General features: G+C 64.3%; 41 protein-coding genes (1 of these 41 running past the window's edge). 20 read left to right on the top strand and 21 right to left on the bottom strand.

Annotated elements, in window-relative coordinates:
• Window positions 1-318: 318 nt before the first annotated feature.
• Together R2834_03645 and R2834_03650 are read right to left on the bottom strand one after the other, a co-directional pair.
• A complete protein-coding gene (locus tag R2834_03645; GenBank protein MEZ4699401.1) occupies window positions 319-3,870 on the bottom strand; it encodes a ThuA domain-containing protein in 3,552 nt (1,183 codons plus the stop codon).
• Between the two features lie 107 nt (window positions 3,871-3,977).
• Window positions 3,978-4,820, bottom strand: coding sequence for a sugar phosphate isomerase/epimerase (locus R2834_03650; protein ID MEZ4699402.1), 843 nt, complete (start codon window positions 4,818-4,820; stop codon window positions 3,978-3,980).
• A 298-nt stretch (window positions 4,821-5,118) separates the two neighbouring features.
• Here R2834_03650 and R2834_03655 point away from each other — a divergent pair, with 298 nt between their 5' ends.
• Window positions 5,119-6,987: a family 16 glycoside hydrolase gene (locus R2834_03655; protein ID MEZ4699403.1), complete on the top strand. Its 1,869-nt coding sequence runs from the start codon at window positions 5,119-5,121 to the stop codon at window positions 6,985-6,987.
• A gap of 106 nt (window positions 6,988-7,093) precedes the next feature.
• Here the strand turns inward: R2834_03655 and R2834_03660 are convergent, their stop codons facing one another.
• Window positions 7,094-7,984 carry a dienelactone hydrolase family protein gene (locus tag R2834_03660; GenBank protein MEZ4699404.1) on the bottom strand — a complete coding sequence of 297 codons (891 nt, stop codon included), beginning with the start codon at window positions 7,982-7,984 and terminating at the stop codon, window positions 7,094-7,096.
• Between the two features lie 293 nt (window positions 7,985-8,277).
• Window positions 8,278-10,428, bottom strand: a complete 2,151-nt coding sequence (locus tag R2834_03665; protein ID MEZ4699405.1) for a TonB family protein — start codon at window positions 10,426-10,428, stop codon at window positions 8,278-8,280.
• A 299-nt stretch (window positions 10,429-10,727) separates the two neighbouring features.
• Here R2834_03665 and R2834_03670 point away from each other — a divergent pair, with 299 nt between their 5' ends.
• From R2834_03670 to R2834_03680, 3 genes are all read left to right on the top strand, one after another.
• Complete coding sequence (locus R2834_03670) at window positions 10,728-13,535, top strand: TonB-dependent receptor (GenBank protein MEZ4699406.1); 2,808 nt, start codon at window positions 10,728-10,730, stop codon at window positions 13,533-13,535.
• Window positions 13,536-13,550: 15 nt separating this feature from the next.
• Entirely contained in the window at window positions 13,551-14,525 is a 975-nt protein-coding gene (locus R2834_03675) for an SMP-30/gluconolactonase/LRE family protein (GenBank protein ID MEZ4699407.1), read from the top strand.
• Between the two features lie 69 nt (window positions 14,526-14,594).
• Window positions 14,595-16,112, top strand: a complete 1,518-nt coding sequence (locus R2834_03680; protein MEZ4699408.1) for a serine hydrolase — start codon at window positions 14,595-14,597, stop codon at window positions 16,110-16,112.
• A 15-nt stretch (window positions 16,113-16,127) separates the two neighbouring features.
• Here the strand turns inward: R2834_03680 and R2834_03685 are convergent, their stop codons facing one another.
• Entirely contained in the window at window positions 16,128-17,612 is a 1,485-nt protein-coding gene (locus tag R2834_03685; protein ID MEZ4699409.1) for a sulfatase-like hydrolase/transferase, read from the bottom strand.
• 236 nt (window positions 17,613-17,848) lie between these two features.
• Here R2834_03685 and R2834_03690 point away from each other — a divergent pair, with 236 nt between their 5' ends.
• The 8 genes from R2834_03690 to R2834_03725 all read left to right on the top strand — a co-directional run bounded on the left by R2834_03690 (window position 17,849) and on the right by R2834_03725 (window position 24,242).
• The gene (locus R2834_03690; GenBank protein MEZ4699410.1) at window positions 17,849-20,071 is read left to right on the top strand and encodes a PAS domain S-box protein; all 2,223 of its coding nucleotides are present in this window, start codon (window positions 17,849-17,851) and stop codon (window positions 20,069-20,071) included.
• A 19-nt stretch (window positions 20,072-20,090) separates the two neighbouring features.
• The gene (locus R2834_03695; GenBank protein MEZ4699411.1) at window positions 20,091-20,723 is read left to right on the top strand and encodes a response regulator transcription factor; all 633 of its coding nucleotides are present in this window, start codon (window positions 20,091-20,093) and stop codon (window positions 20,721-20,723) included.
• A 192-nt stretch (window positions 20,724-20,915) separates the two neighbouring features.
• Window positions 20,916-21,308 (top strand): response regulator transcription factor, encoded by a 393-nt coding sequence (locus R2834_03700; protein ID MEZ4699412.1) that lies wholly within the window; start codon window positions 20,916-20,918, stop codon window positions 21,306-21,308.
• A 349-nt stretch (window positions 21,309-21,657) separates the two neighbouring features.
• Entirely contained in the window at window positions 21,658-21,891 is a 234-nt protein-coding gene (locus R2834_03705) for a CsbD family protein (protein ID MEZ4699413.1), read from the top strand.
• A 61-nt stretch (window positions 21,892-21,952) separates the two neighbouring features.
• Window positions 21,953-22,642, top strand: coding sequence for a hypothetical protein (locus R2834_03710; GenBank protein MEZ4699414.1), 690 nt, complete (start codon window positions 21,953-21,955; stop codon window positions 22,640-22,642).
• A gap of 17 nt (window positions 22,643-22,659) precedes the next feature.
• Window positions 22,660-23,196 carry a response regulator transcription factor gene (locus tag R2834_03715; protein ID MEZ4699415.1) on the top strand — a complete coding sequence of 179 codons (537 nt, stop codon included), beginning with the start codon at window positions 22,660-22,662 and terminating at the stop codon, window positions 23,194-23,196.
• Between the two features lie 171 nt (window positions 23,197-23,367).
• Window positions 23,368-23,625, top strand: a complete 258-nt coding sequence (locus R2834_03720; protein ID MEZ4699416.1) for a hypothetical protein — start codon at window positions 23,368-23,370, stop codon at window positions 23,623-23,625.
• Between the two features lie 314 nt (window positions 23,626-23,939).
• Window positions 23,940-24,242, top strand: coding sequence for a hypothetical protein (locus R2834_03725; protein MEZ4699417.1), 303 nt, complete (start codon window positions 23,940-23,942; stop codon window positions 24,240-24,242).
• Between the two features lie 802 nt (window positions 24,243-25,044).
• Here the strand turns inward: R2834_03725 and R2834_03730 are convergent.
• Both R2834_03730 and R2834_03735 read right to left on the bottom strand, forming a co-directional pair.
• Window positions 25,045-25,200 carry a DUF3309 family protein gene (locus R2834_03730; protein MEZ4699418.1) on the bottom strand — a complete coding sequence of 52 codons (156 nt, stop codon included), beginning with the start codon at window positions 25,198-25,200 and terminating at the stop codon, window positions 25,045-25,047.
• A gap of 61 nt (window positions 25,201-25,261) precedes the next feature.
• Entirely contained in the window at window positions 25,262-25,483 is a 222-nt protein-coding gene (locus tag R2834_03735; GenBank protein MEZ4699419.1) for a hypothetical protein, read from the bottom strand.
• A gap of 304 nt (window positions 25,484-25,787) precedes the next feature.
• Here R2834_03735 and R2834_03740 point away from each other — a divergent pair, with 304 nt between their 5' ends.
• Window positions 25,788-26,423 (top strand): response regulator transcription factor, encoded by a 636-nt coding sequence (locus tag R2834_03740; GenBank protein MEZ4699420.1) that lies wholly within the window; start codon window positions 25,788-25,790, stop codon window positions 26,421-26,423.
• Window positions 26,424-26,572: 149 nt separating this feature from the next.
• On the opposite strand, the gene bglX is transcribed toward R2834_03740, so the two are convergent.
• Window positions 26,573-28,843, bottom strand: coding sequence for a beta-glucosidase BglX (gene bglX / locus R2834_03745; protein MEZ4699421.1), 2,271 nt, complete (start codon window positions 28,841-28,843; stop codon window positions 26,573-26,575).
• 435 nt (window positions 28,844-29,278) lie between these two features.
• Between bglX and R2834_03750 the strand changes: the two genes are divergently transcribed.
• The gene (locus tag R2834_03750) at window positions 29,279-31,999 is read left to right on the top strand and encodes a hypothetical protein (GenBank protein ID MEZ4699422.1); all 2,721 of its coding nucleotides are present in this window, start codon (window positions 29,279-29,281) and stop codon (window positions 31,997-31,999) included.
• A gap of 78 nt (window positions 32,000-32,077) precedes the next feature.
• Entirely contained in the window at window positions 32,078-32,374 is a 297-nt protein-coding gene (locus R2834_03755) for an isoamylase early set domain-containing protein (GenBank protein MEZ4699423.1), read from the top strand.
• Between the two features lie 39 nt (window positions 32,375-32,413).
• Here the strand turns inward: R2834_03755 and R2834_03760 are convergent, their stop codons facing one another.
• Entirely contained in the window at window positions 32,414-33,358 is a 945-nt protein-coding gene (locus R2834_03760; protein MEZ4699424.1) for a J domain-containing protein, read from the bottom strand.
• Window positions 33,359-33,448: 90 nt separating this feature from the next.
• Window positions 33,449-33,877, bottom strand: a complete 429-nt coding sequence (locus R2834_03765) for an Hsp20/alpha crystallin family protein (protein ID MEZ4699425.1) — start codon at window positions 33,875-33,877, stop codon at window positions 33,449-33,451.
• 320 nt (window positions 33,878-34,197) lie between these two features.
• Here R2834_03765 and R2834_03770 point away from each other — a divergent pair, with 320 nt between their 5' ends.
• Both R2834_03770 and R2834_03775 read left to right on the top strand, forming a co-directional pair.
• The gene (locus tag R2834_03770) at window positions 34,198-34,962 is read left to right on the top strand and encodes an SDR family oxidoreductase (GenBank protein MEZ4699426.1); all 765 of its coding nucleotides are present in this window, start codon (window positions 34,198-34,200) and stop codon (window positions 34,960-34,962) included.
• 430 nt (window positions 34,963-35,392) lie between these two features.
• Window positions 35,393-36,187, top strand: coding sequence for an inositol monophosphatase family protein (locus tag R2834_03775; protein MEZ4699427.1), 795 nt, complete (start codon window positions 35,393-35,395; stop codon window positions 36,185-36,187).
• A gap of 88 nt (window positions 36,188-36,275) precedes the next feature.
• On the opposite strand, the gene R2834_03780 is transcribed toward R2834_03775, so the two are convergent.
• The gene (locus tag R2834_03780; protein ID MEZ4699428.1) at window positions 36,276-36,728 is read right to left on the bottom strand and encodes a hypothetical protein; all 453 of its coding nucleotides are present in this window, start codon (window positions 36,726-36,728) and stop codon (window positions 36,276-36,278) included.
• Window positions 36,729-36,808: 80 nt separating this feature from the next.
• Complete coding sequence (locus R2834_03785; GenBank protein ID MEZ4699429.1) at window positions 36,809-37,288, bottom strand: hypothetical protein; 480 nt, start codon at window positions 37,286-37,288, stop codon at window positions 36,809-36,811.
• 890 nt (window positions 37,289-38,178) lie between these two features.
• Here R2834_03785 and R2834_03790 point away from each other — a divergent pair.
• Window positions 38,179-38,655 carry a hypothetical protein gene (locus tag R2834_03790; protein ID MEZ4699430.1) on the top strand — a complete coding sequence of 159 codons (477 nt, stop codon included), beginning with the start codon at window positions 38,179-38,181 and terminating at the stop codon, window positions 38,653-38,655.
• Between the two features lie 20 nt (window positions 38,656-38,675).
• On the opposite strand, the gene hutI is transcribed toward R2834_03790, so the two are convergent.
• Both hutI and hutU read right to left on the bottom strand, forming a co-directional pair.
• The gene (hutI, locus tag R2834_03795) at window positions 38,676-39,857 is read right to left on the bottom strand and encodes an imidazolonepropionase (protein MEZ4699431.1); all 1,182 of its coding nucleotides are present in this window, start codon (window positions 39,855-39,857) and stop codon (window positions 38,676-38,678) included.
• Window positions 39,858-40,023: 166 nt separating this feature from the next.
• Window positions 40,024-41,670: a urocanate hydratase gene (gene hutU / locus R2834_03800; protein MEZ4699432.1), complete on the bottom strand. Its 1,647-nt coding sequence runs from the start codon at window positions 41,668-41,670 to the stop codon at window positions 40,024-40,026.
• Window positions 41,671-41,751: 81 nt separating this feature from the next.
• On the opposite strand from hutU, the gene R2834_03805 reads away from it, so the two are divergent.
• Together R2834_03805 and R2834_03810 are read left to right on the top strand one after the other, a co-directional pair.
• Entirely contained in the window at window positions 41,752-41,961 is a 210-nt protein-coding gene (locus R2834_03805; protein MEZ4699433.1) for an AbrB/MazE/SpoVT family DNA-binding domain-containing protein, read from the top strand.
• A complete protein-coding gene (locus tag R2834_03810; GenBank protein MEZ4699434.1) occupies window positions 41,958-42,332 on the top strand; it encodes a type II toxin-antitoxin system VapC family toxin in 375 nt (124 codons plus the stop codon). Before R2834_03805 ends, R2834_03810 begins: the two co-directional genes overlap by 4 nt.
• A gap of 6 nt (window positions 42,333-42,338) precedes the next feature.
• Here the strand turns inward: R2834_03810 and R2834_03815 are convergent, their stop codons facing one another.
• The 7 genes from R2834_03815 to R2834_03845 all read right to left on the bottom strand — a co-directional run.
• Window positions 42,339-43,277, bottom strand: a complete 939-nt coding sequence (locus R2834_03815) for a formimidoylglutamase (protein MEZ4699435.1) — start codon at window positions 43,275-43,277, stop codon at window positions 42,339-42,341.
• An 81-nt stretch (window positions 43,278-43,358) separates the two neighbouring features.
• The gene (locus R2834_03820) at window positions 43,359-44,642 is read right to left on the bottom strand and encodes an MFS transporter (GenBank protein ID MEZ4699436.1); all 1,284 of its coding nucleotides are present in this window, start codon (window positions 44,640-44,642) and stop codon (window positions 43,359-43,361) included.
• 59 nt (window positions 44,643-44,701) lie between these two features.
• A complete protein-coding gene (locus tag R2834_03825) occupies window positions 44,702-47,494 on the bottom strand; it encodes an alkaline phosphatase family protein (GenBank protein ID MEZ4699437.1) in 2,793 nt (930 codons plus the stop codon).
• A complete protein-coding gene (locus R2834_03830; protein MEZ4699438.1) occupies window positions 47,491-49,002 on the bottom strand; it encodes a peptidylprolyl isomerase in 1,512 nt (503 codons plus the stop codon). Before R2834_03830 ends, R2834_03825 begins: the two co-directional genes overlap by 4 nt.
• A 206-nt stretch (window positions 49,003-49,208) precedes the next feature.
• On the bottom strand, window positions 49,209-53,402 hold the full coding sequence (locus R2834_03835; protein ID MEZ4699439.1) for a pre-peptidase C-terminal domain-containing protein: 4,194 nt from the start codon (window positions 53,400-53,402) through the stop codon (window positions 49,209-49,211).
• 136 nt (window positions 53,403-53,538) lie between these two features.
• Window positions 53,539-54,582: a PorV/PorQ family protein gene (locus R2834_03840; GenBank protein MEZ4699440.1), complete on the bottom strand. Its 1,044-nt coding sequence runs from the start codon at window positions 54,580-54,582 to the stop codon at window positions 53,539-53,541.
• An 18-nt stretch (window positions 54,583-54,600) separates the two neighbouring features.
• Window positions 54,601-57,671, bottom strand: partial view of a hypothetical protein gene (locus R2834_03845; GenBank protein ID MEZ4699441.1) — the 3' portion only. Its footprint extends 814 nt past the window's final position; the window shows 3,071 of its 3,885 coding nt (coding positions 815-3,885); its start codon lies off the right edge, out of view — the gene reads right to left on this strand; the stop codon is at window positions 54,601-54,603.

The raw sequence follows: 57,671 nt of genomic DNA on the forward strand, positions 1-57,671 counted from the left end.
ACGCTTCTTCAACGGGTCTCGTGACATTTCATCTTCTCGATGTGCCATTTTGGGGCCAATTCGAAGGTTTTCGTTCCAAACCAACACGTAACGAAGCCTACGCCATGGATCCGGCATCTCCACTAAGTACTGGCCCTGAGTTCATCTCGCGATGAACTCAGGGCTTTTTGTTTTTCCGGACCTCCTCCCCCACCATCACGCCTGCCCGCATAGGCCCCGGATCTACCGAAGCGCGTCGGCCGAAGACGGGGTTGAGGGGCGCATTCAACGCCGATCACGCCGGCATGGCCAACGTCGCGCAACAACCGAACAGGGTTTTCAGGGCACCACCTTCAACACGCCCTGCATCACGCGCCAGTGCCCGGGGACGGTGCACAGGTAGGGATACGACCCCGCATCGTCCGGTATGCGGAAACGGATGCGGACCGTCTGACCGGGATCGACGAGGACGGATGAGGCGAGGACCGACGGGATGCGCGGGACGTACTGCTGCGCGGCGCCGTTCGGCGACTGGGCGAGGGCGTCCGCGGCGGCGCCGATGATCTCGGTGGAGCCGGGCGCGCCGAAGACGACGTTGTGCTGCATCAGGTCGTCGTTGGTGTAGACGAACTCGACGAGCGAGCCGGCCTTGACGGTCAGCTCCTTCACGTCGAAGGCGAGTTGCTGACGCACGGCGCGCAGTTCGACGACGCGGTCGGGCTGCTCTTCATCCATCTGACCGGCCGCCGCGGCCGCGTCGGCCGCACCGCCATAGGTGTACACCACGTGCGCGGCCAGTTCGCCGGGCCGGGTGTAGACCATTTTCTCGTTCAGCCGGCGCTCGATCCGGAAATGCCACGGACCGACCAGGGAGACCTTGCTTCCATCGGATTCTTCGACATACAGGTTGTCGGGCTCGCCGTAAATCCCGCCGCCGCCGGTGTTGTCGTGCACGCGCACGGCGATGACGTTCGTGCCGGCTTTCCATACGTTCGCCGGCAGGTCGTACACACGCACCTTGTTGTAGCCCTCCGTCGCCCCCACCGGCACGCCGTTCACCCAGGTCTGGTCGTTGTCATCGACCATGCCCAGATGGAGGGTGGCGGCGCCGGCGCGCTGCCCCTCCACCGTGCGGATCAGCCAGGCGTCGCCGTCGAAATCGTTGTAGCCTTGCTGATCCCACAACGCGGGGGCGTTGACCGTCTCCCAGTCGGCAAACTCGGCCGGTGACAGCTCCTGCCAGTTGACCACCGTGGTGATGCCCCGGATGCTCGGGGACAGCTGATCGAGGGGCATCGCCCCCGCATCCGACATATAGGCCGCCTGCACGCCGGCGAAATGACGGATCGAAGCGACATAAAACGCCTTGCCGATCCAGTAGTCGCCGTAGTTGACCGGGTTCTTGCTCGCTTCGTAGAGACGCCGGCCGGTTTCTTCGGAGGCCGGGGTGTCGGCGAGGGCGAGGGCGGCGGCGAGACGGGTGTGGGCATCGGGATCCTCCAGCAGGCCGGCAGCGGCGATGGCCCGCGCCGTTTCGGTCGTATGGGGCAATACCTGCGCCGCGGCCTTGCGCACGCCGGCGGACGGATGCTTGAGGGCGCGAAGTGCGGTGTTCGTGACGATGCCGTTGGACCCATCCAGCAGCCCCAGACCGTGCAGCGTCCACAACGCGTGGATGGCGGCGCCGTTGATCCCGATGGCGTCCATCGAGCGGTCTTCCACGAGCGCGATCAGCGCCGGCGCGATGTCGGTCTGGCCCCGCTCGACGAGCAGGCGCTGCCCGGTCGTCCGCCACAGCATGTTATCGGACCGGAGCGCATCGATAAGGCCGTCCGGATCGGTCTTGCTCAGCGACCGGGGCGAATAGGCCGGCGCATCCTTGTAGACGATCCGGTACACGCGCCCGTGCGTCTTGTCGCGGAGATCGGTCACATAGGCATTGCCGTCGCCGGTGCCGAACCCCTGGGGGGTCGGGTTGTGCTGCACGATGAAGTTGTACCAGTCGAGCACCCACACCGCGCCATCCGGCCCGACCTGGGCATGGATCGGGGAGACCCATTCGTCGGCGCTGGAGAGCAGATTCCAGCCGTCTTCCGTCCGGAAGCCGGCGCCGTCGGGCACGATGCGCCCGCGCGCCAGCAGGTGGCCCGTGGGTTCATTGATGAGGGCCGCGCTGTTCCAGAAGGACGGCGGGTAAGCCCGCGCCGTATAGAGGTGATGCCCCGCGGCCGCCGTGAAGCCGCCGAACACATCCACCTGACGCACATTGGGTGTCAGCGGATGAATCTTGTAAAAAGCGCTGATGCCTTCCGACCCCGCGGCGTTGGAGAGCCCCCGCACGCCGTCCAGATACCGGTTCGGGATCGCCATGTACCAGCTCGGGGCATTGTTCGCGGTGGAGCCGAGCACATCGAAGGTTTCGGTGAAACCCAGTCCCCACGTGTTGTTGCTGGTGCGCGTGAGGTACTCGAAATCGCTCCCGTCGGGCCGGAAGCGGTAAAAGCCCTGCCCGAATTGGAACGCCTTGCCGTCGATCTCGCCATCGAATCCCGAATACCCTACCGTACCCCAGATCCGGTTGTCGAGCCCGTACTGGAGGTTCGACGGGCCGGCGTGGGTGTCGAACGTGCCCCATCCGGAAATGAGGGTCTGGCGCACATCGGCGCGGTCGTCCCCATCCGTATCCTTCAGAAACAGGAAGTCGGGCGCCTGCGCCACGATCACCCCGTCGTTGGCGAATGTCAGGCTCGTGGGGATATTCAGCCCTTCCGCAAAAACGGTCACCTTGTCGGCGCGGCCGTCGCCGTCGGTATCCTCGAGGATCTTGATGCGGTCGTCGCCGATCGTCTCGCCGTTCTTGACCTCGTTGGGATAGTCGACCGTCTCGACGACCCAGAGCCGGCCCCGTTCATCGAACGCCATCGTGATCGGGTTGACGATATCTGGTTCGGAGGCGAACAGTTCGAGGCTGAACTCGGCCGGTGTCTGGATGAGCTTCTGCGAATCGCCGGCCGACAGCGGCAGCTGCATCTTCAGCGGCGGATCGCGGCGCTCGTAGTTGGGCAGTTTGGCGTCGACATATTCCGTCGTCGGCACTTCGAATTTGTCCCACTGGGCGCGCGCTTCGTCGCCCACGGCCCAGAGCACGCCGGCCGCGAGGAGATCGTGAAAGGCCGGCTGGGACCAGGTCCGTTCATCGTGCCCCAGGGCGGTGTAAAAGACGCGGCCCTTCCCCTGCGTGCGCACCCAGGTGTAGGGCTCGCGGTGATTGCCCTCGACGCGCTCCATCAGCACCTCGCGATCCGGGGCCAGGCGGGTGTGCACATACGTCTCGTCCCACGTCTCGAACGGCCGCACGCCGGTCATGGCCGGATGGTTTTGACGGGTGATGCGGGCGGTGAAGGTGCCCGTTTCATGCGTGGAAAACTGGCCGCCCACGAGCCGGACGAAGGCCTCCGAGTTACGGAAGCAGTAGGACGCCGAGTGCACCGGAATGAAACCGTGGCCGCTCGCGACGAAGTCGAGCAGCGCCTTCTCCTGCGCCGGCGTGATCTCGTCGTGATTGGCGTAGAGCAGCAGGCCGTCGTAGTGCGACAGCACCTCCGGATCGAGCGCGGCGGCGGGCTCCTCGACGTACGTCACGTGGATGCCCCGCTTCGCAAAGCTGGCGGAGAGGATCGGGGCGTAGGCGGATGCATTATGATGTTCGCTCGCATGGCCCAAGAACAGCAATTCGATGGGCCGGCCGGCCTCGGGCGGCGCCGGCAGCACCTCGGACGGCTCCTGGGCCCGCGCCCCGTGCGGAGATGTGCCGGCGATGAAAGCCGCCATGAGCAGAATCAGCCAGCCGCGAAACCGGCCGGCGTTGGAATGAGCCAGGGAGGTCAACATAAAGCAATCCATGTTTCAGATAGATAGAGAGCGTGTGCCGTAACCGACATGCCGCGTTCGATCAGATAGCGGGATGTCGGCTGCGCGCACGAACAGGTGTTCTCCGCTCAGCCGAGGAGATGGCGCAGAAAACGCAGTCCTTCGCGAGCGAGCGTGTCCGAGTCGGGCGCGAGCGGGCGCCAGATGGCGGCGGCGCGCGCGATGGCCTCCACGCGGTCCGAGAACGTCTCGATGACCACGCGGCCCTCGTAGCCGATGTCCTGGAGGGCGCGGGCGAAATCCTGCCACGGGAGATGGCCGGTCCCGGGCGTGCCCCGGTCGTTTTCTGCCACCTGGACGTGTTTCAGGTGCGCGCCGGCGGCGCGGATGGCGTCGCCCGGGCTCTTCTCCTCGATGCCCAGATGAAACAGGTCGAGCCCGAGCCCGACGGCGGGATGATCGACGCGCGCGATCAGGTCGAGCGCCTGCGCGGTCGTATTGATAAAGCTCGTCTCGAAGCGGTTGAGCGGTTCCAGGGCGAGCGACACCCCGTTGTCGGCGGCATAGGCCCCGAGACGCCGCAGCGTCTCGGCGAGCGACGCCAGATCCCGTTCGCGCTCCGCCGGCGTCTGCACCCAGCAGCGGCCCACGGCGGAATAAAACGGGCCGGCGACGGCCGGCGCATCGAGCGCGGCCGCCAGGTCGATGGCAGCCCGCAGGTAGGTCTCGCCGGCGGCCCGCTCCTCGTCGAGCAACAGGTCGCGCCCGCCGCCGATGACGGCGCATACCGAGATGGCCAGGCCCTCCGCTTCTGCGAGCGTTTTCGCCGCCTGGACGTCGAACTGCCCCGCATATTCCATGGGGATCTCGATGACGTCGTATCCCAGCGCCGCGATGTGGGGGATGAGCCGGCGGAGGACGTCGTCGGTCGCCGGGGAGGTCCAGACCCAGGTACTGATACCCAGTTGCATGTGTCGTTCTTGCTGATTCAACGGACGGTACCCCCTACGCGTGGGGGGATAGGCAGCCTAGCGCGCCAATATAGCCCTTTTGCATTTCAAAGGCTGCCCGGTACCGCTTTCTTTGTGCGCGTGGCGCAAGAACGGGCGATGGGCCGTTCCCGAAAGATCCACCCATCTCCCCTAAAGATCCCCCCTCGTAGGGTACCGGATCAGGACGTACCATGAACAGGGCCCATGAACAGGGCCGCCGGCGTCCGGAGATCCTGCCTTCTGCAGGCCGCGCAAAACCCATCAAACCGAGATTCCTATGCCCCGCAAGCTGCCCGTCGTTGAGATGAAATGGATAGCGGCCGCGCTCTTCGTCTTTGCCGTCCATGGCGCCGCTGCGCAGACGGCCCCGAATTTTGCGCCCGACTGGACGTTCAAGGGCAACGACCTGTCGGCCCTGCACCGGATCGGGCAGACCGAGTGGAAGGCAAGCTCCGGCGTCATCACCGGCGCGCCGAAAGGCCAGGGCGGCTGGCTCCTGTTCGAGCCGGCGTATCAGGACATGCAGTTTGCGCTGCGTTTCCGGTGCGCGTCCGCCTGCGACGCCGGCGTGATGCTGCGCGCGGAGAAAACGGCCGGCGGCGGCTATGAAGGGCTGTTTGTCGCCTTTTCCGACTCGATGGACATCTTCCGGCTCGCCATCGACGCGAACGGACGCGAAATCCGCCGCGAAAGCCTGCGCGCCGCGCGGGTCATGATGCGCATGGCGCCCGCTCCCCAGGCCGGCCCGGTGCCCATGGCGACGGCCGTCCCGATCGAGGACGGCTGGAACGCCCTGCACGTCGACCTCGACGCCAACATCCTCCGCGCCCGCCTCAACGGGTGGGGGCCGTCGACTTCGGGCGCGACCGGCGAGGACCCCGGCGGCTACGGGGTCGTCGCGCTGTATGTGGGCGGATCGGGTGCGGTCGAGTTCGACGGGATCGCCGCGGCCGATGCCAACCGCCGCGCCGTCCCCGGCGAAACGATCTCCAGCCACTTCACGATGCAGCGGCTCGACGAGTTCTACTATGCGTGGGACACCGCGATCGCCGACATCAACCAGGACGGTGTGCAGGACGTGGTTGCCGGCCCCTATTATTACCTCGGGCCGGACTACACGACGCGCCATGAAATCTACTTCGGCGAAACCAACAACCCGAGCACGACCTTCGTCGCCAACATGGTCACGCACGCCTACGATTTCACCGGCGACGGCTGGCCGGACGTCCTGGCGACGGAGTCGCGGCCGATGGTGCTATATGTCAACCCGCGGGGGGAAAGCCGCCGCTGGGATCGCTACGAGGTCATGCCGGGCGTCGTCTCGGAAAACACCCTCTTGCGCGACATGGACGGAGACGGGCTGCCCGAGGTGGTCTACGCGCTCGGCCGGGGCGGCATCCTCGCGTATGCCGAGCCGGACCCGGCGAAGCCGACGGCTCCGTGGACCGTCCACCAGATTTCGGGTGAGATGGGCTTCGGGACGGTGATCCACGGGCTCGGCGCCGGCGACGTCAACGGCGACGGGCGTAACGACATCCTCATCCGCAACGGCTGGTTCGAACAGCCTGCGAAGCCCACGGCGGACGGCACGTGGCCCTTCCACGCGTTCCCCTTCGCCACGGCCGGCTCCATCGAGGGTTCGGGCGGCGGCACCATGACCGTCGTGGACCTGAACGGCGACGGGCTCAACGATGTCGCCACGAGCCTGAACGCCCATGGCTGGGGGATGGCCTGGTTCGAGCAGGTCCGCGAAGCCGGCGGGATCACGTTCAAGCCCCATCTGATCATGGGCGACATGGCGGCGGACAATCCCGGCGATGTCGCCTTTTCCGAGCTGCACGGCGGCGTCGAGACGGCCGACCTCAACGGCGACGGCCTGCCGGACCTTATCACCGGCAAGCGGCACTGGTCGCACCTGGACAGCTCGATCGACCCCGACCCCTACGGCGAGGCCGTCCTCTACGTGTACCGGACGGTCCGCGATGCCCGGGCGCCCGGCGGACTGGCCTTCGAGCCGGAGCTGATTCACAACCGGTCCGGCGTCGGCTCGCAGTTCGAGGTAACCGACCTGAACCAGGACGGCGCGGCCGACATCGTCACCTCCGGCAACCGGGGCACCTTCATCTTCTGGGGGCAGCGACGTTAAGAACGTTCACGGCAGCGCATTCAAAAATCCTTTTCGGAAGGTCATCCTGAACCGCCCTCCGCTTGCGGCCGGCATTCTGCGCCCTGAACCGGTGACCCGGCCGGGGCTACGCGCGAAGTTTTTCGTTAAAGAAGTCGGTGGTTCGCTGCCAGGCCAGCTTCGCGGCGGGTTCGTCGTAGCGCGGCGTGGTGTCGTTATGGAATCCGTGGTTGACGTCCGGATAGATAAACGCCTGGTATTCCTTGTTGTTGGCCTTGAGCGCTTCCTCGTACGCCGGCCATCCCGCGTTGACGCGTTCGTCGAGCCCGGCATAATGCAGCATCAGCGGCGCCCGGATGGCGGGGACGTCCTCGGCCGCCGGCTGGCTGCCATAAAACGGCACCGAGGCCTTGAGGTCGGGCAGGCGCACGGCCATCATGTTGGAGATCCACCCACCGAAACAGAAGCCCACGACGCCGACGTTCCCCGAGCATTGCGGGTGGGCCTTCAGATAGGTGAAGGCGGCGATGAAGTCTTCCAGCATCTCGTTGCGGTCCCGCTTCGCCTGCATCTCCCGGCCTTCGTCATCCGTTCCGGGATACCCGCCCAGCGGCGTCAGCGCGTCGGGCGCGAGTGCGATGAAGTTGGCGAGGCCGGCGCGCCGGCACACGTCCTCGATGTGCGGGTTCAGCCCGCGGTTTTCGTGGACGACGACGATGCCGGGCAGCTTTTGCGTGGCGCCAGCCGGCGCGGACAGCAGGCCGCGGATCGAACCGCCGCCCCGGGGTGATTCGTAGGTTACGTATTCTTCGTCGAGCCGGGCGTCGCCGGCGCGCACCTGCTGCGCCACCGCGTATTTCGGCGAGAGGTAATCCAGGATGGCCGTGGCGGTGAGTCCGCCGACGGCGTAGACCGACACCTGGTCGAGGAAGGCGCGGCGGTTGATGATGCCGTGAACGTACTTATCGAACAGACGGAATACTTCCCGATCCAGATCTTCGTTTTTGATCTCTTTCATGTACCTGACCTCTTTTCCGGGGTTGTGGGGATACGCCGTGGCGGCGCAACAGGCCTGCATGAATATACGGATCCGGACGACGGAAGCACACCCGTCCCCCGCACCAGGGCCATCGCATGCTCGCCGTGGCCGTGAGAAGCGTATGGGAGTTTGGGTGCATGGGGGCATTTTATACCGCAAAACCTCCCATACTCCCATACCGGGAGATGCCTACGTTTGAGAGCATGCGATGGCCCTGATCCCCGCACACGAGGCGAGGCCGGGTCCTCTCCGAACGACCGCTCAGGCGCCGCCTAGCTCAGCGAATAAACCAGCGTAAACAGGTACCACGACTTCACCGGCTCCCCATCGAACTGCGCCGGCTCGAACATCGCGTCTTCCAGGACGCGCAGCACCTCCTCGTCGCATCCAAAACCGATGCCCTTCACGACGACGGGCTCCACGGGCCGCCCGGCCTCATCCACCATCATCCGCACGATCACGCGCCCTTCGATGCCGGCGCGGCGCGCCCGGATCGGGTACTGGACGCGGCCACGCACGACGTCTTCGTCCTGCATCACCGCCGGCGCGTCGGGGCGGATGAAGACGCCATTTTCGTCGGTTACGCTCGCCCGCAAGGCCTTTTGCGCTTCCAGCCGTGCTTCCGTCGCCGCGATGACGTCCAGCGAATCCCGCACGGCCGCGATGCGCCCGGTGAGGTAGGCGTCATCCGGACGGAAGGTGGCGGCGGATTCGTAGCGGGCGAGCGCCTCTTCCAGGTTGCCGAGGCGGAAGAGCACATCGCCCTGTCCGCGCAGGTACTGATACTGCGATTCGGCTTCCAGGGCTTCGGCGAGGCTGTCTGCGTTGACGGGCGCCGGCATGGCAACCGGCGGCGTAGCCGGCGCGGCCGGCTCTGCTTGCGGCGGCGGGGCCGTGACGGAGGCTGTCGCCGGCGGCGGGGCGGCTGCCACGACGACGGTGGGCTGCGGAACCGGCGCCGGGGCACTGGCGGCAGGTTCGGTGGCCGGCGAGCGCGGCGCTGTCGGAGACGCCGCTTCGGCGGGCGCGGGAGCCGCTTCGGCGGGCGCGGGAGCTGCTTCGACGGGCGCGGGAGCTGCTTCGACGGGCGCGGGAGCCGCTTCGGCGGGCGTCGGGACGGACGGCGCTTCCGCGCTTCCGAAGAGCGATGCGAGGATGGCGCGGCCATTCGCGGCCATATCGCGATCGAGCGCAAAAGCCGTCGCGACGGCCAGAAAGAGCAGTGCGAGCACGCTGACGACGAGCCAGACCGGGTTCGCGGGGCGGCGCGACCCGTCGTCCGACGCGGCGTGGGCGACGAGGCGATTCCCGGTCGGGGCGACCGCCCGATCGCTCGAACGCGAGGGCACGTCGCCGGCTGGTGAAGAAGACCGTTTTTTCATGGCACGATCCGTTCGGTTGCGACCACGTCGCCCCCAGTTGGACAGGGTAGAGAGATAGGTTTCGCCCGCGGCCGGCGAGGGCTCGGCGAGCGCGGCGGCCGGCTTCCGGGAAGGGCGATCATCGGGCGCCGGGAGGGTCGGGAAGTCGAAGGCGAGGTCCGGCAGCTCCGTCAGGCCGTCGCCGAAGACCGCGTCCATGCATTCGGCAAGCAGGGCGCCGGCGGTCGCCGGCCGGTCCGCGCCGCTGAACGAAAGCGCCCGGGCGAGCACGGCGCAGAGGGGCCGGGAGACGAACGGCGACCCTTTCAGGACCTCCAGCATCCGGGCGTGCTGGCCCTTGTTGTTCACCTGGGGCAGCGCCATCCCCGTGAGCATAAAAAACAGCGTCGCCGCGCACCCGTAGATATCCCACCAGGGGCCGGCCTCGACATCGGCGTTCAACAACTCGGGCGGGGCGTAACCCCGGACTCGCAAATCGTTGACCTCACCCGTCAGCTGCGCCAGCTGAAGGCGCGCCGCCTGGAAATGATGGAGCACCGGCTGCCCCGTCTCAGCGATGAGGATCGTCTGGGGGGCTACCGTTCCGTACGCCAGACCCGCCTGATGGCACACATCGAGCCCCTCCAGCAGCGGCACGAGCAGGCCGAGCGCCTCGTCCTGCGAAAGCCGCCCTCCGCGCTCCGCGACATAGTTGGCGAGCGTCACGCCGGCGACAAAATCACTGATGCGATAGACCGTGCCGTGTTCGTGAACGGCGTGGAGGCGGTCCACGATATTAGGATGGAATACCGCCTGAAGCCGTTCGATCTCCTGGGCGAATACCGCATGGCCGTACGTGAACAACTCGGCATCCTGCGGCACGACCTCGCGCCCGTCCTCGGCGCGGCGCGCGAGCGAGATCGGGAAATATTCCCGCACGACGACATGCTTCTGCGTGGCCGTTTCGAGCGCGAGATAGGAGATGTCGATGGGCCCCGGGCTGCCCAGCACACTCTCGAGGGCATAGCGTTGGCCGATAATCACATTTTCAGATAAGACCATGTGAATGGTAGCGGGCGGTTATGGGAGTAGCCGATGCATCCTCATAAATTGGTGAATCGGCGCGTTTTTTTGCGCGGGGATCCACCCATTCATCCACGTCTTTTGGCGCACTTTCGATAAGCCATTGCTTTATGCGCCACGGGTTTCCACGGACATAACACTTCAATAAGGGGATCCAGATTTCTTGCGTCGATGGTATGGAAAGCCATCACGCCGGCGCCGTGCCGTCCCTAAACTGACCGCCTATCGCTCTCGCTCCCCCCCACTCCCACAGCATTACCCTCGCCCTTTCTGTACTGATGAAGGTACTTTACGCCTCCGTATGCCTTCTTGTGACCTTGCAGGCTGTCGTTTACACCGGCCAGGCCCAGGAACGCGCAACCCTTGTCGGGCTCGTCACCGACGCCGCCACCCGCACGCCGCTCTACGGAGCCAGCATCTTCCTGAACACACGCGCCGGCACGACGCTCAAAAGCACCGTCGCGGATGTCGATGGCCGTTTCCAGGTCGACGACATCGAGCCGGGCGCCTATACCCTTGAGGTCAACTACATCGCCTACATCGGCTTCACGATCGACCTCGATCTGTCGGCCAACGAACTCCGGACGATCAACGCCACGCTGACGGAGGAGCCGATCAGCCTGGGCTCCGTGGTGGTCACGGCGTCGCGAACGTCGGAAAAGGCGCTGGATGCGCCGGCGTCGGTATCGCTCATCGACGCGAAGGGGATCCAGCAGGATGTGGCGCCTTCGACCATCGCCGCGCTGCGGAACGCGATCGGCGTGGATGTCGCCCAGACGAGCTTCGACCACACCCAGATCGCGTTTCGAGGCTTCAACACGCCCAACATCAGCAACATCTATGTGCTGAACGACTACCGCCCGACGATCGGGCCCGAGGGCCTGGCCTATTACAGCATCATGACGGCCACGCAGATCGATCTCGATCACATGGAAGTGGTCCGCGGGCCGGCCTCCGCGCTCTACGGCGCCGGCGGCGACGAGGGGGTGCTCCACATCATCACCAAGGACCCCTTCGCCTATCCCGGAACGACCCTCGCCGTCCAGGGAGGCGAACGCTCGAGCCTGGGTGCGCAATACCGTCACGCCGGCGTGATCGACAACCGATGGGGCTACAAGCTCACCGCCATGTACGCCCAGGCCCAGGAATGGCCGTATCGCCCGGAGGACCCGCTCGATCTGCTCCAGCTCGAACGAGAGGTCGTCGAACGGGAAACCGACTACTCCAAGTTCGGCGTCACCGGCATGGTAAAATACCGGCTAAGTCAGCCGGTGTCGCTCACCGCCAACATCGGGTACTCCGAGCTGAACGGTTTCCTGCTGTCCGATCTGGCTCAGTTTCAGGTCAAGAACATGAAGGACCTGTTCGGCCAGCTCCGGCTGCAGGCCGGCGACCTCTTTGCGCAGATCTATGCGAACGTCCGCAACGACGGCGATTCCTACGCCTATTCCACCCCCCTCCCCATCGAACAGGACGGCGGCCGGTTCGGCGCCCAGATCCAGTACCAATTCAACTCCCGCGACGAGCGCTCCCGCTTCACGTTCGGGTTGGACGGCGAGGCGTTCTCGCTGGAAACGGAGGGCACCCTCAATGGCCGGTTCGAGGAGAACGACGCCATCCGGCTGCTGGGCGGGTATGCCCAGACGGCGCACCGGCTTTCCGAAGCGGTCGACCTGACCGTGGCGCTGCGCGCCGACTGGAGCAACGTCTACCAGGACATCCAGATCTCGCCGCGTATCGCCACCGTGTTCAAACTGGCGCCGCAGCAGACGCTGCGTCTGTCCTTCAACACGGCCTTCGCCGCGCCGACGAGTTACCAGTTTTTCCTCGACATCCCGTTCTATTTCCCGCTGGACGACACGCGCAACATCGTCATCCAGATGCAGGGATCGGGCTCCTACACCTTCGATCGTTTCCGCCAGCAACAGGCCGCCCGTCTGGTGCTGCCGGTCGACGGCCTTTTCGGCGAAGACATCTCCCTTTCCGCCATCCCGCTGGCCCCGTTCTACGGCGTTGCGGCGGCTACCGGCCTCATCGACCGGCTCCGGTCCGCGGAGCCCCTGCAGGGCCTGCCCCTCTCGGCGGAGCAGCGCAACGTGCTGGCGGACTTGCTGGGTTATACGGCCCTCGCCGGCTCGCTCGGTCCCTCCACAACCGGTTCGGCCTTCATCGGCGTGCCGAATTTCAGCGAAGGCGGCGTCATCCCCCTGAGCAGCCCGATCGACGTGCGGCCGCTCGAGCAGACGACCACCCGGACGTTCGAAGTCGGCTACAAAGGGCTTTTCGCGGACAACGCGCTGTTTTTGATCGACATCTACTACAACCAGAAGAAGAACTTCGTAGCGCCGATCGCGCTCAGCTCGCCGTTCGTGTATCTGAACGGCACCGGCCTCTCGAGGGATCTCACGGCGGCCCTGAACACCCTCTTCGCCTCCTCGGCAGACCCAACCCTCCAGTTCCTGCTCGGCAGCGCACAGGCGTCAGGACTCACCCCGGGGCAGTCGGCCGAGATCCTCGCCGCGCTCGTGGGCACTTCGCTCAACGAATTCCCGCTGGGCGTGATCCAGCCCGACCAGGAGGTTCTGGTCAACGAGGACCCCAACGCCGTCCCGATTCTCGCGTCCTACATCAACTACGGCCAGGTGCAGTACTGGGGTATCGACGCCGCCCTGGAATTTTTCGCCCACGACGACTATTCCCTCTTCGCCAACCTGTCGGTCGTGAGCGACGACTTCTTCGACGCCTCGGATCTCGGCGAAACCAACACCGATTTCCAGCTCGCGCTCAACGCGCCGTCGTTCAAGTTCAAACTCGGCGGCGAATACCGACTGCCCGGCGGGTTCTCGGTCAACGCCTCCGGTCGGTATAATAAAGGGTTTCCGGTGCGCGCCGGCCTGTTGACGGGCCGCGTCGACCCGTATTTTCTGCTCGATCTCGGTTTCGGACAGGACTTTAGCGATCGGGTGCCCGGTCTTCGCATGGACGTCATGGTGCAGAACGCCCTGAAGAACGAACACCGCGAGTTCGTCGGCGCGCCGCGCATCGGCCGGCTTACCCAGCTGCGCCTCACCTATACCCTCGAGTAAAAGCCCCCTTCCCCCATGAAGCTACCTGATACGCCGGCCTTCGCAGGCCGCGACCTCCAGCGGCCGGAGTGCGTCCTCTGCACGCGCCGCGGCGACCTCTTCGTCTCGGACCGGCGCGGCGGCGTGATGCGCATCCATCCCGATGGCCGGCAAACCCTGATCCTGCCCGATTTGCCCGCGGATGTCCCGCCCCTGTGGCCCAACGGCATCGCGCTCCTGCCGGACGGATCGTGGCTGGTGGCCGATCTGAGCGAGGCGCACGCCGGCGTGTGGCGGCTCCATGCTTCCGGACGCCTCGAGCCGTTTCTTCGCGCGGTCGACGGCGTCCCCCTGCCTTCGGCCAATTTCGTCATGACGGACCGGCAGGACCGCGTCTGGATCACCGTCAGCTCCCGGATGGCGCCCCGGACGCTCGACTTCCAGCCGGATGCGGCCTCCGGCTTTGTCGTGCTCGTCGACCCACGCGGGGCGCGTATCGTGGCGGACGGACTGGGATTCACGAACGAGTGCCGGCTCGACGCCGACGAGCGCTGGCTCTACGTCAACGAGACCTTCGGGCGGCGCATCACCCGCTTCCGCGTCGCGCCGGACGGTACGCTGGCCGAGCGCGAGGTCTTCGCCACCTTCGGCGCCGGCACGTTTCCGGACGGCCTCGCCCTCGACATCGAGGGCGGGTTATGGCTCACCAGCATCGTCAGCAACCGCCTGATTCGTATCGCCCCGGATGGCGCGCAGGAGATCGTGCTGGAGGATGCCGACGCCGGCCACATCGCGCGCGCCGAGGCCGCCTATCACGCGCGCACGATGGACCGCGCGCATCTGGACACCGTCGAGAGCCACGTGCTGCGCAACATCTCCTCCGTCGCCTTCGGGGGGCCCGACCTGCGAACGATGTACCTGGGATCGCTGCTCGGAGACCGCGTGGTCGCCATCCGATCGCCCGTCGCCGGCCTGCCGCTGGCGCACTGGGACATCGCCCCGGCCGGGTAGACCGGTTGCTGTTCTCGGGGCTGAAATCGTATTATGAGTTTTATTCAGCCCCAAACCAGCAGGCGACCCATGCAACGCATCCTCTCCGTGCTCCTCGTCACCCTTCTCGTCGGCGCCCATTCCCCCGACCCCACCCGGACCCGAAATGGGCTGCCGCGCAGCACGCCGGAGGCGGAAGGCGTGTCGTCCCGCGCGATCCTCGACTTCATCGAGGCGGCGGACGCCGAGATCGACGCGATGAACAGCTTCATGCTGGTCCGGCACGGCAAGGTGATCGCCGAGGGCTGGTGGTCGCCCTACAACGCCGAGAGCCCGCACGTCCTCTACTCGCTGAGCAAGAGTTTCACCTCGACGGCGGTCGGTCTCGCGATTTCCGAGGGGCGCTTCAGCAAATACGACCCCGTGATCGGCTTTTTTCCGGACGACGTCCCGGCGAATCCGAGCGACAACCTGAAAGCCATGCGCGTGCACGACCTGCTGCGCATGTCCGCCGGCCATGAAGACGAGGTGGCGCTCCAGGGGCAGGAAAACTGGATCCGGGCGTTCCTGGCGCATCCGGTGCCGCACATCCCGGGCACGCATTTCAAGTACAACACGCCGGCGACGTTCATGCTCTCGGCCATCGTGCAGGAAACGACCGGGCAGACGGTGTTCGATTACCTGAAGCCGCGGCTGTTCGAGCCGCTCGACATCCAGGAGCCCGTCTGGGATACCAATCCCCAGGGTATCTCACTGGGCGGCTACGGCCTGAACGTCCGTACGGAAGACATTGCGAAGCTGGGCCAGCTTTATCTCCAGAAGGGGCAGTGGAACGGCAAACAGATCATCCCGGCCGAGTGGGCGGAGGCGGCGACGCGTCTCCAGACGTCCAACGGCGGCAGCCCGACGAGCGACTGGCATCAGGGGTACGGCTACCAGTTCTGGCGCTCGCGCCACAACACCTACCGGGGCGACGGGGCGTTCGGCCAGTACTGCATGGTGATCCCCGAGCACGACGCCGTCATCGCGATCACGAGCGGCGTGCGGGACATGCAGCAGGTGATGAATCTGGTGTGGGACAAGCTCCTGCCGGCCCTGGCGGGCGAGGCGGCGCTGCCCGAGGCGCCGGCGGCGCACGAGGCCCTGACGGCGCGGCTCGCGAGCCTGCAGGTGAAGCCCGCCCCGGGGCAACCGACCTCCAAGCTCGCGCGGCGTGTATCCGGCAAGCGATTCGTCTTCCCCGAAAACGACCAGGGCGTGACGTCGATGACGTTCGATTTCCGCTCGAAGACGCCGTCGTTGACGGTAGAGACCGGGGCCGGCGAAAGCCGGATCCCCATCGGGTACGGCACGTGGGCGACGGGCAGGTCCTCGTATGCGAACGGGATCGAGTCGTTTACCTCCGTCCACATGCCCGACGCCCCCGTGGGCGCCTCGGGCGGCTGGTCGGCGGACGACACCTTCGAGCTCAAGCTCGTGGTATACGAGTCGCCGTTTTACACCAGCATGACGTTCCGTTTCGACGGCGACACTGTGACGGTCGACGGCATTCGCAACCCGTCGCGGGGCGAACGCGCCTCGCCGCAGCTGGTGGGTACGGCGAAATGATCGCCGGCGCCAGCCTCATTCCCCAAAGTATTTCTTCCGCACGCTCTCGGGCTGCCAGCGGTCGGGCGAGCGCGTGAAGGTACGGTAGTCGTACTCCATCGGCATCCGTTCTTCCGACGTGAGCGGATGCGGGTCATGGGCGCGCTGCTGCCAGTCCGCCAGGAGCTCCATGAGATGGGCGACGCGTTCGGCCTGATCGGGCGACTCGGCGAGATTGTTCAGCTCGTTTGGATCGGCGGCGAGGTTGAAGAGCTGGTTGTAGTGCAGTTTCGGGTAGCGGATCAGCTTCCAGTCTCCTTCGTGTACCGACCGCATGAGGTCCTCGTACGTCGTGAAGAGCGAGGGGCGGACGGCGCCCTCCTCACCGCGCCACAGCGGCGCGAGATCGACGCCTTCCGAGCCCTCGACGGTGGGCAGTCCGAGCCGGCGGACGAGCGTGGGAAAGATATCGTAGAGGTAGGTGTACGCGTCCGTTTCGCCGTGCGGGATGCCCGGGCCGGCGAAGACCAGCGGCACCCGGCTGCTGTGCTCGTACAGGCTTTGTTTACCGAGCAAGCCGTGGCTGCCCAGCGCCAGGCCGTTATCGGCCGCGAAGACGACGAGGGTGTTGTCCGCCTTGCCCGCGCGGCGCAGCGCGGCGAGGATGCGTCCGATCTGGGCGTCGGTGTGGGTGACGAGGCCGTAATATTCCGCGAGCTGGGCGCGTATGACCGACTCGGTTCGCGGCCACGCCGCGAGTTGCTCGTCGCGTCCGGTGAGCCATCCGTTGTGGAAGGGATGCGCCGGCATGAAGTTGGCCGGGAGCGGCACCGCGTCGGGCGGGTACATCTCCGCGTAGGGTCCGGGCGGGGTGCGGGGATCGTGTGGCGTGCTGAAGGCCACATAGGCCAGAAACGGCGTGTCGGAGCCCGACTGCGCCGCGAGAAAGTCGATGGCGGCATCCGCGTACAGCTCGGCGGAGAAGCTCATCGTGTCGGGGTCGGTATAGGTGCCGTCCGGCTTGAGATCGCGCACCGGCACCTTGAAATGGTCGGCCATCCCACCGAAAAAGACGCGCCGGCCAACCGAAAAACTGCGCGCGAACGAAGCCTGGCTGTTGTGCCATTTGCCCGTACCGAACGTGGTATAGCCCCGTCCCCGCATCATTTCCGGATAGGTCGCCACCGTATCCAGGTTGTCGTACACATTAAACAGGCTGCGCCCGCTCATGAGCATGGCCCGGCTTGGCGCGCACACGGCGCCGTGGTGCGACCCCATCACGTAGTTGCGCCGGAAGCTGAAGCCCGTGCCGATGAGGCTGTCCATCGTCGGCGTGCGGATGGCCGGATTGTCGTAGGCTCCGATGGCGTCGGCGCGTTGATCGTCGGTAAAGAGGATGAGGATGTTGGGCGTGCCAGGCGGCGGGGGTGGCGCGGCCGGCTCGGGCCGGCGGCAGCCCGTGAGGGCGAGGATCGTCATCAGCAACGCGGCCGACAGCGCGGACAGATCGCGAACGTTCATAACAGTCGAGTCGAGGAAGGCTGGCGGGATACGGATCGCCGGTATCCGAAGCAGGCTACCGGTTCGGGGCATGGGATGCCGGGCCGGCCACAATATATACATTTAACATTTCTAAGCGATTTTGCAGCCGTGTGGGGCCCCTGGAAGTGAACTCAACCGGATTGTAGACGTTCATGCTTGCCGCCCCCCTATCCGGGGCGCTCCCTTCCTTCAGGCACGCCACGTTCGAATCTCCGGTGGATCTTCGAAAATACATTGCTCCCGACCAGGCCGTCTTCCCGGCGTTGCTGGACCACATCACGGATGTGTGCCTGGCTATCGACACAGAGGGACGGATTCGATTTGCCAACCGGGCCAGCGAGCGGCTCATGCGCCGGCCGCTGGATCAGCTTGCCGGCTTGCACTTGTTCACGCTGGTGCACGAGGACGATCACGCGGCGATCACCGAACTCCTGACCCAGCTGGCCGAGTCCCCGGAGGACGTGCTCCACCACACGTTCCGCCTCGCGGTGAACGACGCGACACGCATCCTCGAATCCACCTGGTCCACGGCGCGTCGATCCGATACCGAGATCCTCTTCTTGATGAACGCCCACGACGCCACGGAGCGGGTAAGCGCCCAGATGAAGGTCCGGCAGCGGGAGGAGGAGCTGGCGCGGGCCGAACGGGTCGCGCAGCTGGCTACGTGGGAGCGCAACCTGACGACAAATCAATTCTCGGCGTCGAAACAGTTGCTCGAGATTTACGGGATCTCGCGCGATTCGAACATAGCGTTCAAGGATCTGGCGCGTTTTGTCCCGCCGGAGGACCTCGCGATGGTCCAGGAATCGATGCACCATGCCCAGCAGTCGCTGGGCTCGATCGCTATCGATCACCGCATCACCCGGATGGACGGGCAGGAACGCATCGTGCACATCCGCGGGACGGTGGAGCTGAACGGGAAAGACTTCATCATGTACGGCACCGCACAGGACGTGACGGAGATGCGCACGATGGAGCGCGCCCTGCGCGCGAGCGAACAGCGGTTCCGGGCCATCTTCGATTCCACGTTCCAGTTCATCGGGCTGATGAAGCCGGACGGGACGCTGATCGAAGCCAACGAGACGGCGCTTCGTTTCGCCGGCGTGGAGCGGGAGGACGTGATCGACCGGCCGTTCTGGGATTGCTACTGGTGGTCGATCGGCACGGCGCAGCAGGAGCGCCTCAAGGAAGCGGTGCGTGTGGCCGCCAGCGGGCGGTTCGTCCGCTACAATACCGAAGTGTACGGCGCCGGGGAACGGCTGACGACCATCGACTTCAGCATCAAGCCGATTTTCGGGGCGGACGGGCAGGTCGTCATGCTCATCCCGGAAGGCCGCGACATCACAGATGAGATGGCGGCCCAGCGCGCGCTCCAGAACAGCGAAGCCCTCTATCGCTCGCTCGTGACGAGCCTGAGCGACGGGGTGTTGCTCATCGACGCCGACGGACAGATCGTGGCCACCAACCCGAGCGCCGAACGCATGCTCGGGCAGCCCGAGCACGTGCTTATCGGACGCAATGTGCGGGATGACTGGCACGCCGTGCGCGAGGACGGCTCGGCGCTGTCGCCCGAGGAATACCCCGCGGTCCGCGCGCTCGAGAGCCGCGAGCCGCTCCGCAATCAGGTGATCGGCTTGCAGATGCCCGCCGGCGGCATGCGGTGGGTATCGATCAATGCCGAGCCCATCGCCCGGTTCGAGGGCGGGTACGACAATGCCGTGGTGCTCTCGCTGACGGACCTGACGTCGCGCATCCGGCATGAAGAGCAGCTGCAGCGGTCGCACCGCCGGCTGCGCGAACTCGCCGCCCAGCTGCACTCCGCGCAGGAGGAAGAACGCGCCCGCATCGCCCGCGAGGTGCACGACGTGCTCGGCCAGGCCATGACGTCGCTCCGCCTCGACATCGTATGGCTGCTCGACCACTATCCCGTCGATGACCCCGCCTTCAGCAAGCGCGCCAACGCCACGCTGAAACTGGTGGAGGAGACGATCACCACCGTGCGCCGGATCTCCCACGAGCTTCGGCCGGGCGTGCTCGATCACTTCGGCCTGCCGACCGCGATCGAGTGGCTGTGCGAACAGCACCAGCAGCGGACCGACATCGCGTTCACGACGGTCGACGAAACGGACGGTCTGATCGACGATTTAGACCCCAAGCTCGCTATCGCACTGTTTCGTATCTTCCAGGAAGCGCTGAACAACGTCATGAAGCATGCGGATGCCGCCTCCGTGCGGACCCATCTCGAGATCGTCGGCGATTCGCTCCGTGTCGAGATTGCCGACGACGGGCGCGGTATCACGCCCGACGACATCGAACACGCGACTTCGCTCGGATTGCTGAACATGCGCGAACGTATCCTCCCCTGGAACGGCACCATTTCCATCGCCGGCGAACCGGACCAGGGCACCTGCATTACCGTCACCGTCCCACTCCCTTAAGCCGTCCGCGCACTACCGTATGATTCGCGTTCTCGTTGCCGACGACCATGCCGTCGTGCGTAGAGGTCTCGTGCAGATCATCTCAGAGACCATGGACATCCAAGTCACCGACCAGGCCGGTTCGGCGGATGAGGTGTTCACACTCGTGCGCAGCAAGGCGTATGATGTGCTCGTACTCGACCTGAACCTGGGCGAGGCGAGCGGCCTCGAGGTCTTGAAGCAGATCAAGGCCGAACTCTCGAACCTGCCCGTGCTGATCCTCAGCGTATATCCCGAGAACCAGTTCGCCGTCCGCACCCTGCGCGCCGGCGCCGCCGGGTATCTCAACAAGGATAGCGCACCGGAGCAGCTCGTACAGGCGATTCGCCGGGTCTCCGAAAACAAACGGTATGTGAGCCCCGCCGTCGCCGAGGAGCTGCTCTTTCAGCTGGACTCGGACACCGACGGGCCCCTCCACGAGACCCTGTCGGACCGCGAATTCCAGGTCATGCGCCAGCTGGCGTCCGGAAAAACGGTCAGCGAGATCGCCGAAAGCCTGGCGCTCAGCGTCAAGACGGTCAGCACCTACCGGTCTCGCGTGCTCGAAAAGATGAACATGAAGAGCAACGCCGAACTGACGCATTACGCCATCAAGAACGACCTCATCCTCTAACGGATGGGCACGCGGTTGTAGGAATCATCCTACGCCGGATTTCCCCATCGTCCGATTGGTACGACGGGCGTTATCCCCCATCTTGGTACCGGAAGCCAGAAAACCGACCGGCGAAGCGATTCTCCCTTCTCTGCCCCACCCGCCCTTCGCTCCCTGGCACTCGCCGTTTGTATCGTTTATTTGCAACGTACCATGGACCGACCTGACACCCTGGAGGTATTGATCGCAGACGACTCGGAGGATCTCAGACAACGCGTCCGCCGGCTCCTCGCCGGGCTTGATGGCGTCGAGATACGCGGAGAGGCGACCGACGCCGAAGAAGCGATCACGCTCGCCGCGCACCACCCGTTCGACGTAGCCATTCTCGATATCCAGATGCCCGGCAGCGGCATCCGCGCGCTCAAACATCTCCGCCGAGACCATCCGTCCCTCCGGATCGTGATGCTCACCAACCACGCCGACGCGTTCTACTACCGGATCTGCATGCGCGCCGGCGCCGACTTCTTTCTGGATAAATCGATGGAGTTCGACCGGCTCCCGCACGTGTTTCAGCGGATCAAAACCGGCAACGCCCTGGCGGTATGACGCCGCCCCGAACCATCGCCTGAAGGCCCGCGCACCGGCTGACGCATCGCGGGGGGATGCCGTTTCCGATCGGCCGCGCAAGGTCGTGAGCTTTTCTCAGACCGCTCCCCGTCGCGCTCAACGTTCACGCAGCCTTTTCACCATCCGAACATCCGAAGGGTCGCCTGTGCGGCCCTTCGCCGTTTCCGGTCCACCCTCTCTCGATCCGGGCCGGCGTGTAGGACAGCGTTGGACACGAGGCCACACGGAAGTCTGACGGGCATCGCCGGCAAGCGCCTAGGTGGGTTCGACACGGATTTCAAGAAATTGAGGCATGTTCAACAACGAAAACCAGACCACAGATAAAGACATGAAAACGCACGAAAATAAAACGCCCGTCATGCAGCAGGTTGAAGGTAACTGGAAGCAGTTCATCGGCCAGATCAAGGAAAAATGGGGTGACATCACGAACGACGACCTCGACAAATTCCAGGGCCAGATGGACCAGCTGGAAGGGTACCTCGAAGAACGGACCGGCGAGTCGCGCGCCGCGGTGAAGCGCCAGATCGGCGAAATCGCGAGCCGGCTCAAGAAGGCCATCTGACCGCCGCCCCCGCGACGCTCAACCGTCTCAGGACGGACCGTTCAATCAACCGATACCCATCATGAAAGGAATCACACTTTATGTTACCCTCGCTCTCGCCGGCGTCACGTTCGTGGGATGCCAGCAGCAGCCTGACCAGGCGGACGCTGTTGAAAACCCGCAGATCGAGCGCATACAGGAAAACTTTCAGTCATCGCTCGACCGGATCGACAATCGGCTAGACGACCTCGAGGACCGACTCGCCGACACCGGCTCCGACATGCGCACCGAATGGTACGAAGCCATTGCGGAACTCCGAGAGGAGCGCATGGAGCTCTCTATGGAGTTGAGCGAATGGAAGGAAGCCAGCGCGACCGAATTGGAGGAAGCGCAGGAAGAAATGGACCATCGCCTCGCCGAGTTGAATGAAAAGATCGATGAGGCTCGCCTCTTTACGATCGACAAACGCGAGGACTTCACCCGCGCCGCCGAGGAGCAGATCGCCAAGATCGACGCCCGCATCAAAACGTTGCAGGTTAAACTCGAAGAAGCCGGCGACGAAACCCGCGAGCATTATGCGGATGCCATCGCCGAGCTGAAGGAGCTGCGCCAGGACATTGCTGAGAACTGGTCCGAACTCGAAGCATCGACCGAGCAGCAGTTCAACGAATTGCGCACCGAGCTCGCCGACGCCGTAACCCAGCTCGACCGGAAGGTCGACGAAGTCACGGACGACATCGACATGAAGCTCGACGATCAGCACGGTGGCTGATCCGACTCGCACGTGTCATGAACCGAGGCGGCGACCGCACCGAGTGCGGTCGCCTCGGCGTTTATTTTCGAACGCAACACATCGATATCCGCGCAAAAACACCGCAGAACCAAGTGCTTTGCGAACCCGTGTTTCATGAAACATTGCCGCACCGGTATCCACACCCAACCCATGCCCGATCCAGAGCAGATCGTTGTTCTGATCGCCGACGATTCCGATCCCTACGGAATCGCCTGCGTCGGCTTCTGGAATCCCTCGACTTCGCCGTGGTGCGTGGCGAAACCATCTCGGCCGATGGCGTCATCCAGCTCATCGATTCTGACGACCACTTTGATGTGGCGATCCTCGATATCCAGATGCCGGGCAGCGGCATCAAGGCCCTGAAACACATCCGCCAGCATCATCCCGCGGTCAAGGTCGTCATCCTCACCAACCACGCGGACCCCTTCTACTACAAAGTCTGCATGCAGGCCGGCGCGACCTGTTTCCTCGACAAGTCGATGGAATTCGACCAGCTCCCGGGCGTTCTCAAGGCCCTCTCCACCGACAGCTAACCCTCTACCCTCCTTTCTTGTAGGACAAGTCCTACAACGCATCCTCCCTCCCGCTGACACCCGACGGCAGCGCGGACCGATATCTTTCGGATCGTCATTTCAAGACCTTGTATACGCACCGTCCGACGGCCACAAGCCGTCTCTCTCTAATCTGACGAAGCGTAGTGACCCATGCAAGGTCTTTGGATTCTTACCGGAATGATGGTGGGCGTTGGCGCATACCTCCTCGCATCGCCGCATTCCTTCAGGCAGTTTTTTGTTTTTCTGTTGATCGGCACGATCGGAGCGCTGACAGGTGGCTTCGTGAGTGCTGCGGTTGATCCGGGCTCCGTGACTGATGTGCGGCTGATCAGCAGTTTTTGCGCCATGATCAGCGCCATGATCTTCCTGTTTGGCTATGCCGAACTCGAAGTGCCGACCGGAACGTGAGCACGTGATTTCCAACATAATCTCGGTCGAATAGCAACCGTCATCGTATGCACGCGCGATGACCTGGCCTCCACGCTATTCGGCAGGGTAAAGGCGAACGCGCTCGCGTTCGCCTTTTCTTTTTTTGCCTGCCGTAGCGAGCGCTTATTTGTAAGACCAGACCTACATGCATTCAGGAACAGGGCTGACCCTCCGCGCCATGGAAGACCGACAAGATCCGGCGTCGCCCGACTACCGGGAGGAGCCCACGGCGACTGTAGTTTCGGAAGTACCAGGCTTGTTTCCGAATCGAGTGTCTTTTGGAGGTACACAGTATGTTATTCGGTGCGCTTATCGCTTTCGTTCTCGCGCTGGTCGCCCTGTCGACCGGGCATCTTCTTCTGGCCATCGCGGCGTTGATCGGCTCCGTGGGCTCGCTCATCTTTTTCGTGCGCTCCTTCATCGGCATCTTCCTGCAGAGCAAGAGTGCGATCGCCTATCGAACGCATTTCCGGCTGATCGTCCGTTCCGGGCGCCGGCGGATTCGCTCACAGGGCCTGCGCCAGGCGCAGAGCGCGCGAAGCCTGGCCGGCCTGGATCACGAACTGGCGCGGCGCGCGGATATCACCTGGAACTGAGCACCCGGCGCCGGCCTGCCGGCGCATCCGCGGGGCCCTCTCCATCTTGAGGAGGTGGCCCCGCTGTTTTAGTCCACCCCGGCGGTGGCCTTCTTCTCCTGCAAGCAACAAAGCCCTCGTCTGGCGGCCACGCCGGCTCGAGGGCTTTGTTTGTTTGTCGAGGTGCGGTCTGGGCCGGTGCGCGCACGGTCGCGGCCAGGGGCCAGACAGGAGGCCACGCAACGAGCCTCACCGGGGGCCGCGCAGGAGGGCCAAAAAGAAAACACATTCACCCTGCGGGAGTGAATGTGTTTGCAATCTCCGGCTCTGGCTCCCGGGACGCGGGCCTCAGGCCCGGACGTGCGCCGGGCGCACTCAGAACAGGAAGGCCACTACGGCCAATACGATCAGCAGCACGCGGGCCACAATAAAGGGCCGGCGCGCTACGGCGACGCCGCCGAAGCCAAAAATCCAGCAACAATCGCGATAATCAGAAAAAACAGATGGCTAGCGATAACATAACTATCCTCCGTTGAATGATGTCTTCTGACTGCGGGCGATCGCGCGGGTTGGAAACGCGATCGCCCATCCTTCTAGTAACCTACGCCGCCTGCCATTGGGGTCACGTAGGCCGTCATCCATTCTTGCGTCGGACGAAAATGAGTCCGGCTGTAGGCTCAATCCTACAGCGGGTTCGGCGCGAAGCGCGGATAAAAAAAGGGGATATCCCCCACCAGAGATATCCCCTCGGATGCCCTCGATCCGCCTGTCGAGACCGGATCGGGGCTGCCGGCCGCATGCCGAGGTGCGGCCGAACTTTCAGTTACAGGTAGCCGAGCAACGCCAGCACGACGATGACGACGAGGAGCAAGCCGAGACCGCCGCTCGGTCCATAGCCCCAGCTGCGGCTGTGCCGCCAGGTCGGCAGCGCGCCTACGAGCAGCAACAACAGGATGACCAGAAGGATGGTGCTTGTCATGATATACCTCTTTTTTCGCTGATCCGATTTTTATCCGTGCGCATTAAAGCGACGGCTCAACTCAGGCCTTGCGACTTCCGGCCAGTATCACGACCACACCTGTCGCCAGCAGAATGGCGCCAGCGACCGGGGGAAGCGGAATCGTGTGCTCCTTCTGCGCCTCGATTTCGAGCTTCCCGAGATCGAGTACCTTCTCCTCCGTCATATAGGAAACCCCGCCATAAACGAGGCCTATGCCCCCGAGCACGATGAGCAAGAGCCCGATGAGTGTCATCCGTTTCATAATCTTTATCCATTGATTGAAGAGTCGATTTCCAGGGTCCGGCGTGGGACGAGTCCCGGTGAGCCCGCCGAACCGGGTTATATCTTAGGGCGGATTCGAGGGGACTCTCAATGGATCCGGGTACAGCGAGTGGGTACAGAAACGGATACATTCTCGCCGGCCTGCTTTATGTAGGAATCGTCTTACTTGCCGGCGTTTTGTCGGCTTACAGGAGGAGCAAACGGGCGACTACACAGCGATCCAGGGCCGGTGGGTATCCTTTAGCCGTTCTTCGTGTCCATCCACCCGAACACACCCATCTGCCATGACGCGTCTGCTTGTTGCCGAACCGACTTCCTTCAAAGGTGACCTGATCGCAACCGCGCTGGACGCCGAAGCCTGGTGCCGCGTTGTCGGGATCGTCACGGATCTCGCGCACATCGATGTGGAGGCCCGAAAGGTCGACGTCGTGCTCCTCAGCATGGCGTTCTCGCCGGGCGATGCGCTGGACGCCACGCGCAAGCTGGTGGCATCGGAGCCCGGCATCCGGGTCATCGCGATCGGCATTCCGGATTCCGAGCCGGCGATCCTGCACGCCATCGAGGCCGGCGCCTCGGGATACGTCCTCGAGACCGACTCCCTGGAGAAACTGCGCAACGTGGTTCGATCCGTGTCCGACCACGACGCGTACGCGGCGCCGAACATCGTCGCAGTGATGATGCGCCGGCTGCGCGAGCGGGTCTTCGCCCCGCTGACGCCCCCCGACGAACGCCGCTTCGACGAGTTGACGGAGCGTGAACACGAGATCCTGCACCTGCTGGCGGCGGGGCTCTCGAACCGGGCCATCGCGGAACGGCTCTTTATCGAATACGGCACCGTGAAAAATCACGTGCACAACATCCTCAACAAACTGGGTGTCGGGAGCCGGCACGAGGCCGCGACGTGCCTAGCCTATGCCTGACCTCGGACTGAAAACAACGATCCGCCCCCCGCGGACATGACATAGATCTACGTGCCAACGTTGAGCTAAAAAGGCTCGCGCTCCGTAAAGCGCGAGCCTTTTTTATGGCATCGGAAGTACCGGACTTCCCCGGGCGGGTGGAAGCGTCCTCAATGCGTCAGTTCGAACCGCGCCTCGAGCCCTTGGACGCTCGACGGCCCTGCATAGACCGTGAACCAGCCGGGCTCGACGGTCCAGGCATCGTCGAGCCCCCAGAACCGCAGGTCTTCCGGCCGCAACACAAACGTCACCGTCCGTCGCTCGCCCGGAGCCAGCTCGATGCGCTGGAAACCTTTCAGCTCCCGGACCGGCCGCGTGACACTGGCGGCTTCGTCGCGGACGTAGAGCTGCACCACCTCGGCGCCGGCGCGCGTCCCCGTGTTCGTCACCTCCACCGAAACCGTCAGCGCGTCGCGCAGACCGATGCGGGGTGCGCTCAGGGCGAGGCGGTCGTAGGCAAAGGTCGTGTAGCTGAGGCCGAAGCCGAACGGATAGAGGGGCGTCCAGTCGACGTCCACGTATTTCGAATTGTATTTGTGCGCCGTGGTCGGCGGGCGTCCCGTCGGTTTCAGGTTGTAATACAGGGGTTCCTGGCCTGTCGCCCGCGGGAAGGTGACCGGCAGTTTGCCGCTCGGATTGGCGTCGCCGAAGAGGATATCCGCCACGGCGTGCCCCATCTCGACCCCGAGTTGCCAGGTGACGAGGATGGCCGGCGCGGCGTCGGCCAGGTAGGGGATGGCCAGCGGCCGGCCGTTGGTGAGGAGGACGACCAGCGGCTTGCCGCCGGCGGCCTCGATGACGCGGCGGGCCAGCGTTTCCTGCGCGCCGGGCAGCCCGATGTCCGCCCGGCTCGTGGCCTCGCCGGCCAGCTCCCGGTGCTCGCCCAGGACCAGCACGATCACATCGGACGACCGCGCCAGCGCCACGGCGGCGTCGTGCCCGCTCGTGTCGGTGTCCAGCATGGCGGCCACGGCCTGCTCGAAGCTGCCCCCGACGACGGGCGGATACCCCGGTTCGAACCGGACGTCGGCGCCCGGGAGCGCCTCCCGGATGCCGGCGAGAATCGGAATGGCGTCTTCCTTCCGCCCGCTCAGCACCCACGAACCCAGCGCGGAGAGGGAATCCGAGGCGAGCGCCCCGATCACGGCTACCCTGCCCGGCGTCCTCGACAGCGGCAGCACGTCGCCGTCGTTCTTGAGCATGACGATGGATTGGGTAGCGATGGCGCGGGCGGCCCGGCGATGCGCCGGCGTGAGCGTCCGCTCCACCTCGCGGACCGGGTCGTTGTAGCGGTACGGATCGGCGAAAAGGCCGGCCCGGTATTTGGCCCGCAGCACACGCCGCACCGCTTCGTCGAGCACGGGCATCGGGAGCGCCCCGGAAGCGACCAGCGGCGGGAGGTTGCGCATGTAGATGCCGTCCACCATGCTCATATCCACCCCGGCCATCATCGCCCGCCGGCCGGCTTCGGCGCTGTCCGCCGCGATGCCGTGGTTCATCAGCTCGAAGATCGAGGTATAGTCCGACACCACAAAACCGCCAAATCCCCACTCCTTGCGGAGGATTTCGGTGAGGAGGTGGTGGTTGGCGGTAGCGGGCACGCCGCCGAGATCGTTGAAGCCGGACATGAGGGACTGCACGCTGGCGTCGACGGCCGCCTGGAAGGGCGGGAGATACACGTCGCGCAGGGTGCGTTCGCTGATATCGGTCGCGTTGTATTCGCGGCCGGCCTCGGCGGCCCCGTAGGCGGCGAAGTGTTTGGCGGTCGCGAGCACCGTCGAGTCGGCGCTCAAGCCGGCCAGCGTCGTCCCCTGGAAGCCGCGTACGCGCGCCTCCGCGATGCGGCTGCCGAGGTAGGTATCTTCGCCGGCGCCCTCGGCGATGCGTCCCCAGCGGGCGTCGCGGGCGATATCGACCATCGGCGCAAACGTCCACTGGATGCCGGCGGCCGACGCCTCGACGGCGGCGATACGCGCGCCGCGTTCGATGGCCTCCAGGTTCCAGCTCGCCGCCTCTCCGAGCGGCACGGGAAACACCGTGCGGTGTCCGTGAATGACGTCGGCGCCGAACAGGATGGGAATCCCCAGCCGCGACTCCTCGACGGCGATCCGCTGGAGGCGTTTCGTCGTCTCGGCGCCAAAAATGTTAAAGAACGAGCCGACCCGGCCGGCGCGGATTTCCCCTTCGTTGGTCGGCGACACCCACGGGCCCGTCGACGTCCATTCCCCCGGATACTGCGTGAGTTGCCCCAGCTTCTCCTCCACCGTCATGCGGGCGAGGAGTTGCTCTACGAAGGCGCGTTCCGCCTGCATGTCGTACGCCGGCTGTGCGGCGGCCGGGACGGCGGCGATGGCGAACGCGAGAACGATCCATCGTTTCATGTGATCACCTCCCTGTCGAGGTTACGCGTGTGGTAAAGCATCGCACGATCAGACGGCGACGCCTCCTGCAATCTACGGGTAAATACGGGACGTTACGTATCGTGAGCGAGGTGATCCCGGGATGCAGGATACAGGATGCAGGATGTTTATCGGAAAAACCGTGCGTTCGATCGTGATCCTGCAGCCCTGTATCCTCCATCGGAAGACCGGAGGCTATGGTGGGTAAGAGCAGTTATGCGATTGATTTTGCCGGGCCGGCGCCCCCACGGCGACCGACGGAGTTGACACGATCTTTGCCGGAGCCGGGCCTGTCCTCTCCCCGAATACCGGGGCGGAAAAACAAACGCTTCCGAAAACAGGTTAGAGCGGAGCGTTTCATCGTGCCGGCCCGCCCCGGGGTATCCGGCCCTTTTCTGTCACCCGATTTTTTTGACGATGTCCGATCGATCGACCGCCGAACACAGACGCCTCGCCGCATCGGAAGCCCGAAAGGCCGATTGGAAGAACTGGGGGCCTTATGTGAGCGAACGCGCGTGGGGAACGGTGCGCGAAGACTACAGTCCGGATGGCGAAGCCTGGGAATATTTCCCGCACACGCACGCCCGCAGCCGCGCCTATCGATGGAACGAGGACGGCATCGCCGGCTTCTGTAACCGGTTCCAGAATATCTGCCTCAGCGTCGCCTTCTGGAACGGGCAGGACCCCATCCTGAAGGAACGTTTTTTCGGGGTGAGCGGAAAAGAAGGGAATCACGGCGAAGACGTGAAGGAGTATTATTTCTATCTGGATAATACGCCGACCCACGCCTATGCGAAGATGCTGTACAAGTATCCGCAGACGGCGTTTCCGTACACCGAGCTGGTCGAGGAGGGCTACCGCCGCAACCGGCTGGACCCCGAGTACGAGTTGTTCGATGCGCTGGAGCAGACGTTCCGGGAGCAGCGGTATTTCGACATCTACATCGAGTACGCGAAGGCGGACGAGAACGATCTGCTCTGCCGCATCACCGCGATCAACCGGGGCCCCGACCCGGCGCCGCTCGCCATCCTGCCGCATGTCTGGTATCGAAACACCTGGTCGTGGAAGGCCGGCCGCGCGCGTCCCCGGCTCGCCGCGATGGACGACCCCACGGCCTGCATCCACGGCTCCGGCCCGCACCTCGGCGAGCGGTGGTGGTACATGCAGGGACCGGACGGCAGCCGGCCCGAACTGCTGTTCACCGAGAACGAGACCAACAACGAGCGGCTTTACGGCGTCCATAACCCGACCCCTTATGTAAAGGATGCGTTTCACGCCGCCGTCGTCGAGGGCGACTGGAGCCGCGTCAATCCGGCACGGACGGGCACCAAGGCCGCCGGCTACTGCTCCGTCACGCTCGCCCCGGGCGAGGAGACCACCGTGCTGGTCCGGTTCAGTCCGAAGCGACAGCTCACCCCGTTCGCCGACGCGGACGCGATCTTTCGCCAGCGCATCGCGGAGGCGGATGCGTTTTACGAGACGATCCACCATCCCGACCTGTCCGCCGATGAGCGCCGGGTGCAGCGCCAGGCCTTCGCCGGCCTGCTGTGGAGCAAGCAATTCTACCACTACAGCGTCGAGCTGTGGCTGGATGGCGACGAATACGGCCCGCGCCCGCCCGAAGAGCGCAAGCGGGGACGAAACGAGAACTGGCGGCATCTCTACAACCTCGACGTCGTCTCGATGCCCGACAAGTGGGAGTATCCCTGGTACGCGGCCTGGGACCTCGCCTTCCACATGCTGCCGATCGCCCAGATCGATCCGGAGTGGGCCAAGCGCCAGCTGATCCTGCTCATGCGCGAGTGGTACATGCACCCGAACGGCCAGCTGCCGGCCTACGAATGGGCGCTGGGCGACGTCAATCCCCCCGTCCATGCCTGGGCGGTGTGGCAGGTCTACCAGATCAGCCGGCAGGTGACGGGCGAGGCCGACACGGAATTTCTCGAAAAGGCGTTCCACAAGCTGCTGCTCAACTTCACGTGGTGGGTGAACCGGAAGGATCGGGACGGGCGCAACGTATTCCAGGGCGGCTTTCTCGGGCTGGACAACATCGGGGTGTTCGACCGCAGCAAACCGTTGCCTACCGGCGGCATCCTCGATCAGGCGGACGGCACCGCGTGGATGGGGATGTATTCGCTGAACATGCTCGTGATGGCCCTCGAATTGGCGCGCACGAAGCCGGCGTACGAAGACGTCGCCACCAAATTTTTCGAGCACTTCGTCTATATCGCCGACGCCATCAACGGCTCGGGCGGACACGGACTGTGGAACGGGGAGGACGGGTTCTATTACGACGTCCTCCACTTCTCCACGGGCGAACATCTACCGCTGCGGATACGCTCGTTCGTCGGTCTCATCCCTCTTTTCGCCGTCGAGGTGCTGGATCGCGCGCTGCTCGACAAGCTGCCGCGCTTCAAGCAGCGGATGGAGTGGTTCATCAAATACCGGGGCCAGATGATGGAAAACCTGTCGCTCCTGAGCGAGCAGGACGGCCCGGGATGGCTGCTCTCCCTCGTCAACCGGTCGCAGCTCACGCGCGTCCTCCAGCGGATGCTCGATGCCGACCAGTTCCTGTCCGACTACGGGCTCCGCGCCTTATCGCGCGAGCACGACGCCCATCCCTTCACGTTTACGGTGGACGGGTATACGTACAGCGTCTCCTACGAGCCGGCGGAATCGACCACCGGGCTCTTCGGCGGCAACTCGAACTGGCGCGGACCGATCTGGCTGCCCGTCAATTACCTCATGATCGAAGCGTTGCGGAAGTTCGGCGGCTACTACGGCGACTCGGTGCGCGTGGAGCTGCCTACGGGCTCCGGCATCCAGATGCGCATCGACGAAGCGGCCAACGAGATCGCCCGCCGGCTCACGCGGATCTTTCTGCGGAACGACGGCGGTCAACGGCCGTTCGCTGGAGAGAACGATCTGTTTCAAACAGACCCGCACTGGCGCGACCACATTCTGTTCTACGAATACTTCCACGGCGACAACGGCGCCGGCCTCGGCGCCAGCCATCAAACCGGCTGGACGGCCCTCGTGGCGCAACTGCTTCAGGAAATTGCCGCGTCTGCACCCTCGCAACACCAGGAGGAAGCACCCGACAGCGTGCCAGACGGCGGGCGCCTATACTCGTCCTGAGTAGACACCCTGCTTCGCCTGCGAAGCCCCCAAAACCGGTTCACCTCTTCTCCTCATCCTATCCTGCAGAAGAAAACCATGATCAAGAAACAAGCAATCAAAAAGAGCGGAGAGGTCAAAGTGACCTTCACGCTGCCCGCCGGGCACCCGCACGGCCCCTCCTCCGTCGTCGGCGACTTCAACGGTTGGGATCCGCTCAAGAACCCGTTCGCAAAGCGGAGCAACGGCACGTTCAGCACGAGCGTCACGCTCGGCGCCGGCGAGCGGCACCACTTCCGCTACCTCGGCGATGGGAACACCTGGTTCGACGAGCCGGAAGCAGACGGGCACGAGTCGACGGGACACGGCACGCATAACTGCGTACTGTTGACCTGACACGAAGGGCAAGCCGGCGCTCGCGGCGGGCATGGCGTATCAGCTCACGCCGTACGTCTCGGCCCACTTGATCAGCGCCGCCCGGGCCTCCTCCGACAGGCGCTCGGGGAAGCGGACGTCGATCTTGACGAGCATGTCGCCGCGCCCCTTCTCCGTTTTGATGCCCTGACCGCGCAGGCGCAGGGTTTTGCCGACCTGTAGCCCGGCGGGGATGGCCATCTTCACCGAGCGTCCGTACGGGTCGGTGACGACCCGGCTCGCGCCGGTCACGGCATCGATCAGCCCGATCGTCTCGGTGACGAGCACGTCGTTGCCTTTGCGCTCGAATCGCGGGTGCGGGCTAACCTCGAATCGGATATAGAGGTCGCCGCGCCCGCCCGCGCCGGCCTGGCCGCGCCCCTTGAGGCGAATCTTGAATCCATTGTCGACGCCTTCCGGCACGTCGATGCGCACCGTGTCGCCGTCGGGCAGGGAGATTTCCCGCTTGCCGCCCCGCAGGGCTTCGTCGAACGTCAGCGGCAGGACCGACTCGATGTCGGCTCCGGGCGCGCGGCGCGGCCGCCGGCCGCCGGACGGTTCGGCGCGCTGTTGCGCAAAAAATTGATCGAACAGATCGGAGAACCCTTCGAAGCCGCTGCCGGCGTCCGAGTAAGGGGTGTCCCCCGAAGTATCGAACCGGACATAAGCCCCGTCGGGCGTGCGGTAGAAGCCTCGCTGCCCCCCATCGCCCGCGTAGGGGTTGCCGGCGAAGCCGGCGTAGGGGTTCTTGCGCAGCGTGTCGTATTGCTTCCGCTTCTCGGGGTCGCCGAGTACGTCGTAGGCTTCCTGAATCTCCTTGAAGCGCTCCTCCGCGCCGGCCTTTCCCGGGTTTTTGTCGGGATGATGCTGACGCGCCAGTTTACGATAAGCCTTCTTGATGGCATCGGCGTCGGCGTCCTCCGAGACGCCCAGCACGGTATAGTAGTTCTTGTCTGCCACGGCCATACCTGTCACCTTATCGTATGTGGGGCCGAATGCGCCCCGCCCGGATCCGTCCGGGCAGGGCGCTACTTCCAGCATGGAGGATATCAGCCCTTAAGATACGCTAATCCGAACCGGCTTGCTGCCCTCCGCTCTGGGCACGTCGAGATGCAGGACGCCCTGGTTCATCGTGGCCTTGATGGCCGCGGCGTCGACGTCCGTCGTGAACCGGATCGTGCGCGAGAAGGCGCCGCTCCAGCGTTCGTTGCGTACGAGTTCGTCCTTCTTCTCCGCATGGGCATGCGCACGCGTCCCGCTCAGCGTCAGCGTGTCGCCCTCGAACACGATTTCGATGTCCTTCTTGCTCAGGCCCGGCAGATCGACATCGATCCCGAACCCTTCGTTCGTCTCGACGATGTCGATTCGGGGCGACCACGTCGTGTTGCCGTTCTCCCCGAACACGGGGCGACCCAACGCGCGGTTGAACAGACGATCGATTTCGGGGCGGCGGGTTACCGGCGCAAAGTGAAGTACTCCATTCATGGCTTGATCCTCCAGTATTGGATGGTTATCAGATTTACGCGAGGGGTGTTCGCCTCCCGGTGCGGGAGGGTCTCGCGTTCGTAACCAGGACGAAGAGAAGGCCGTGCCAGCGCGTTTTTTCGGTCAGATTTTCAGTCCGACCCCGGAATTCTGTCAGCCCCGGCCCTGCCGCGCCGATCGATCTGGCAGCGGCCCTGACGATGTGAACAGCCCGCCCCGCCCTCTTCCGGTGACAAGATGACAACGCCTGCCAGATCGGTCTGGCATGTCGGGGCCGGGCTGCGTTATCTTCCCCGCGCCTCACCAAACGACCAGCAGCAATGGACACAGCGCATCGGCTCGACGGGAACGTCGCCATCGTCACCGGCGCGAGCCGGGGCATCGGCGCGGCGATCGCCGCCGCCCTCGCCGAGCGGGGCGCCCGCGTCGTCGTCAGCAGCCGGAGCCAGGAATCCGTCGACCGCGTCGCGTCGGCGCTGCGCGATCGGGGCCTGGAGGCGGCCGGCATCGCCTGCCACGCCGGCCGGCCGGATCAGCTCGCCGGGCTCGTCGAACAGACGGTCGCCGCGTTCGGCGGGATCGACATCCTGATCAACAACGCCGCCACGAATCCGGTCTTCGCGCCCCTGCTCGACACGAGCCCGGAAGCGTTCGACAAGATCCTGGACGTCAACCTGAAGGGCCCACTCGAACTGTGCAAGCTGGTGTACCCCCACATGAAGGCGCGGGGCGCGGGATCCATCGTGAACATCAGTTCGATCGCCGGCCTGCGGCCCGAGCCGGGTCTCGGCGGCTACAGCATCAGCAAGGCGGCGCTCCAGATGATGACGCAGGCGCTGGCCGTGGAATGGACGCCCGTCGGCATCCGGGTCAACGCCGTCTGCCCCGGCATCATCCAGACGAAGTTCAGCGAAGCGCTCTGGACCGACCCGGCCATGAAGCAGCGGCTCGACGAACAGGTGCCGGCGCGACGGATCGGCCAGCCCGAGGAGGTCGCCGGCCTGGTCGTCTTCCTCGCCTCCGACGCGGCCCGCTACTGCACCGGCGGGGTTTATACGGTGGATGGGGGGTATACGCTGGTTTGAAATGGGGTCCCTGGACATCGGTCACTGGTCATTAGTCATCGGTCACTGATGCGAATCAGCCGTTGAAACGTTCAGCAAAAAGAAATGTCATCTCGACCGAAACCCCCGCGTACGCGGGGGGAAGCGGAGAGACCTCCTTATGCCGAGCACTGCGCCTTTGAGGATGCGGCCGCGTCGTGATCTCCAAATGACATTCAAAAGCCCATGTTAAGGAGATCTCTCCGCTCCAATGCCGGCAAGCCGGCGTCTTCGGTAGAGATGACATTATTTTGGGACATTTTGCCCTAATTCAACTACGTATTGGCATCATGGGTCATTGGTCACTGGGAAAGATGGAAAGCTGTGCAACTCCCACCCCGGTGACCAATGACAAATGACCAACATCCCCCCTTTGCCCTCAATCCTCAACACGCATCACGCTGACCTCCATATGAACCTCGCCCATATCCGCGATACCGCTGTCGACATCGTCGCCGAGGCGCGCTCCGGCATCCTCTCGCACGTCGAGGCCGGATTTTCATTCGAGAAAAAGGCCGACAACAGCTTCGTGACGGCGGCTGACCTGGACGCCGAACGCCTCATCCGGAGACGCCTCGCGGAGCATTTTCCCGATCACGGCATCGTCGGCGAGGAGTTCGACGCGGCCGCCAGCCAGGGCGCCTACACCTGGGTGATCGATCCGATCGACGGCACGCACAGTTTCCGGCACGGCATCCCGCTCTACGGCACCATGCTGGCACTGCTCGACGGCGACACGCCGATCGTCTCCGTCATCGACCTCGCCGGCATCGGGCGGTGCTACGCCGCCGCAAAGGGGCATGGGAGCACGTGCAACGGCCGGCCCATCCGCCTCAGCGATCTCTCGGGCGATCAAAAAATCGAAGACGAAGTGATCGCCCTCGGCGAGCGGAAGCAGTTCGTGAGTTGCGGCCTCGAGCGGGTGTATGACACGCTGATGACCGGCCACGCGCACGCCCGCACGTATTGCGACTGTTTCGGCCACGCCCTCGCCGCGGAGGGGTCGGCCGGCGCGATGGTGGACTACAACATCCGCATCTGGGACAGCGTGGCCTCGGTGTTGCTCGTCGAGGAAGCCGGCGGTCGCGCGGTGTGCGTCGGCACCCGCGGCGAAGGCACCGAGAAGCGCTACGACTGGGTCTTCGGCAAGCCGGCGATGGTGGCGTGGGTGATGGAGACGTGCGGGATGGAGCAGATCGCAGCTTAAGCGACTTCCCCTTCCTGGCTCTCATTCAGACATAAGGGAACGGTCCATGACGCAACCTCACCGGGTCACGCCATGGACCGCATGCCCGTTACTTCACTTCGACGTAATCGGTATAGTCCTGATAGGGGTCCTCGAGAAAGAAGTCGGACAGCCTTTGCATCGTCTCCTGACACTCGGCACACGCTTCGAATACCTGCTGCCAGCTACCCGGGTTTTCACTGTTATAATACCAGGTTCTTGCCTGCTCCGACTTGAATTCCTGATACCAGACATATCCACCCGTATTCTTCCCGCGATCGCCTTTCATCAGCATAACGCTGCCCACGTGATAGTACTGGTCGGCAACCGGGAGAAATTCCTCCAGCCAGTATCGCTCAAAGTCCTCGGAAGAGACGCCTTCCTTGAGCGTCATATAGCGTATCGCCATGACTTTTTTAACCGCGGCCGTTTCAGGCGTATCCATGTCGGCAGGGTGATCAAGATACGTCCAACCTGCGATGGCCAGCGTGGCGATTGCGAGCAATAGGATCGTTTTTTTCATCGTAGTGAAACCGTTTTCCGTGGTAAATAGCGTCGACAAAAGCGATTCAAAGCAACAAGGATGAGTTTAAGCGTCGCTCGTTACATTCCTGGCGTTCGAGCTCGAATGCGTGTCTCGGAAATTCCATTGCCCTCCGTGCACATCCCGAACAGATCTTCCATGCTGTTTCCGTCCCGATCCACACAGGAAAGCGGCCCCGAAATCAACAAGGAATCGCCCCTGACTTCAAAATTCCACACAAAGGTTGCCGGCACACGATCAGAAGTATCTTCGCTGCCATACAGGTGCGTTTCGATATACCGGTCGCCTTCAAGTCGATAGTGGCCTGCCGACGAGCCCGCAATCGTGCCTTCATCGCTCAGATGCACGTACGCGAAATGGTCTCTGGAAAAGACCTTCAGTTGTACGACCTTGCCTGTTCCTTCCTGGATCAACTCCCACGCACCTTCGATGGGATTGGCTGGGACCGGAATGATAGCGGCCTCGACGGATGGGGTGGGCTGCTGGCACCCTGCCATCATGAACAAAGCGCAGATCGACAGTAGAGAGACATACTTCATGACTTCTCTCGTTTGGTGGGGGAGATTAGCTACGCCAAACAGGATACATAGATGGGTTATAAAATGCAATTTCATGCCTTCATGGCCATATGAATGACCCTGTTTCTCAACGAGGCATCAAATCATTGTGGTCTTCAAGCAGTCTCGCGAGTTTGTCACGCTGAGCTCCTTAGCCATGCTTCGCCGGGCTTTCTTCTGGGGCATGGCATGACTGCGAGAACAAGCTACAAAGCAGGCCTGAAGTTCGAAAACCCGGAGTAGGAAGTGTATCTGGATGGCTTCGAGTGGTGTTTTTTTTACGAATTAGCCTCGTCATCCCGATCGGAAGTGACGGCGCGAGCCGGCACAGGAGCAGAGGGACCTCCTTCAGGTTGGCACACTGCCCGACTGTTGGAGGTCCCTCCTCATCCCCCGCGTTCGCGGGTGATGGTCGGGATGACAACGCATTTTTTTGTTTCACACCACTCGGTGGCAAACCGAATGACGATTTTTTACATCAATCCTCGATGTTTCGATTAGAAGCTAGCTTCTCCCGATGTGATGTCATGAGCAGCCTTGCGAAGCATCTGAATAGAGCGTTCGCGTGCGCAAACCGGTGCGGATAGGTTGAGAAAGACTCCCTGGGTGAGTCTCTTCGCTCGCTTCTTCGTTGCGCTCAGGATGGCAGATGCGCCTTCGAGTATGAAAGAGTGTTTGCTGAATGCCATACGGTAAATGTGCTCGCATCACGCAATCACTGTATCTCTGAAAACAACCTGACTCCTTCAAGTACCGATCAGCCTATCATATGCATTCGGATCCTCAAGATACACCCCTAACATATTTGTAATTCCGATTTAAGCATCATAGTTTTTTTCACGCAAAATATTCGTCTTAATTTGGAGGCATCAATGAAAAATTTCATCGCAACACTGTTCCTCGGAGCCGTGATCGGTTTTGGATGTGCAAAAACCATCGACCAGTCGGCAGTCGCTGAACCAAAGGGATCTCTGGCTGACGTTATCAAGCCGGGAATGCGGATTGGAATGGCGTACCTGAACGTCGAAGAAGGAGTAGATCTCGAGGCATTTGAACACTTCCTGTCTACGGATTACCTGCCCAAATGGGGGAACGCCTACAGAATGGCTGACCCCAACATTCAGAGTCTACTGCTGAAGGTCATCGGAGGGCCAAATACTGGCAAATATGGCTGGATGGCCGTTTTTCCAGACAATCAGTCTCATGCGCGACTTTTTACAGAAAGCGGACAAACGGAGATCCTATCGAAAGCCCTTGAGGAAGCAGGGGTTCAAAGCATAGAGCCCGTATTCCCCGGTTACGTCGACTGGAATCACCTTGGCGATGTGCAAATTCTCGCATCTTACTGATGCCCGATTTTTTCTCTCGCTCAGTACGTTTTCTCACCTGCCACGTACACCTCCGCCACCGCCGGCTTCCCCCACTGGTAAAACGGCGCCAGAGCTTCCCGCCCTTCGACGACCAGGAAATCGGCGACGCATCCGGCAGCCAGCCGGCCGCGATCCGGAAGCCCCAGCGCGTCGGCGGCGTGGGTGGTGCCGGCGGCCAGGGCTTCCTCGACGCTCATCCCACCCAGGGCGACCCCGAGCTGCAGGCAGAGCATCAGGCTGTAGAACGGGCTGCTGCCCGGGTTGTGGTCGGTGGCGATGGCGACCTTCACGCCGGCATCGATCATCGCACGCACGTCGGGCAGCTGCTTGCGCAGGACGACGGTGGCGCCGGGGAGTAGCGTCGCGACGGTGCCGGAGGCGGCGAGCGCCTGCCAGTCGGCCGGCGTGGTTTGTTCGAGGTGATCGGCCGAGAGCGCCCCCATCTCGGCGGCGAGGCGGGTGGCTCCGGTGTGGGTGAGTTGTTCGGCGTGGACCTTAAACGCCAGACCGTTCGCGGCGGCGGCTTCGAAGAACCGGCGCGTTTCGTCGAGCGTGAAGGCGCCGCGGTCGCAGAAGACATCCACCGCCGTGGCGAGGCCCTCACGGGCCGCCTCGGGGATGAGGTCCGCGCAGAACGTGTCGACGTACGAGGCGCGGTCCCAGCCGGCGGGAACGACATGCGCGAGCAGGGTGGGCGCGATGTGCTGCGGGGTAGACGCGCACAGCTGCCGGATCACGCGAAGCATCTTGCGTTCCTGCTCCGGTTCGAGTCCATAACCCGATTTCACCTCGATCGTCGTCACGCCTTCGCGCAGCAGGTTTCCCGCGCGGCTGAGCGCCAGCGCCAGCAGCCCCTCCTCCGACGCCTCCCGGGTGGCGCGGACGGTGTTATGGATGCCACCGCCGGCCTCGAGAATCGCTTCATACGACTCGCCCCTCGCCCGGCGCAGGTATTCATCGAGCCGCGAGCCGTCCCACACGAGGTGGGTGTGGCTGTCGACGAAGCCCGGAAGGATGGCCCGGTTGCGCAGCGAGATGAGCATCACGTCGTCCAGGTAGTCGTCCGGCAGTTCCGCCGCCGGGCCGACCCAGACGATCCGGCCGGCATCCACCACCATCGCCGCGTTTTCGATGCGGTCGAAGGGGGTGTAGAGTTCGGATATTTCGTTGAAGAGGAGCATTTTATTAAAATTGCATGTCATCTCGACCGGAGGCCCGATTTATCGGGCTGAAGCGGAGAGACCTCCTTAATATTCTACTCTGCCTCGCTGAAGGAGGTCTCTCCGCTCAGCCGCCGGCAAGCCGGCGACTACGGTCGAGATGACTTTTTTTTGAAGGCAGCCTCGATCATACAGACGGCAAGTCCAGCCCGCGCTCCTTCGCGACCTCGATGGCGCGGGCGTAGCCGGCGTCGGCATGGCGCATGACGCCGGTGCCGGGGTCGTTGAGGAGGACGCGGGCGAGGCGCTCGGCGGCGTCGTCGGTGCCGTCGGCCACGCAGACCTGGCCGGCGTGGAGGCTGTAGCCCATCCCGACACCCCCTCCGTGGTGGAAGCTCACCCACGCCGCGCCGGACACCGCGTTGAGGGCGAAGTTGAGCAGCGGCCAGTCGGCCACGGCGTCGCTGGTGTCGAGCATGGCCTCCGTCTCGCGGTACGGGCTCGCGACGCTGCCCGAATCCAGGTGGTCGCGCCCGATGACGATCGGGGCGTCGAGTTCGCCGCGCCGCACCATCTCGTTGAACAAGAGCCCGGCCTTGTCGCGCTCGCGGTACCCCAGCCAGCAAATGCGGGCCGGCAGACCCTGGAATTTAAACGCCTTGATGCCCTCCGTCAGCCAGCGGTGCAGGCCGGCGTCGTCGGGGAAGAGCTTTTTCATCGCCGCGTCGGTTTTGTAGATGTCCTGCGGATTGCCCGACAGCGCCGCCCAGCGGAAGGGGCCGCGGCCTTCGCAAAACTGGTCGCGGATGAACGCCGGCACAAAGCCCGGATAGGCGAACGCGTCCTCGTACCCGCCCTGCCGGGCCATGGCCCGCAGGTTGTTGCCGTAGTCGAAGGCGACGGCGCCGGCGCGCTGCATGGCCACGATGGCCTCGCAGTGGCGGGCCATGGCGTCGAACGTGCGTTTTTTGTAGCCGGCGAGATCCTTCGCGCGCAGCTCGTCCGGGTCCTCGTCGGCGCTGAGGATGGGGATGTAGCCCACGAGCGGGTCGTGCGCGCTGGTCTGGTCGGTGACGAGGTCGGGGATGAACCCGCGGCGGACCATTTCGGGGAGCACTTCGGCGGCATTGCCGAGCAGCCCGATGCTCAGGGGCTGGCCGGCGGCCTTCGCGGCCTCGGCCTGGCGGATGGCGTCGCCCAGGTCGCGTGTCCACGTATCCAGATATGCGGTTTCGATCCGCCGCTGGATGCGGGACGGGTCGATCTCGACGACGAGGACGACCCCGCCGTTGAGCGTCACCGACAGCGGTTGTGCGCCGCCCATGCCGCCGAGGCCGGCGGTGACGGTGATCGTCCCCTTCAGGCTCCCCCCGAAATGCTTGCGCGCCGCCGAGGCGAAGGTCTCGTAGGTGCCCTGGAGGATGCCCTGGGTGCCGATGTAGATCCAGCTGCCGGCGGTCATCTGGCCGTACATCATCAGGCCGAGTTTATCGAGCCGGTCGAACTCGTCCCAGTTGGCCCAGTTGCCCACGAGGTTGCTGTTTGCGATGATGACGCGCGGCGACTGCGGGAAGGTGCGGAAGACGCCGACGGGCCGGCCGGACTGGACGAGGAGCGTCTCGTCGTTCTCCAGCCGGTCGAGCACGGCGACGATGCGATGGAAATCCTCCCACGTCCGCGCCGCCTTGCCGCGGCCGCCGTAGACGATCAGCTCGTCGGGCTTTTCGGCATTGGCGGGGTCCAGGTTATTCATCAGCATCCGCTTCGCGGCTTCCTGGATCCAGCCCCTGGCGGTTTTTTGTGCCCCTGTGGGGGCGTGGACGGGCTTTATCATGTCATCATCCTATCGATACTGGAACAAAGCCACCTCGCCGGCGGTCGACGCGACGTCTGTTTAACGAACATCCTATCGATCATGGCCCGGGTCAAGGTCTCTCCCAAATATCAGGTCGTCATTCCCCAGGAGATCCGGGAATCGCTCGATCTCAAGCCCGGCCAGGAGGTCGAGGTGATGCTGATCGAGGACCGGATCCAGATCATCCCCGTGCGCCCGATGGTTTCGATGCGGGGCTACCTCAAACACATCGGCGCACCGTTCGAGCGGGGAGGCGATCGGCCGTTATGAACGTCATCGACGCCTCCGCCTGGATCGAGTTTTTCAAGGATGGCCCGAACGCGGCCGCTTTCCAGGCGCCGATTCTCGACCAGGCCAACCTGCTGGTGCCGGCGACGGTGCTGTACGAAGTGTTCCAATATACCATCCGGCACGGGTCGGAACAGCAGGCGATGCTCACCATCGCGGCGATGCGCCAGGGCCGGGTGATCGACATCGATGCCGCGCTGGCGCTCTCGGCGGCCGGCCTGAGCCGGCAGCACAACCTGCCGATGGCGGACAGCCTGGTCCTCGCGGTGGCTCGCCGTTACGAGGCGACGTTATGGACGCAGGATGCGGACCTCAAAAACCTCGAGGGGGTGCGGTACTTCGGGAAAGCCTGAGCGGCGTCAGGCGTCGATCGACTGACAGGCCGCGACGAACGTCCACATCGCGACGGCCGCCAGCCGGCTCGTCCGGTCGTCGATGTCGTAGATCGGGTTGACTTCGGTGATCTCGAAGATACGGCTCCGGGGATCGCCGCCTGCGATTTCAGCGATTTCGAGCAAATCCGCGGCGCGGAGACCGGCGGGATTTGGCGCGCTCACCCCCGGCGCGTCGGCGGCGGTAACCACGTCCATGTCGATCCCCCAGAAGATCGCCTCCGCCGGCAGGGACAGGATCTCGCCAAATACTTCGCCGATCCCCAGGTACTCCAGTTCGTCCTGCGCGATGCCCCGGACGCCCAGCCCGTCGAGATACGCGGCATAGGCCGTCGCATTGGCGAAGCGCTGATAGCCGATTTCGAAAAAGAGTTCGGGATCCAGATGCCCCTCGTCAAGCAGCTGGCGGTAGGGCGTTCCGCTGTTGCGCGGCGTGTCGGCGCGGACGTCGAAGTGGGCGTCGATGTTGAAGGCCAGAGGCGAGGGGCATTCCATCGCGAGGCCCGAGGCGTCCGGATAAGAAACGTCGTTCCCGCCGCCCAGCACAATCAGGGTCTTGTCGTCCCGCACGACCGCGCGGACGATTTCGCGGTGCCGGTCGTGGATTTCTTCGAGGGATACGTCGGCCGGCGTGTCTCCCAGGTCGCACAGCTTCAGCGGGGGGCCCTCTTCCAGCCCGAGCAGGGCCAGCTTGTAGAACTGCCGGCGGATGGCGGCCGGCGCGTTCCGGCTCCCCTCCCGCCCCCTGTTTCGGCGGACACCCTCGTCCTGCGGGCATCCGAGGATGACGATGCGGGCCGCCTCGTAGTCGGCCGCCGACGTGCCGACGACCTCGCCGAGACGCGGGTCGTTGGGGTCGCCGCGGCGAAAAAGCAGATCGGGGGAGACAGGGATGGTGGTTTGCATGGGCGGCAGCGAGTCGGAGGTAGTCCCTGGACTACGCGCGGGATGAACTTAGTATTCGGCTTTTGCGATGTGCGGGGGTCTTTACGCCTCGTGTTTGCGCCAGTAGAGGATGGCGGCGAGCGCCGTCAGGAAGGCCACGATGGCGAGCAGGATAAACACCGCGTTCCACCCGAAGCGTTGCGCGACGGCGCCGACGCCCCAGCCGGAGAGGATGCTGCCGAAGTAGCCGGCGCTGTCGACCATGCCGGCAGCGGTCGAACTGCCCTGCTTGCCGCCGAGGTCGAGCGAGATGGCGCCGGCCAGGAACGCGTAGGGACCGAGCATCAGGAAGGCCGAGATCGACACAAAAACGACCGGCAGCACCGCATTTTCGATACCCGTCACGCTCCCCATCACGACGAGGATGGCGACGAGCGGGATGAGCGACATCACCATGATGCCGGCCCGCTTGCCGCCGGCCATTTTGTCGGACAGGTACCCGGTGAGCAACACCGCGAAGCCGCCGAAGAGGGGGAAGAACAACGAGAGCTGCCCCGCGTCGCCGGCCGAGAGCTGGCCCACTTCGGCCAGGTAGGTCGGCGTCCAGAAGTTGAACGCCTCGCGCATCAGCGTCAGCCCGAACGACATGAAGGCCACGAGCCAGAAGGCGGGGCTCCGGAAAAACGGCAGGAGGAGCGCCATGAGATTCGGCGGGCGCTCCCGCTCGCCGGCGTCGCCGAAGACGTTTTTGGGGTTCACCTCCACCTCCGGGAGCCCGACATCCGTCGGACTGCTCTTGAGCGTGAAGAAGTCCACCACGGCGATGACGCCGAGCACCGCCGCCGAGGCGAAAAACACCCCCTGCCACGAAAACCCGATGCCGATCAGCTTGCCGAGAAACAGCCGGGCGATGGCGTCCCCAAAAAGGAAGCTGAGGCTCATGATCCCCATCACCCACCCGTAGCGCTTGTACGAGAACCAGTTGGAGGAGATCTTGACGAGCGCCCCCCACCCCATCGACTGGACCAGGCGGTTGATGGCCCAGGCCACGAAAAAGACGCTGATCCCTACGCCGGTCCCGAACAGCACCGTCGCCCCGATCGAGGCCGCCATGCCGAACAGAAACATCCGCCGGCCCCCGACGAAGTCGCACAACACGCCGTTGAGCAGCTTCCCGATCGCATAGAAAAACACCCCGACCGATGCGATCGCCCCGAGCATTTCCTTATCCAGCCCCTGATCCCCGAACGCCTCCAGCAATAACGGAGACGCTACCGAGAAGTTGGAGCGGCAGAAGTAATAGCCGGCATACCCCACAACGAGCGAAAGCATCGTCGTGGTCTGCCACTTCCTGAGCTCCGGAGAGCGGGTGTCGGTTTCGGTCATCGGGTTACTGGTTGGCAGGTTGGCAGGTTTTCAGATTACAGGTTGGCCGATGGCAAGCCTCAATTTCCCTGTTGCGATGTACGATTTTCATTCTCCTGGGCCCACGCCTGCATCAGCTCGACATTGTCCATCTCGGGGGATTCGGAGAGGGATTCCCAGTTGAAGTCTTCGTCGAGCGGGTCGAGGGCTTTCTGGGGGTCGAACAGGCGGAGGTCGGGGGCGACGGCGGCATAAGGGGTTGCGTCCGGCGTGTCGGTGAAGAAGTCCGCCAGCTCGGTGGCGCCGGCGTCGTACTGGTTGAGGTACGGCACGCCCGTGAGGTGCCAGATCGTCTTCATGATGCTGCCGAAGCTGTAGTGTTCGGACGACACGTAGCCTTTTTTCGTGTAGGGCGAGATCACCATGAGCACGCTCCGGTGGGCATCCACGTGGTCCACCCCACCCTGCGGATCGTCCTCGGTGACGATGATAGCCATCTTCTCCCAGTAGGGCGTGTGGCTCAGGTACTCGACGACGCGGCCCAGCGCGAGGTCGTTGTCGGCCATGTAGCTCTCGAAATAGGGGTAGCCATCGTCGATGCGCTCGCCGGAGCCGTGGTCGTTGGGCAGCATCATGGTCACGACCTGCGGCATGGGTTCGCCGCCGTTCATCCAGCGCTCCTCGAACTCCTCGATGAACATGTCCGCCCGAAACTGGTCGGGAATGCTCGTATTGTACGTGGCGAACTTGCGGGACGTCCGTTCGAAAAGCGGCCCCGGCATCGGGTAGTTGATGGGGAGGCGTACGCCGGTGTATTTGTACGCCTGCTCCTCGCTTGCGCCGGCGAATTCGAAGCCCAGCCCGAAGTTGAAGAAGTCGATGCCGAAGCGATCGAAGTGGTCCCAGATGCTGCCGGCCTCGTTGTAGTCTTCGGGATAGATCACGCCGGACGATCCCACGAACGAGAGCATGCCCGGAGCGGTGGAGTTGACCCGGAGCCGCCGGCCGCCGCCGTAGCTCGCCGCCACCGTCGTCTCCGTCCATTCGTTCGGATAAACCCCCACCAGCCACCGGTGCCCGTCGGCCGAGACGTCGGAGTCGCAGTAAAAATTGTCGCCGATGGCAAATTCGCGGGCCAGCTTGTGGTGATTGGGCATCACATCGACTTCCGGCACCGTGCGCGACCCGTCGCGGCTGCGCACCGTCACGCCGGCGCCGAACCGGGCCAGCGAAGGCTCGCCCTGGCCGCCCGCGATCTGGCCGAAGACCTCGTCGTACGTCCGGTTCTCCTTGGTGATGAAGACGACGTGCTCGATGGGCGAGCGGCGTTCGCCGGGGTAGAGCGGCACGGGGTTGCCGGCGCGCGCACGAACGGCCGCGCGATCCACCGACGCGAAGGTGAAGTTGTTGCGCACGACCTGCGCGGTTTCGGCCGCGAGGGCCTCATCCGGCGGGATGTCGAGCACGTTCACGTACCCGAACATCAGGTTGCCGACGTAGCTGCCCTCGGGACCGGCCTCGAACGCCGGCCCGCCGTTGGGGCCGCTGCCGTGGCCCTTGGCGTTTGCGACGACGAGCTGTTTCCCGTCGGGGGAAACGGCGAGTTTGGAAGGAAACCAGCCGGTCGGGATGTGCCCCAGCACCTCGCCCGATCCTGTATCCACCACGCCGACGGCGTTGATGCCGGCCTCGGCCACATAGAGCCGCGTCCCATCCGGCGAGAGCGCGAGCCCGAACGGGATGAGCCCGCGCAGCCGGTCGAGCCGCGGGTCGAGCCGGAGTTCGATGGTGGAGACGACCGTATCCTGCTGGATGTCGATCACCGAAATGACGTCGTTGTTGCCGTTGCTGACGTAGGCGCGGGTATTGGTCGAGACGAGGCTGTTCGGGCTTGCTCCGCCGACCGTTTCGACCCCGTCGCGCTCCTCGCCGACGAGGTATCCGGTCTTGATTTTGGAGATGACCCGCGGCGCCGCCGGCGAGGAGACATCGATCCCCCAGACCGAATACGCCTCCAGCGCATTCGGGTCGCCCAGACCCGGCGCGTGGTAGGCTTCCACATCCACCCCTTCTTCCGCTTCCTCGCTTCGGTAACCGAACGGCGGATACGTCGACCCGAAGTCCTCCCGCTCTTCTTCTTCCTCTTCTTCCGCCTCGAGGAGGGCGTATTCGAACTGGCCTACATTCGCGACATACACCCGCGACTGGTCCGGCGTGAGCGTGATCCCGAACGGATAACGCCCGACGGCCACGCTGGCCTGGATCGTCCGTTGCCGGGTATCGACTACGATCAGGCGAAAGTTGGTCTGGTCGACGGCATACAGCGTCCCGCCGTCGGCGCTGAGGACGAGGTCGCCGATGTAGCTATCCTCGTAGTCGCGCCCGCCAAACGGCACGTTGGCGTCGATCTCCCCGATCCGCCGGCGCGTCTGGAGGTCGAACAATACGACGCGCCCCTCCTGCCCGCCGCCGACATACAGCGTCCGGTCGTCGGGAGCGATGGCGAGGCCCATAAAGACGGCGGAAAGCACGTCGGCGTCGGTGTTGGCGCCTTCGGGCACCTGGTGGACGGCCGGCGTCTCGCCGAGCACATCCTCCAGGATGGAAATGGAGAAGGGCCGGACGCCCGAATTGGCCGTCACCGCCACGCGGCCGTCGGGGCTCAGGATGAGGCCGTAGGGATGCGGGGCGACGCGGTATTGACGGCCGCGGGGTGTGAGCAGCCGGCCGTTCGGGATGACGGTCTCGCCGGCCAGCGCGATGGCGGCGGGTCGCGCGCCGGCGGGGGCGCTGGCGATCCACTGGGGCGCCTCGGGCCGGCAGCCGGCGAGGGCGACGAGGACGATGAGGGCGAGGGTAGCTTTCAGATTCATGGGGCATTCGGTAGGATGGGCGGCGTCGACGGCGGCGCGGAACGCCAGTTCGGGTCGACGATCGGGAAGGCCATCTTGTTGGAATTGCTCTTGAGCAGGTTGACGGTCTGATACGGATTCGAGGGCGACACGTAGAGCGTCAGCGTATCGAGCATGTGTTCGTCGATCCAGACCTCCTCGCCGGCCAGGAGGCTGTCGGCCACACGCCGGCGCGCCTCGAGGGCGTACCGGCTCGTCAGGCGGCTGCGCTGGGCGGCCGTGAGCGAGTCGTACGGGATGGCGGCCTCGCCGAGCTGGCGGGTGCCGGCTTCGTAGAATGCGCGGAGCGCGTCCGGCGCCGGCGCGTGCTCCTGTTCGAGCAGGCGGGCGTATTCCTGGAAGAGCCATTTCTCCTTCCAGCGCTGCATCGCGCGCTGGAAGGCGGGCGATCGGTCGAGCCGCTCGTCGCGCGCGATGCCGAGCAGCACCTCGTCGCGGACGACGAGGGCGACGATATCGGCCAGCCGCGCCTTGAACTGGCGGGGATCGTCGGGGCGGATGATGTAGCGGCCGGGGGTAAAGTGCGCGAGGAAGTCGCGGATCGTCCACGCCGCGTCGCGATACGTGACCAGGGGTTCGTCGAAATGCGCCCGGAGCTGCTGCGCGTAGGGCGTGTCGAGCCCCTCCTCATCCAGGTAATAAAGCAGATTACGTTCGGGTGTCGCGGCCTGGTACCACGCCAGCAGCGCCTCGTTGAGGATCTCGAAGCCGGCGCGTTTCGTGGTGACGCCGAGCGGCTCCATGGTTTCGGCGACGAAGGCGCTGCCCTGCTGCATCGCCTTGCGGTTGTAGATGATCTTCCGGTAGCTGGGGGATTTCTGGGCGTAATCGACGTCCGAGAGCCGGGTCCGCGTCACATTTATTACCTCCATCACATACCAGTTGCCCTGGTACTGCAGCGGTTCGGAAGGCGTGTTCAGCGGAAGTTGCTGGATGAGGGCGAGCAGCTCGGGATCGGTCGACTCGGCATCCATCAGCGGCGAGGTGAGGCGGTCGGCGAAGGCGTCGAGTTCGGGCAGCTCGGCGCGGCGCTCGGCGAGGGCGGCATCGAACCCGCGGGCCTGGACGGCGGCGTAGAGGTCGCGGGCGTCCTGCTCGCCGGCGGCGGGGATGAAGCGAAACTGGAAGCGGACGGCGGCCTTGTTGATCTCCTCGCGGATCTCGTCCTCGGTCACCTCGATGGCGTCGAGCACGCGGGCGTTGAAGACCTCTTCCACCAGCAGCTCCTCGCGCAGTGTCCGCATGGCGTGCTGGATGGCGGGCAGCGTATCGAGCTGCAGGGCCCGGGCCTTGCGCGCCATCGCCGTTTCGAGGAGCATGTAGTCGAGATAGGCCCGCCTGGGGTCATCGCCCCGGCGCAGGTGGCCGTAGCCGAACTCGTAATTGAGGCGAAACTCCTCGGCCGTGATGACGGTGTCGCCGACGCGCGCGAGCACGGGCTCATCCGGCGCGGCGGGCCTGCAGGACAACGCTATCGATGTGAGTGCCAGGAGGCAGGCGTACTTCATACCGCGACAAAAAAGAGGGAGCCGACACATGCGAACATACGCCGGCTCCTCTCTATGCACAATCATGGTCCATGCACACAGGCATCACAGATTGCCAGAACACCTGAAACATCGAACCCGTAACCTGAAACAGCGCCGGCAGGCCGTTGGCCTGCCGGCATCCGTTTTTACTTCAGCAGCAGCATCTTGCGGACGCTGACGTAGTTGCCGGCTTTGATCCGGTAGAGGTACATGCCCGAGGACAGGCCCGACGCGTCGAACTGGACGCTGTACTGGCCAGCCGCCTGCAACCCGTCGACCAGCGTGGCCACACGCTGGCCCAGCAGGTTAAAGACTTCCAGCGTCACCTGCGATGCATCCGGCATCTGGTACTCGATGGTCGTCGTCGGGTTGAACGGGTTCGGGTAGTTGGCGAACAGCTCGAACTTGCCCGGTACTTCGCCGTCCTCGACGCCGACACCCGTCAGCTTCGTGAGACGGAACTTGTACTCGCCGCGAGCGGGGTCGCGCCAGCGGCTCGACGTCTGCTCACGCGGTGCGACGTGCGCGTCTTCACCCACCACGAGGATGTAGTGCGTGCCGGCGGTCTGGACCGTGTACTCGATCCGCGAGTGCCAGTCGTCGAAGGTAGCGCCGTCTTCGAGGGTGACGCTGTTGTCGTCGTTGTTGGCCACCTGGCTGCGATCCGGGCCGTACATGTACATGTAGGCGTCGAAATCGCGCGGCCATGTCGGGCCGTCGAACGGCAGCGTCTCCGCGATGAGGATGTCGCCGACGTTGGCTTCGACCTTGAAGTAGTCGAGGTCGTCGTTGAAGTCCTCACCTTCAGCGTCGTACAGCATGTACTGCTGGACCGAGCCGTCGGCCGGATGTTCGGGCAGGAGGTCGGCGGCGTCGAACGAGTTGTTCGGTTCGCCGGCGGCCGCGAGCGCCTCGATCGGGTTGGACCGCATGAGCACCTGGTAGCTGCCGTCGGTGCCGAGGTTAGCCGGCGCGCCGAGACGCAGGTAATAGGTGGCATCCTCGGTCGGGATGATGTTCAGCTTGATGTTGCTCCCGTTGTTGCGGGTGCGCCAGCCGCCCGTCTCCGAGTCGGTGATGTCCGTCGCCGTATCGGTCGAGAGGTACAGGTTGGCCGTATCGCTGAAGCTGTCGAGGCCTTCGCCGCGGAAGGTGCGGATGTGGTAGATGTTGCCGGCCTTCAGGTTGAAGGCAAACACATCGACATCCCCTTCCGTCATCGTCGCTTCCGTCGTGCTGAAATCCTGAACCAGCGTGGCGGTCTCGAATTCGTTGTTCGGTTCCGATTCCGCGCCGCTGTAGCTGATGCGGAACTTGTACTCGCCCGACGTCGGGTCGCGGTCGTCGCCCCCGTTGTCGTCGTCGAGGAAGTCCTGCGAGCCAAGGACGCAGTAGTAGACGCCGGCTTCCGTCACGTCGTACGTCGACTTCGTGTGCCAGTCGTCGAACAGCGTGCCGTCTTCGAGGACAACCGCCGCGTCGTCATTGCTGGCGAGTACGGTCGTACCGTCGGCGGCGAGGATCCGCGAGAACATGTCGCTGTCGCGGCCCCAGTTCGGACCGTCGAACGGCAGCGTTTCGCAGGAGAGCGTCTTGCCGGGCTCGTCGATCTGGACGCGGTAGACGTCCACGTCGTCGAAGAAGCGGGCGTTATCCGGGTTGTAGAGCATCGCGCGGCGCACCAGCCCGTTGGGGTCGATGTTGCCGATCGCATCGGCCGCGGCCGCGTCGTTGTTGGGTTCGAACGCGGCGGCGATCTCTTCGATCGCGTTGCTCTTCATGTGGACCTCGTAATCCCCGCTGCCGCCGGCCGGCGGCGTGATCTTGATCAGGTACTCGGCATCTTCAGCGGGCAGAATCTGCACCTTGAAGTTGCTGCTGCCGTACCGACCATTCCAGTCCGATCCGTCGTGGATCGACGTCTCGGGGTCGCTGGCGAGGTAGAGATCGACCTGCATCGCACCGCCCGTCGTGTTGTTCATCGACCGGACGTGGTAGATCTTGCCGGCTTCCGCGCGGACGCGGTACCAGTCGACGTCCGTCGACGTCAGCGAACCGGCCAGGAAGCCGTCGAGCAGCAGCGTCGCATTGTCGGCGGTGTCGTTCGGCTCGGCTTCGCGCGGCGGTTCGCCCACGTTGAGCGAATACATGCCGACGGCGTTGTTGCCGTAGTTGCCGGCCGACGTGCCCGCGGCGGCGCGCACCCGGAGGATGTATTGTCCGTCCGCCGGCAGCGCTGCCGACAGGGCCGACATCGCATCCGCGCTCGCGGCGCCGGTGGCGACGACGCTCAGGCCGCCGTCGAGCAGATCCACGACGCCCTTGAAGTCGTCGTTAACCACGCCGCTCGAGATCGACTGCAGCTTGGCGTTCACCTGCTGGCCCGCGAGGCCGTTGAAGACGTAGTGATCGACGTCGCCCGCCGGGAAGATGATGCCTTCCTGACGCGGCTGACCAACGCCCACGAGAATCGCGGCGTTCGCGATCGCATCCGGCGCCGTATCGTTCGGCTCGGCGCGGATCAGGCGCTGGAAGATCGGATCGTCCGTCACGGCGAGGCCGTAGTTGCCGGCCGAGGGACCCGTCACCTTCAGCAGGTAGGCTCCCGTGGCGGCCGGCACGAAGCCGACGATCCGGAAGTCGTTGCCGCTGGCGCCCTGCGCGCCGGTGCCGGCGAGCAGGTTCGACGAAAGCGTCTTGTTGCCGTCGATGTCTTCCGACTCGTGGTACAGCTCGACGCCGATGACGCCCGAGACCGACGAGTTGTACGACAGCAGGTTGTACATGCGCATTTCGTTCATGAACAACCGGTAGTAGTCGACATCGCCGGCGCCCGAGAAGCTGCCTTCGATGGCTTCGCCGGTGCGCGGGATGATGCCCATCGCTTCATCGGCGGTGTCGTTCGGCTCGTTGTTGGCCTCGACGAGGTCGTTCGCGTACTGGTGCGCGTAGAGGTAATACGGGAAACGGCCCGGATCGCGGTTGTCGACCGCCTGTTCCGGGTTACGCGTGTTGGACGCCCAGGCGCCGGCCCACAGCCACAGCGGAGCGCCGAGGTCGGCTTCCGTGATCGCGTAGGTCAGGCGCGGATGGATGTTGTTCGGGCTTCCCGTCGCGCTCTGGGATTCCCGGCCGGCGTCGTCGCTGGAGACCAGTTCCGCCGAAAACTCGGCGTTGTGGAGCGAGAACAGACCGTCCGCCCAGCGCGTGTTGCCCGGCCCGATCGAGCCGTCGACGTCGCGGTAGTAGCCGTAATACGGCAGCATCTCGACGAGGAGGGTGTGATTGGCCTTGAGGTTGTTGATCGCGTAGATGTCGACGTCCTCATCGCCCTGCTCGAGCAGCTGCGAATAGACGCTGTTCATCTGGCGAGGGCGCGGGTCGATGGTGCCCGCGCTCGGCACGCCGGCGATGGCTACCTTGACGGTGTCCGGAGCGAACGTCATGAAGGCGCGCACGACGGCGTCCGTCGGCAGTTCCGACGACGGGTTGAGCAGCGCTTCCTCGAACGTGTTGTTCGGCTCGGCGCGCGACACCAGCGGGTCGAGGTCGATCGCGTAGGCGCCGATGTAGTAGGTGCCTTCGTTGCCGAGCGACTTGATCGGCCGCTGGGCGCCGCCGCCCTCGCCGTTGAAATAGAACAGGTAGTAGGTGCCGAGCACCTTCTCGCCCGTCGCTTCGTCGATCGGCACCGTCCAGCCCGTCAGACGCGAGTCGCCCGAGTTGGCGCGGTGGTCGGTCGTGCGGCCGAGAATGTCGCCGGCGATCTGGTCGTTCCCGTCCTCGCCGCCGAACGCAACGACGAACGTCGTGTCCAGGTCGGATTCATGGAAGAGGCGGACGCTGGCCGTGAACTGGTCTTCGTCGACGTTGACCGGGCCCCGGTAAGTGTGCGTCGTCCCGAAGAAATACATCTTGTTCGGGTCGGCCGTGAACTTGTAGACGTCGAAGTCGCCGACGGTGAAGGAAGCCTGTATCAGACCGCCCGTGTACGGCGCCGCAGCCGCCGGGATGGCGACGGAAGGCGTGGCGAGCACGTCGTCGATGTCGTCGGCCGTATCGAAGTAGTCGTTCGGCTCGCTTTCAGCACGCACGACATACCGATCGTCCTGCGCGCCGGTGAAGAAGAAGGGGCGGATGTTTTTCGCATCCTGATAGGCATCGGCCGCCTGTTGCAGCCGGATGGGATCGTCGCCGTATTTGGCCACGATCTCCTCGTAGTTCGGTCCGTAGAGGGACTGCAAGGCCTGTGCGTTGGCGGTCTTTTGCTGCGCCGAAGCGCCGCCGACAACCAGCAGACTCAGCAATACCCCGCAGACGAGAGCGGTAGCTTGTTTCATGATGGCAGATGGTGTGGTTTGGAAAAACAGAATAGCGATTAGCGATTCGTGATTAGCGATTGGAGAGGGGTGTCGCCGGCTTTTCGCCACGCAAGCCCCCTCACAAATCGCTATTCGCTATGCGCCAATCACTCCTCTAGAGGTAGACGCCCAGGCTGAGGCGATGCACCTTGGTCAGGATGCCCCAGTCCGAATAGGCGTAGTCAAACACAAAATCGCTGCGGTCTTTCAGCGTGTACTGGATGCCGCCTCCGAAGGTCAGACCGTTGATGGAATTCCGCTCGAACCGGTTGAGGTAGCCCACGCGGAAGAAGATAATGTTGTTGAAGCCGTATTCCAGCCCCATATTCATGCTTTCCGTCGCCCCCGTGGGGTGCATCAAGTCGACGGCGGTGGTCAGGTTGCCGCGTCCGGGGAGCGGTGTTTCGTACGACAATCCGAACCGAAAAATCTGCGGCAGCGGCGCCGAGTCGGTCTTGTACGTCACCGGGATATTCTCGATGCCCCGGTTTTCGGGGTCCGGGTCGATGATGTTGTTGAGGTTCTTGCCCGATAGGCTGATGTCCGCCCCGAAATTCGAGATGCTCGACCCGATCATCAACCCGCGGAGGGGCGTCTGGTAATAGACGCCGGCATCGAGCGCCACCTGGCTGCCGCGCTCCGTCCAGATCCGCTGGCTGATGTATTTGCCCGTGATCCCGAACGAAAACGAGGGAATGAGCTTGGCCGAAAACGAGACGTTCACCGCGTAGTCCTGCGCGTCGTACCGTTCCCCGGTGCCTTCCGGGGCATCGACCGTGCGCACGACCTGCTCGGGGACGGCGAGCGAGGTGAAGCTCAGGCCGATGACGCTGCTGAAGAACGGAAGCGGCGTCGCGACGCTGAAGAAGTCGAACGACGTCTCGGCCAGCCACTCGGTGTGGGTGAACGAGACGCCTAGCCCGTCCATGTAGGCCAGGCCGGCGGGGTTCCAGTAGATCATCTCCGTGCGGCCGGCCTGCGCGGTGTAGGCGCCGCCCATCGCCTCCGCCCGGGCGCCGACGCCGATCTCGAGGAAGGCCGCGGCGACCGTCCCGTTGTTGGAGACGTTCTGTACGAAATTCTGCCCCCGCGCCGAGGGCGCGCCGGCGAGCAGTAACCCGACGACCAGCAGTGCAGCACGCATCGCAATCGATTTCATTGTCCTACTCCGATCGAGTTACTTGATGATGGAAAAGCGGCCGATCTTCTCGCCGATACCCGGCGCCTCGACGTGGTAGATGTACACCCCGAAGGCGACATCCAGCCCGTCGTCCGACTGCAGGTTCCAGCTCTCGATACTGTCCTCGATGGGGGCTGAATGCGAGAGGGTCTTCACCAGCCGGCCGCTCATCGTAAAGATCCGGATCGTGCATTCCTGCGGCAGATTCCGGAAGTCGATACGCCGCTCGCCCCGGCTCGAGAGCTGGATGTTGCGCGGTTCGAGCGAGTTGACCGCGATATAGGGGTCGGGGACGACGTAGATGTTGTCGAGTGAGGATTCCTCGATGACCTCGGGCACGGTGTTGCCCTCCACCTTGAAGGTGAGCACGTCGTCCCGATCGAACGGCTTGCTCGTTTCGAGGAGGTACACGTCGCCGGCCACCGGCATTTCGTTGCGCGTCACGTTGTTGAGCGTGGCGAGCGCCTGGGCCGGCGTGGGGTTGGCCAGGATGAGGGCGCGCATGCCGGGCGAGAGCGCCGTCAGCGAGTCCACCACCTCATCGTACCACACGTCGATCTCTTCCAGGAAGTCGTCGATCTCCAGGGTTTCGAGGTCCTCGCCATACGGCAGCGCCCCGAAGCCGCGGACGTTGCGGACGGCCAGCGAGTCGTACAACGTATTCGCGTTCACGCCCACCTGCCCCATCACGGCCTGCCCCGTCGCGGAGAGGCCGAGGCGGAATTGCCAGGTCGACCGGGCGTAAAACGTGTAGCCCGAAAGCGGCACGCCGAGGACGCGGACGTTCACGATGTCGCCCGGGGAGAGGGCCCCGCGGACACTGTCCGCCGGCAGCAGCGGCGCAGCGGCCTCCGTCAGCTGGAACGGCACCTTGCGGGGATTATTCAGGTCCGTCACATCCCAGATCGAAAAGTTCGTCTGGATGCGGTTGCGCGGAGAGAGCGCATTCGAGGTGTCGACGCCCATTTCGCCGACCCGGAGTTCGTAGTCGTGCGGGACGGCGTCGCCCCCATCCGGCACGAGGATCGTCACCGGGACACGGGGAATCGCCGTGCCGCGTGGATTCGGGCCGTTGTCCATCCATCCGGTCGTGACCGGCTCGGGGCGGGTCGGGCCGTTGAGTTCGATCTTCATCCCGTCGTACAGACGGGCGTTGAGCACATCGTTATTGAAGATCGCGGCGCCGCGCGAGCCGACCGGGCTCGTCGCCAGCGTGTCGCCCGTCGTGACGTTGCGGAAGACCCAGCCCGTCGTCAACCCGTTTTTCAGGAAGACCGGGTCGATCTCGGCAAAGGAGTTGTCGTCCGTGAAGGTGATCGCGTAGTCGTAGCCCTTGCTGTTGGCGTCGTCCGGGATCAGGAACTGGACGTTGAGGCTGCCGCTCGCATTGCCGCCGCGTTCGATGCGCCCATCCGCCAGCTGCGGCTCGACGTACCCCAGCGCGTGCGGCTGCGGCACAACCACCGCGGCGTTGCGGTCGACGTTGATCGGCCGGTCGAACGCGTCCACCTCGATGATCTTGGAGCTTTCCGTCGGCGACAGTTCGGCGAGGGACTCGAACTTGGAGATCCCGCGATCGAAGAACGACGTGTGGTAGCCCTGGTCGACGGAGACGACGGCGTAGTAGTAGGTCCGGCCGTTGTCGACCGTGGAGTCGACGAAGCTGTATTTCAGGCCGCTGTCCGAGCCCATGTCGTACGACACGCCGAACTCCCCTACCGGCACCGGGTGCGCGCCGAACAGGCCGTCCTTGAGGTCGAACTGAACCTTGTCGCCCGTGGCGCTCAGCAGCGGCTCCCAGAGGAGCGGGTTGCCGAAGGCGTCGGTGATGGTCTTGATGTCGTTGAATTCAGGGTCCGTGCTGCGGTAGACCTTGTACATCTCGAAATCCAGCCCGTAGATGGGGTCGCGCGAGATCTCGGCGCTCTGATCCCACACCAGCGTCACCTTCTTGTCCCCCGGCACGGCCGTCAGGAACGGAGTGCGCGGCGGTCGGGCGAAGTTGTAGTCGGCGTCGTAGATGTTCTGCATCGTCCGCTTGTTGCGGAGCATGTCCTGGAAGTCGTTGCCGCAGAAGAAGGCGAGCGAGAACCGCTGGGTGAGGCCCTGGGCGATCTTCGAGTAGCCGGAGCTGTAGGCGTAGATCACGTCGGCCGTTTCGGTCGGGACGATAAACTCCGCCTCGTCCACCGGCTGGATGTATTCGCGCCAGAACAGCTGGTCGTCGTCGAGGTCGCGGTCGAAATCCGACGGCGTCCGGATCACCATGTTGGTGAGGCCGATCTGGTCGATCTCGTCGTTGTCGGTGAACTCGAAGTTCGGCTCGCCGGGGTCCGGGACGCCGTTGGCTTCGGTGCCATCGGGGTCGGGGCCGGGGTAGTTCTCGTTTTCGGGGCCGACGCCGTCGGAGCCGGTGTCGTCCAGCAGCGGCTCGATGGTCAGGACGCCGTCGCCGTCGAGGTCTTCGCCTTCGTCGAGGATGAAGTTGTTGTTGCGGTCCTCGTTGTCGTAGATGCCATTGCCGTTGACGTCATCCCAGGTGCGCCAGTCGCCGTCGTCGTCGATGCCGTTCTCGCGGCTCTCGTCGCGGAGCCCGTCGTCGTCGTTGTCGATGCCGTCGTTGTCGATGCCCGGGCTTTCGAGGAAGCCCACGCCGGCGTAGCCGACCTTGAAGCCGTTGATGACGAGGTCGCGCTTGAGCCACTGGTAGGTGATGTCGTCCTCGGTGTCGAACAGCGCCTGGTTGTCGCCCGTGATGTCGGCGATGTCGTAGTCGACGATCATCGCGATGATGGCGCGCTCGATGTCTTTCCGGGAGATGTTCTCGACGTCGAACGTGGCGATGTAGATGTCTTCCGCGAGGATGCTGGCCCACTGGTACTGGCGGACCTTCACCTCGATGCCGAGGCCGCGCCGGCCGCCCTGATCCCAGCTACGGCGATCGGGCTCGCCGGTGGCCGGGTCGATGAACGGGTAATACGGAAATTCGTCGTTGTCGCGGTCGTCGGCGAGGTAGTAGGATTCCTGGTCGGCGCGGATGAACGAGCCGTAGGCGCCGTTCCACCGGC

The organism is Rhodothermales bacterium (genome assembly GCA_041391505.1).
GTDB lineage: Bacteria > Bacteroidota > Rhodothermia > Rhodothermales > JAHQVL01 > JAWKNW01.

Bases quoted from the DNA above. Each gene is read 5' to 3' on its own strand.
- R2834_03685 (MEZ4699409.1), bottom strand. From the start codon at position 17,612: ATGAACGTTCGCGATCTGTCCGCGCTGTCGGCCGCGTTGCTGATGACG.
- R2834_03775 (MEZ4699427.1), top strand. From the start codon at position 35,393: ATGAACCTCGCCCATATCCGCGATACCGCTGTCGACATCGTCGCCGAG.
- R2834_03770 (MEZ4699426.1), top strand. From the start codon at position 34,198: ATGGACACAGCGCATCGGCTCGACGGGAACGTCGCCATCGTCACCGGC.
- R2834_03825 (MEZ4699437.1), bottom strand. From the start codon at position 47,494: ATGAATCTGAAAGCTACCCTCGCCCTCATCGTCCTCGTCGCCCTCGCC.
- R2834_03730 (MEZ4699418.1), bottom strand. From the start codon at position 25,200: ATGACAAGCACCATCCTTCTGGTCATCCTGTTGTTGCTGCTCGTAGGC.
- R2834_03675 (MEZ4699407.1), top strand. From the start codon at position 13,551: ATGAAGCTACCTGATACGCCGGCCTTCGCAGGCCGCGACCTCCAGCGG.
- R2834_03840 (MEZ4699440.1), bottom strand. From the start codon at position 54,582: ATGAAATCGATTGCGATGCGTGCTGCACTGCTGGTCGTCGGGTTACTG.
- R2834_03835 (MEZ4699439.1), bottom strand. From the start codon at position 53,402: ATGAAACAAGCTACCGCTCTCGTCTGCGGGGTATTGCTGAGTCTGCTG.
- R2834_03805 (MEZ4699433.1), top strand. From the start codon at position 41,752: ATGGCCCGGGTCAAGGTCTCTCCCAAATATCAGGTCGTCATTCCCCAG.
- R2834_03645 (MEZ4699401.1), bottom strand. From the start codon at position 3,870: ATGTTGACCTCCCTGGCTCATTCCAACGCCGGCCGGTTTCGCGGCTGG.
- R2834_03735 (MEZ4699419.1), bottom strand. From the start codon at position 25,483: ATGAAACGGATGACACTCATCGGGCTCTTGCTCATCGTGCTCGGGGGC.
- R2834_03655 (MEZ4699403.1), top strand. From the start codon at position 5,119: ATGCCCCGCAAGCTGCCCGTCGTTGAGATGAAATGGATAGCGGCCGCG.
- R2834_03725 (MEZ4699417.1), top strand. From the start codon at position 23,940: ATGTTATTCGGTGCGCTTATCGCTTTCGTTCTCGCGCTGGTCGCCCTG.
- R2834_03810 (MEZ4699434.1), top strand. From the start codon at position 41,958: ATGAACGTCATCGACGCCTCCGCCTGGATCGAGTTTTTCAAGGATGGC.
- R2834_03750 (MEZ4699422.1), top strand. From the start codon at position 29,279: ATGTCCGATCGATCGACCGCCGAACACAGACGCCTCGCCGCATCGGAA.
- hutI (MEZ4699431.1), bottom strand. From the start codon at position 39,857: ATGCTCCTCTTCAACGAAATATCCGAACTCTACACCCCCTTCGACCGC.
- R2834_03665 (MEZ4699405.1), bottom strand. From the start codon at position 10,428: ATGGTCTTATCTGAAAATGTGATTATCGGCCAACGCTATGCCCTCGAG.
- bglX (MEZ4699421.1), bottom strand. From the start codon at position 28,843: ATGAAACGATGGATCGTTCTCGCGTTCGCCATCGCCGCCGTCCCGGCC.
- hutU (MEZ4699432.1), bottom strand. From the start codon at position 41,670: ATGATAAAGCCCGTCCACGCCCCCACAGGGGCACAAAAAACCGCCAGG.
- R2834_03670 (MEZ4699406.1), top strand. From the start codon at position 10,728: ATGAAGGTACTTTACGCCTCCGTATGCCTTCTTGTGACCTTGCAGGCT.
- R2834_03705 (MEZ4699413.1), top strand. From the start codon at position 21,658: ATGAAAACGCACGAAAATAAAACGCCCGTCATGCAGCAGGTTGAAGGT.
- R2834_03700 (MEZ4699412.1), top strand. From the start codon at position 20,916: ATGGACCGACCTGACACCCTGGAGGTATTGATCGCAGACGACTCGGAG.
- R2834_03780 (MEZ4699428.1), bottom strand. From the start codon at position 36,728: ATGAAAAAAACGATCCTATTGCTCGCAATCGCCACGCTGGCCATCGCA.
- R2834_03760 (MEZ4699424.1), bottom strand. From the start codon at position 33,358: ATGGCCGTGGCAGACAAGAACTACTATACCGTGCTGGGCGTCTCGGAG.
- R2834_03820 (MEZ4699436.1), bottom strand. From the start codon at position 44,642: ATGACCGAAACCGACACCCGCTCTCCGGAGCTCAGGAAGTGGCAGACC.
- R2834_03650 (MEZ4699402.1), bottom strand. From the start codon at position 4,820: ATGCAACTGGGTATCAGTACCTGGGTCTGGACCTCCCCGGCGACCGAC.
- R2834_03660 (MEZ4699404.1), bottom strand. From the start codon at position 7,984: ATGAAAGAGATCAAAAACGAAGATCTGGATCGGGAAGTATTCCGTCTG.
- R2834_03755 (MEZ4699423.1), top strand. From the start codon at position 32,078: ATGATCAAGAAACAAGCAATCAAAAAGAGCGGAGAGGTCAAAGTGACC.
- R2834_03695 (MEZ4699411.1), top strand. From the start codon at position 20,091: ATGATTCGCGTTCTCGTTGCCGACGACCATGCCGTCGTGCGTAGAGGT.
- R2834_03790 (MEZ4699430.1), top strand. From the start codon at position 38,179: ATGAAAAATTTCATCGCAACACTGTTCCTCGGAGCCGTGATCGGTTTT.
- R2834_03765 (MEZ4699425.1), bottom strand. From the start codon at position 33,877: ATGAATGGAGTACTTCACTTTGCGCCGGTAACCCGCCGCCCCGAAATC.
- R2834_03715 (MEZ4699415.1), top strand. From the start codon at position 22,660: ATGAACCGAGGCGGCGACCGCACCGAGTGCGGTCGCCTCGGCGTTTAT.
- R2834_03720 (MEZ4699416.1), top strand. From the start codon at position 23,368: ATGCAAGGTCTTTGGATTCTTACCGGAATGATGGTGGGCGTTGGCGCA.
- R2834_03710 (MEZ4699414.1), top strand. From the start codon at position 21,953: ATGAAAGGAATCACACTTTATGTTACCCTCGCTCTCGCCGGCGTCACG.
- R2834_03680 (MEZ4699408.1), top strand. From the start codon at position 14,595: ATGCAACGCATCCTCTCCGTGCTCCTCGTCACCCTTCTCGTCGGCGCC.
- R2834_03785 (MEZ4699429.1), bottom strand. From the start codon at position 37,288: ATGAAGTATGTCTCTCTACTGTCGATCTGCGCTTTGTTCATGATGGCA.
- R2834_03815 (MEZ4699435.1), bottom strand. From the start codon at position 43,277: ATGCAAACCACCATCCCTGTCTCCCCCGATCTGCTTTTTCGCCGCGGC.
- R2834_03740 (MEZ4699420.1), top strand. From the start codon at position 25,788: ATGACGCGTCTGCTTGTTGCCGAACCGACTTCCTTCAAAGGTGACCTG.